Genomic DNA, 57,671 nt, shown 5'->3' with positions numbered 1-57,671 from the left:
TGATCGTTTTCGTAACCGATAGTCAAGGTCAAATTTATTACACCATTAAACAAGATGGCTATGAAGAAAGCTATGGTAATACTGATGTAACGGGTTGGGAAAATTGGGATCTTTTACCTTTCCCTAATGAAGATCCTGACCCCTCAGTGATAGAAAAAGAAGCAGCAGAATTGACCGATCAAAATAATCATTATTTATTGCGATCGCGTTATCAAACCCAATCTTTAACGGCCGTCACCCCCATCCAATGTGTTTCAGGATTGGGCCATCTCTACGTTTTCCGTCAGTCGGTGGATAATACCTTATTGGTGGACCGTTTTGTTCTCGATGGGTTAACCCATAAGTTAGTGCGTAAATTGGAGGTTCGTTTCAAACGCAGTAAACAGAAGCATCAACCCTTACAAAATACCAATAATTCCTCCACTAACTCCCTGGGATTAGTTGATTCGTTGGATTTTCGTGACACAGAAGGGAATCCTTTTTATGAACCCACCACCGAACTTCCTTTAATCAATCAGTTGTCTAAGGGGTGGTTTTCCGTTGTCTTGTTACCCACCAACGAACACGACAAATACCGTTGGCATTTTTATGCTTATAACCAGAAGACACAACAGATCGATATTTTATCCATTCGGGCCTCCTCAGAAGGGTTATTTAACATTCAAGACGAAACGGTGTTAGAACCCAAACCAGGAGAACCGGAAACCCTAATTCCTCGGTCTATTCCTGGGATTATTCAACGCTCAATTAACTTAGAAAACCTCACCATTACCCAAGGGTTAAGTGCCACCTCATATGATACCCAAGTCGAACGAACCATCGAAGGGGGAACCCAACTACTCAAAGAATCAACTAAAGTGTTATTAGCCGTTGTCACAGACCAAGGAACGGCAACCCTTAGCTTTGGAGTCGCAGGGGATGGAACCTTAGCAACCCTAGACGAAACCCCTGTTTTTAACCTGGTACGCAACGATGCACAAGACCTTTTACTCCCCTTAGACACTTTAGATGAAATTAAGTCCCTTGGGGAGAGTACCCCACCCCCCCAAGGAACCATCACAGGGATGGCCCGAACCTCAGAGGATTTAGTTCAAATTACCTCAAAACAAGCTAAAAAGTTGCAGTATGGGGACGTGATTAAAATTGAGGGAACTCAGCATTACAATGGTCATTATATCGCCCAAAAAGTCGATGATCAGACCTTTGAAATTCAGGCCCATTGGGTAGACACCGAAGTGGGACAATGGGAAGTGATTCCCGAAGAAGAGACCGGATTAATCTTCGATGGGATTATTACTGCTTACGAATTGACCGAAAACGGCAACATACGGGTCATTAGTCCTAATCATGGCTTAGAAAATGGGGATGAAGTTCAAATTATCAACACTCAACCCTATAATGACATCTATGCAATCACAGCCATTGACGGCGATCGCTTTACGGTCAATATTCCCTGGCAACCAGGGGAAGCGGTTAACCTGAAATTAGCTTCTCGTAAGCGTCGGGGAGTCTCTTTTGATGGGAAACAGGACTCAATTACCCTGCCTTCGGTTCCTCTTAAACCCCCTTCTGCTGATTATTCCTTTGCTCAAACTTACACCGTTTGGGTCTATCTTTCTGCTGAAAAAACAGACAAACAAGTTTTAATTGCCCAAAAAGAGGGTTTAACTGGCTTATTTCTCCAAAACAATCAACTGAGTTTTAACATAGCCCATGACAAAGCCTTAGAAACCCTAACTTCTCCTGAATCTCTTCCGATAGGTCAATGGGTGCATTGTGCAGGGAGTTTTGCTTATGATGCGGATAGCCAAACCACCACTTTAACCCTGTGTCAAAATGGCCAAGCAATGGCCACTAAAACCTTTAAAGGGGTTCCCTTAGTTGCCAACAACTGGAAACCAGAATTTTCTCTTGCTGGAGTCAAAAATAAAGACTTTTTTGCTGGAAAATTAGCCAATGTTCGCATTTGGAACACCGCTAAACCCCCCCAAGACATCAAAGATACCATGTATCTACAATTAACCGGACGAGAAGTCAATTTAAGCGGTTACTGGCGTTTAGGGGCGATTTCTGAGGGGAAAGAACGTACCGTTGTGGATTTTTCCGTTCATGGTAACCATGGCATTGTTCACGGGGATGCCTTTGTCAGTGCCATTACCCTCAACCGTACCCTAGGGGATGGGAAAACCCCAAGCGTTAAATATAGTAATCCCGAACTGGTAGCGGTAACCCAACGGGGAACCTATACGGAGTCCTTTGAGTTTAAATTGAATACAGAAGACGATCCCAATAACCTTGAAGGTAAACCCCTCTTTAAGTTCAGTTATTGGGGTAAAAGTAGTCGTAATGCTCAAAATACTCGGGAAATTATCGGAGAAACCGCCCAATTTCAACCCCTTGGGGAAGGATGGTATCAAGCAACGGGACGCTTTACCGTTCCCGATGGAGTGACCTTAGTGCGGAGTTTTGAAATTAGCGACATTGAAGGGAATTGGCAATTTTTAGACCTTCGCAAACATCGCATTCGTTTAGTCTCTGATACCATCACCCAAGCTATCTATCAAGATAAAATTACCTTAGAACCCCTTAATCAAGACTATGACGAACTCAAATCTAGTTTACAGAAGCTTGATCCCCTAGAGAAGCAAGAAGCTGCTTTATTAGAAGAAAAACGCCGTTTAGAAGCTGCGTTAGCTGCGGTTCGTGATCCCAATTTAGCCACGAGAATTCGTAACCAAGAAGGATTAATTCGGATCTTAAAAGGTCACATTACTCGCTATGAAGGAGACGTTACCCGTTATAGTCGTGATTATCAAACCCAAGTCAATGATCCCTGGAATTATTGGCATCGTTTAACCACTCGCAGTCGAGAAGGCAAGAACGAAGCCGCCCGTATCTATACCCAAGGAAAGAACTTCATTCAAGGGTTAGCCTGGGGCAATTATAGCAATCAAAAATTCAAATTTGAACGGGTTGACGGGACTTATTTCACCATTATCTGCCAATATGAAAACCGTATCTTAGATATGCAGACCTTTGGCAACCATGATATTTACGGTAACACCGATCATCATAAAGGAGCCAATCAACAATGGCGTTTAGAACGTCGGGGCAATTACTATCTGATTTATTCTCGCTATGAAAATCGGGTGATGGACTTACGCAACCGTTCCCACAGTATCTATGGTCATAACAATCCTCATGGTAAAGATAATCAACAGTTTCGTCTCACTCGCTTAAATGAACAGGCTAATAACAAGATTCGCGATGCCCAACGGCAGTTAACCACCGCTCAAGGAAACTTACAAAGCACTCGTCAAAGATTACAGCAAGCAGAGACCGAATTAGCCCGATTACAGGCAATTAGTGCCAATAAAGCCAACGAAGAAGCCAAATTAACCGCCCAGTTAAATCAGGTACTCGCCCAACTGCAAACGGTACAAACCGAATTAAATTCCTTGAATACCGCTTTTATTGCCGGGGTGCAAACCCTGGAGCAAACCCCCCAAACCATGGCTATTATCGGCAGAGATTCCCGTCAATTAGCAGTATCCGGGGCATTATTAACCTTTGTTCGTCCTGCCAGTCGTCTCACTTGCTTAGCCACCAGTGAGGGCAATGTTGAGTTAATTTACGTTGATACTGACGGGAAAATGCGTCAAACTCGTTTTGATGTGACGGCGGATAGTGCAAATATTGCCTTTGAACAGTGGATTCCCGAAGGGTTACGAACCTGTCTCAGCCTCAATCAAGCCGATAGCATGATTCTGCTCAAAGATAGTGAGGATTTGCGACGCAATGCACCCATTCCCCTTACCAAAGATTGGACCGTGGAAACCTGGTTTTTCTCTCCCCTTCCCCATCCCTTTAGTTACAATACCTTAGTTCGGGCTGAAACTGCCCCGGAACACCCTGTTTTAGTCAAAAATGAAGGCAGCCAACGATTGTTAGGCACTTACGTTAACGGTCAATTTTATCCCAGTGGGTTCGATATGGAACGATTGCCCTTCGGTTGGCATCATCTAGCGGTTGTGGGGCAAGGAGAAGGGGATAACGCCAGCACCACCTTTTATATTGATGGTCAAGTCGTGGGTCAAGTGGAAAAAGCAAAAACCAGCAGCGATATCTATGCGATCGGTAACTATCAAGGGGGGACCCAACCCTTTGGCAAATTGGCCGCCCTCGGCATTTGGCAAATTGCCCTGAAACCTGAAGAAATCGAAATCCACAGTAAAATGACCTTAAGGGGTAACGAACCTGGGTTAATGGCTTATTTTCCCTTAAATGAAGCCACCGGGGAAGAGGTGCGCGATCATTCCGGTAATGGCCGTCTGGGAAGGGTTGAACAAGGCAACTGGTGGGGGTGTAGCGCACCCATCGGTAACCCGGGTCATGCGGTGATGCAGTTTAATGGGGTGAATACCTACGTTGAAATTAGCCATGATCAGCGATTTAACCTCAGCAACAACTTTACCTTAGAAGCTTGGGTTAAACCTCGCAAAGTAACAGGAATTCAACGGATTTTCTCAAAAGCCGGTGCCTATGGCTTTGGGTTAAACGGCAATCAACTACGCTTTACTACCTATGGACGCAAGGATTACGATACCCAGAAAGGGAAGTTAACGGTGGATCAGTGGCATCATTTAGCGGTGGTTTTGGATCAGAACAATACTGCCCATTTCTACGTGAATGGAGCATTGATCGACTCCATTGCGGGAACCGTGCCGGCTAATACCAGCAGCCATCCTTGCGAAATTGGCCGCGATAACCGTTATACGAACGAATTTTGCGACGGTTACATTGCAGAAGTTCGTTTATGGAAGACAGCCCGATCTCAAGGGGAGATTCAAGAAACCAGGTTATCTCGTTTGAACGGCACAGAACCGGATTTAGTGGCCTATTGGCCCTTGGATCAATTGGATATGATGCAATCTCCCTCCACCGTTGCCGATTTAACGGAACATCCCCCCGGAATCGTCCGAGATGCGGTCATCGTCGAAGATAACGCCCTACCTCTCATTAATTCCGCCTTAGTGAGTGCTGAATATAGTACCATTAGTCTCGATCCCGATACGGATCAGAAGATGGCCCTGATGCGTCGTTTCTTCGCTTTGCCGAGTCACGATGGGATTCAATTATTCAGTGATAAACGGGTCGAAGCCTTAGACTTACGCTGGATTGGCAATGCTCAATTTGCTCCTACCTTATTGGGTTATATTGAAGGTGCGCCCCCTGTTCCCAGTGAAAATTTGACCCTTGAAGACGACTATAATGGGGCCACTGCCGTCGAATTAAGTCAGTCCCAAGATGTGGATTATAGTTGGACGCGATCGCAAGAATCGGGCCTGGGGGCAAGTTTTGACCTCTTTACCGGGGTAGATGAAGATATCCGAGGGGGCCCATTAGTGGTTTCTAAGCGCATCGCAGCCACACGGGCAGGATTTAAAGGCAATCTTGACTTTACTTACAATTTCCTCAATGAAAGCAATATTACTGCTAGTTCCAGCAGTCAATTTAGCGATCGCCTGGAATTACGGGGAACCCAAGAACCTAACCCCAAGTTTCCCCATCTGGGTAAACGATTTATTCCGAAAAATGTGGGCTATGCCCTGGTTGTGTCGGGTTTAGCGGACGTTTTCGTCACAAGACTACGGCGTTCGGGGCGTATGGTAGGTTATCAGGTGCTTCCCGTGGAAGATGTTCCCCCGGATGTCAATACCATCACCTTTTTAATCAATCCTGCCTACACCATGAATGGGAGTTTAGACGGGCAAACCGGCAGCGAAGCCACCAGTGAGCGTTTCTTTAAGCACGTGCCTGAAATGCGATCGCAATACGGTTCTCTTTATCCGGCGAGTTATTATCGCTTACAAGAGGCTTATGATCTCAAACAGCAGATCGAGAATGAAGATGCCCGTCGCGCTTCCTATTTTGCCCAATTTAATGCCCGTTTAGTGGATGAAACGTCTTTAAATCGAGAAATTGACCGTGGAGAAGCCCCCCAAACTGTGACGGTGAATCGTCAAGAAGAGGAAGGGTTAACCGAAGAAGAACAAGCCGCCCAACGGGATAATATTGAACGACAAGGTCAGGAAAATGTGGCCAATCGTTCCCAGGCAGTAGAGGCAAAACAGCGCGAAATTGAATCTAAAATTGCCGATCAAGAACAACGCACCCAAGCCGTAGAAAGCTTTGCCGGTTGGCAGAAAAAAATGGAAGATATCCAAATTCGGGCCGGCAAACGTAACATCGTCAATACCTATGTCTGGGATGGGGATGGGGGATTACGCACCGAAGCCCAAAGCTTTGCCAGTACCGTTGAACACAGTATCGGGGGATCATTTAACCTCAATGCCGGATTAGGGGCTGAAGGCAACTTTAATGCCCTTGGGGTGGCCGTGGAATTAACCGCACAAGCAACGGTTAATTTGACCCAAACCCTCAATAAAACCCAAGCCCGAAGTGAAGGATTTTCCTTAAATGTGGATTTAAGTGGGGTAGAAAGTCGCAATATTACTAATCATGACGATTATCCCCTCTTTCCTGGGCAAAAGGTGGATCGTTACCGCTTTATGAGTTTCTATCTCGAAGGCAATACCCAACATTTCCAAGACTTCTTTAACTATGTGGTTGATCCCGAATGGTTAGCCAGTAATGATGAAGAAGCCCGCGCCTTACGTCAAATTGATGTGAGTAAAGCCAACAAAACTTGGCGGGTGTTACATCGGGTGACTTATGTCGAACGTCCTGCTTTAATGGGGTTTGGTCAACTCTCATTCCCTTTACCCATGCAAGAGTCTCCTTCCACTCAAGACTTGTTAGGGAAACTCGAACAGCTAGAACAGGATAAACAATTGCTCAGCGATAAAGTTGATAAAATACTCTATCTGCTCCAATCGGCTAAGTTCTAAGGGTTGTGTTCGGTGGGTTAGACGGCTAAACTATGGGTGATGATTAGCACCTCATTAGGCCGTCTTTACCTCAAATTCTAAGCATGAAAGCCCCTGGCTTATAGACATGGGGATGAAATGCGATGGCAATTCATTGCCTACCTATCATATTTCATGTTAGACTAGATTGCGTAGTAGGTCGATGACGCAAGATGTTTATTCTAGAGTACAAGCTAAGGGGCAAAAAGCATCAATATCAAGCCATTGATGAGGCTATTCGCACAGTTCAATTTGTGCGAAACAAATGCCTTAGATACTGGGAAGATAACAAAGGTGTCGGTCAAAAAGATATCTATAAATACACAACTCAATTAAGAACTGAATATTCTTTTGTCAAAGCCCTTAACTCTACCGCTTGTCAACAAGCTTGCGAACGGACTTGGACTGCAATTCTTAGATTCTACAACAACTGCAAATCCCCCCAAGCCCCCCAAGCCCCCCTTAATAAGGGGGGAATCAAAAGGGGGATAGGATACCCAAAATATTCTAAACAGACTCGTTCTGTTGAATTTAAAAAGTCAGGGTGGAAACTTAATCGAGATACCAAGAGAATAACTTTCACTGATGGTAAAAACATTGGTGAATTAAAGTTAATTGGTAGTCGAGATTTATTCTATTTTCAAGAGTGGCAAATACAACGAGTAAGAATAGTTAGACGCGCTGATGGGTATTTTGTCCAGTTAATATTAAAGCTTGATGTTAGAGATATAGCACCTCAATTAGAACCTACTAAAAAATGTATAGGTTTAGATATGGGGTTAAGATATCTGTATGCTGATAGCAATAATAATGTTGTAGAACCTCCTAAGTATTATCGTAAAGCAGAAAAACGTCTTAATAAACTTAATAGAAGAAAGTCGAGAAAGTTTAGGAGGGGGAAAAAACAGTCTAATAACTACATCAAGGCTAGGAAAAAGTCTGCTAAGGGACATTTAAAAGTAAGTAGGCAACGAGAAGAGTTTAGCAAGAGATTAGCACTCCGTTTAATTCAGTCAAACGACTTGATAGCCTATGAAGATTTAAAAGTCAAGAACCTTGTGCGTAATAAGAAACTAGCTAAGAGTATCAATGACGCTGGTTGGTCACAATTAAGAAAATGGATTGAGTATTTTGGAGTTAAATATGGGAGATTAACTATTGCAGTTAATCCTGCATACACTTCTCAAGAATGCTTTAATTGTGGTCAATTAATCAAAAAGTCTTTATCAGTTAGAACTCATGTTTGTTCATGCGGATATGTCGAAGATAGGGACAAAATGGCTTCATTAAACATACTTAAAAAAGCTACGATAGGGCATATCGGAAGCTACTCGGAAGAGTTAAACGCTTGGGGAGATTCGACCTCTATTCTGGTTGGTAGTAATACCTGTCAGGGTAAGTTGAGTCAGTGAACCAAGAATCCCCCGAATTATATTCGTGGGGAGTGTCAACCACTACAATACAGAGGTTGCAGAAAGCATTATCAAGGTTTCCTGACATTTAAGCAAAAAGATAAAAAATCTTAATATTTTCTTTAGATATAGTCCTTTTTAGTCCACAAAACCCAGTGGGGTATACCTCGAAAAAAATGAGCAAAAATGTGTTATTATAAATTTGGAGAGTAGGATAGAGATAGAGTGCGTATATATAAGGTCACATAGACGTAACTCTATGAACACAATAAAAACAGCATTCCCAACACAACTGATAGACAGTACATATCAACTAAAACCGGAGGGTGGGTTAGACGGCTAAAATACAGGTTATGATTAGAATCTTATTATCCGTCGTAACCCACCAGAATAAGCACTGTAGATGAGTTAAGGAGAAAATCACGAATGCAATTAGAAGATTATTTTTTATTCATTTCTGAAGATGATATCAGAATTAAAGGTCATCGAATTGGAATAGATAACGTATTATTCTACTTTTTAGAAGGATATACACCAGAAGAAATTAAGGCAGTTTATCCTGATTTAAGTTTAGAGAAAATTTACGTCACGATTACCTATTATCTCCAAAATCAACAGGAAATTGATGCTTACTTATTACGCATACAACAGTGGAAAGAATCTCATTATCAAGAATCTCTTAAAAATCCATCTCCTCAAAGACAAAAAATGCAACGAATCAAACAACACAGACAAGCTTCATTAACCCTATGAAAATTAAATTCTTACTAGATGAAAACTTGTCACCACGTTTAAAAATTGCTGTCTTAAGATTAAATCCAGATATAGATATTTTACGCATTGGAGATACTAATACACCCCCATTAGGAACTCTTGACCCTGATGTTTTACAATATTTAGGATTATCTCAACGATTATTAGTTACCGATAATCGTACCAGTATGCCTGACCATTTAGAAGACTATTGGCAGAAAAATCAACAAATGTGGGGACTTTTTTGGGTACGTCCTATGACCACTATAGGGGAATTAGCTAAAGAATTAATTATGATTTGGGAGACAAGTGAAGCAGAAGAATGGATTAATGTTGTTGATTGGATTCCTTTTTGATTTATGATTACGTAAAACAATCGTAGGGTGGGTTAGACGGCTAAAATACAGGTTATGATTAGAATCTTATTATCCGTCGTAACCCACCATTTTAGGCGTTGAAACTGCTAGAATATTGTTGAAATCTACAACATAATTCAGAAACGCTACAATTGAGTTAAATATAAACTAAGAACATGGAAGATTATTCTCAGGAACTTGAGGAGTTAATTGCGCTTCACAAAGCCAATGAGTACGAAAAAGCTTTAGAAAAAGCACAAACTTTATTACAGAAATACCCGAACGTTCAAAGTATTCAATTTACTTGTTCTTCTATTTTTATATTTAATGGAGAAAAGTATAAAAGTATGGAACTTGTGGATAAGGGTATTCAATTGATGGAAACCTTGTATTCTTACTGTCATCAAATTGACCCACGAGATATTTTTAATAATCAATTAAGACTAGAAATCAATTTATCTTTAGGTTATGATGCTAAGGCCAAGTTACTTAATCGTGTAACGGAAACAAAACAAATTGAAGCTATCAAACAAAAACAAAAAAGATTTATACAGAATACTATTCTCGCTAAAAAAAGATTAAATCCCAATGATTTTTCTTCTCTAACAAATAATTATGCAGCTTTACTATCTTTTTTCGGTCGTTGCGTGGAATCAGTAGATTATTATTGTGATGCTTTAGAAGTTAATAAAGATAATTCTTTTGCAAAAGGAAACTTAGGAGTTGCTTTTTTGCCACTAATTCCTCTTTCCAAAAAATATGGGCTTAAAATTAGTTTTCAATCTTGGCAACTTTTAACAAAAGCTATAAAAAATAATGATAAACTCAAAACTTCTAATGGAAAACCAGTTCCTAATGGAGAAGAAAGCATTACTAATTTTACTAAAGCTTTGGGAGAAATTGAAACCATGATAAATTTATCTTTTGATGATGGATTATATAAACTTATAGAGGTAATGAAAAAAATAGAATCAGGACAAGATTTTCAGCCTTCTTCTTACTTAAAATTTATAGGTGATAAGCGACTTATATTAACGGTTAATCCTGAAATATGGAATTTTAAAAACGACTATAAAGATGATTTACCTTTGCCTAATGTAATCACCACCGACATTGAGAAAGAAAAAAATAAAACATTATGCTATATTTTTAACCAAATTAAAGAAGAATTTGCGACTGCTAGACATTTATATTATCAAAGTTTCTCTCAAGATCAAGAACTCATTGAACTTAGTAACATTACTGAATATATTGATACATTAGATTCTGCTGACTTTGGTTTTAAAAGTGGGTTTTTAAAAACAAGTTTACGTCTTGCTGTTGATTTATTAGATAAATGTGCAGGATTTTTGAATTTATATTTAGAACTTGGTAATGATCCAACTAAAGTTACGTGGAATAATGTCTGGTATAAAAAATTGAAGTATAAAAACAGTTTTGATAATAGCTTGAATCCTATTATTGGTCAAAAAGTAGAATATAATTCGTATTTAAAGGCATTAGTTAGTGTAAGAAAAGACCTTTATGATAAAGAGTATGAAGATTTTTATCCATTCAAAATTCTAAGAGATTATGTAACGCACCAAGGAATTACTTTACATCAAAATGAAGTCATGGATACATCCAAAGTAAACTACAGTTTAGAACAAATGCAAGAAGAAACTTATTTTTTATTGAGAATGGTCAAAGCAGCAATTATCTACTTAGTTGGTGTAGTAATGATTGAAGAAAAAGAAAAAGAAAAAAAGACTCACAATATAGTTAATACTACTTTCTATACTAAACCTGGACTATCAGATAGAACAATCAATTAAACTACACTAAAATATAAAGTATTCAAACTCAACAAAAACGAAACTAAAAGTTAATTAATGACAGAAGCAACTGCAAAAGTTCAAGTAATTGGTGGAGGGTTAGCCGGCACCGAAGCAGCCTGGCAAGTGGCACAAGCTGGCATACCCGTGATCTTGCACGAAATGCGTCCTATTCGCACCAGTCCCGCTCATCATAGCCAAGAATTAGCCGAATTAGTCTGTAGTAACTCTTTTGGGGCAATGTCGAGCGATCGCGCGGCGGGACTTCTCCATGAAGAATTACGTCGCCTCAACTCCATCATCATCCAAACCGCCGATAAACACGCCGTCCCAGCCGGTGGTGCGTTAGCCGTCGATAGAGGGGTCTTTAGCCACCAATTAACCCAAACCTTAGCCACACACCCTTTAATCGAATTAAGACGCTCAGAAGTCCAGGAAATACCCTCAGACGGCATTGTTATTTTAGCCACTGGCCCCCTTACCTCTCCTGTTTTGGCTGAAAAGTTACAACAGTTCACCGGCATGGCTTATATGAGCTTTTTTGACGCAGCCAGTCCTATCATTGTGGGGGACTCCATCAACCGAGACATCGCCTTTTTAGCCTCCCGATACGACAAAGGAGAAGCCGCCTATCTTAACTGTCCCCTCAACTCTGAACAATATTTACAGTTTCGTGACGAACTTTGCACCGCAGAACAAGCGGAATTAAAAGAATTTGAACGAGAAACCGCCAAATTTTTCGAGGGATGTTTGCCTATCGAAGAATTAGCCCAACGGGGAGAAGATACCATGCGTTACGGACCTTTGAAACCCGTGGGGTTATTTGATGCAAGGTTAGGGGACTTTCGTGATCCCGAAAACAAGGAAAAACGACCTTATGCTGTTGTACAACTACGGCAAGAAGATAAACAAGGTAAACTGTGGAATATGGTTGGTTTTCAAACTAATTTGAAATGGGGTGAACAAAAACGGGTATTTCGTCTTATTCCTGGTTTAGAGAATGCCGAATTTGTTCGCATGGGTGTGATGCACCGTAACACCTTCATCAACTCTCCCCAGTTACTTGAACCTACCCTACAGTTTAAAAGCCGTACCACCCTGTTGGCCGCAGGACAACTCATCGGGACCGAAGGTTATACCGCAGCATCGGCCGGGGGATGGTTAGCCGGGACAAACGCTGCACGCATAGCATTAGGGTTAGAACCCATTGTATTACCTTCTACGATGATGATGGGTGCATTATTTGAGTTTATCAGTAGTGCCTCCCCGAAACATTTCCAACCCATGCCGCCTAACTTTGGTATTTTACCCGATTTACCCGTCAGAATTCGCAATAAACGGGAAAGATACGGAAAATATCGAGATCGCGCTTTAGCTGATTTAAATGACTGTCAAACTCGGTTAAATAATCATCAAAAAAATGCGGTAATCTTAGTATAAATAATAGGGCGAATAACCTTCGCCCCTACTGATGCAAAAATACATTTTTTCGTGAGGATAGCTTAAGATGGTTGTTGCAAAAGAAAACTTTTATATGACTCCTGAAGAATACCTGGAATGGGAAGAAAAACAACCCCTTAAATATGAATATATGGAGGGGGAAGTTTACGCTATGACTGGGGGAACTATTCCTCATAATACTATTGCTTTAAACTTAGCTTGTACCCTTAAAAATCATCTCAAGGCAAAAGGGGGTAGAGTATTAGTATGTGGTGCTAAAGTACAGATATCAGAAACAGGGCCTTATCATTATCCTGATGTGGTTGTTAGTTGCGATGAAAGGGATAAAAAAGCCATCAAGTTTCTGCAACATCCTTGTTTAATTATTGAAGTGCTTTCTCCGAGTACCGAAGGATTTGATAGAGGTAAAAAATTTAGAAACTATCGCCAGATTGAAACCTTGAAAGAATATGTTTTAGTGAGTGCAGATCAAAAATTAATTGAGTGTTTTCGTATCAACGATAAGGGAGTTTGGGAATTGTATATTTTTGACGAAAAGGAGGAATTAAAATTAGACTCAATTGATTTTACTTGTCCTGTTGAATTAATATATGAGGATGTCATCTTAACTGACGAAAGCAAATCGTAACATAGTCTTTTAGACTGTACAAATTAAGGAGAAAAGTTATCGAGATAATAGGGTCTAAAACCTGCCTTTTTAAAGCGAAACGTTTTTGAGGCGAGGCTTAAATCCTTGTCTCAAAAACAACTTCTGACTTCTGACTTCTGACTTCGTTAAGCCTTCCCCTTTTCCTGGAATGAACCCTTATTTAGAACTCCCTCAATTTTGGTCACAAGTTCATACTCATTTAATTGTTGCAATCGCTGATTATATGAACCCTATTTTAAGGCCAAAATATCGTATGTCTATGGAACAAAGAGTTTATACAGACACTAACAATGATGATAATTTAGAATTAGTAGGTATTCCCGATAATGTTCTGTTTTCTCCTAGTTCAAAACAAACTGAAACCTCATCTAATATTGCGGTTGCTCCCCCAAAAGTTCAACCATTACCTATTACTATTCCCCAACCAGAAACCGTTAAAGAATGGTATTTACAAGTCAAAAATGTAGAAACTCAAGAAGTCGTTACAGTGATTGAAATTTTATCAACCAAAAACAAAAAAATGGGAGAAGGAAGGACAAAATATTTAAGAAAAAGAGAACAAGTATTAATGAGTTTAACTCACTGAATAGAAATCGATTTATTACGAAAAGGTGAGATAATGCCCATGAATGTAGATGAGAGAATAAAATCAGATTATCGTATTATAATTAGTCGAAGCGATCGCCGTCCCAAAGCAGAACTCTATGCCTTTAATTTAGCACAAGAAATTCCTTCTATTCCCTTACCTTTAAAAGCAGAAGATCAAGAACCTTTAATCCCTTTACAAGAGTTATTACACAGTCTTTATGAGAGAGGTAGTTATGATTTAGCCATTAATTATCAAAAACGAACATTAGAAGATTTATCCGAAACTGATCAAACTTGGATTAATCATTTATTACAAGAACAAGAGTTGATTTAAAATAAATTCTAATCTTTTTTCTAAAACAAAATATTGATCCATAACTTAACTCCTTTATTCTTCCCAAAATTTAGTTAATAAAATGTCTTCAATGGTTTGACTATAAGGCCAAACTTTAGGAAAGTTAACCTCAGTATATTCTAAAGAAACCAACTCATAAGCATCTTCATATATCTCGGAGAAAACAGAAATAAAATAATTCCGTAAACTAGGAGATTGTTTAAGTAAACGTTGTAACCGGTTGCGCTGTTCTTTAATCGTTAATTCCCATCCTCGATAATCATTAGGACTTGGCACAAATAACCGCTTAAGAAGGTGAGATAACAAAACCTCTAAACGACTTTCTAACTCTCGTCTATCTCTTCCGGCCAAACCTTCTAACTCCTCAATTAAATGTTCGATATCTAATCGGTTTAAATCACCTTGTTTCAATTGCTCAATAGTGGTAAGTAACCATAAATTTAAGTCTTGTTCATACAAAAGTTTAGATGTAATTATTGAAGTCATAATCTTTTACTTTTTAACAATTATCTCTATTATTGTAACCCTAACTATTTTAGTCTATAGAGTTAATGCTCTTTTCCCTATTGTCTTTACAAAGTTTTTACAGCCATGATTTTATTTATTTTGTATAAAATAGAAAGAAGTCAAAAAAATTAGTTAATCTATCTACATGAAACGAACCGTTGCTTGGGTCATCAGCAGTTTAACAACCGTTACAGGAATTATTACCCCTAGTTTGGCTTTGAATACCTCCACCGGAGAAGCTGGCATTTATGCCCATCGCTTACACCAACAACCCTTAAATTTAACCGGGAAAAAAATTGCCATTGGACAAGTAGAAATCGGACGGCCAGGAATATTCGGCTTCGATAAAATCGCGGCTTGGAGTCCCACCTTTCAACTAGCAGGAGTTTACTATCAAAATCGGGACGTTAAATCTAACGGCAACCTAGATAACCACGCGGCCATGGTAGCCAGTGTTATGGTAAGCAAAGATAAAAGACTGCCAGGAGTCGCCCCAGATGCTAGATTATACGCTTCGGCCATTGGTGCCATTAAAGGAGGTGGCCAACCTCAAGAATGTTTAGCCAGTCAACATATTGCCCAACGCAATAGTGGAGATGTCAGGGCCATTAACTTTAGTTTCGGAGAATCCTTAGAACAAGATAATCGCAAGGATGCAAAGCTAGACGGCAACGCCCACTTAACCCAATGTATCGACTGGTCATCACGGGTTCATGATACCCTCTACGTCATCGCCGGCAACCAAGGAACCGGAGGTATTCCCATCCCCACAGACCACTATAACGGCATCACCACCGCCTACACCACCAAACGGGACGGAATCTATACAAAAGTGGATTTTGCCAACCTCAGCGCCCTTCCTGTGGGCATTGGCCGCAGTTTAATTAAACGGGAGATTAATGTCGGGGAAAGACGGGCCATTAATTTAACGGCCCCAGGGAGTAAAGTGGCGGTGTATGACCTAGCCGGAACCATCCAAGAAGTGAGTGGAACCAGCTTTGCCGCCCCCCATATCACCGCTTCAGTGGCCCTATTACAAGAATTCGGCGATCGCCAACTTCGCAACCAAGCACCTAACTGGAGTCTGGACTCTCGCCGTCATCAGGTCAATAAAGCGGTGTTACTCAATTCGGCCGATAAGATACAGGATAAGGGAAATGGTTTGTTATTGGGGATGATGCGGACGATTTTTAGTAAAACCCATTATACTTGGTTCGAGTCTGATGCTTACCGTAACCCGGACATTCCCCTGGATATACAAATGGGAACGGGCCACCTCAATGCACTTCGGGCCTATGAACAGTTTAGTGCCGGTCAATGGAAACCGCAAAACCCTGTGCCGGCAATGGGTTGGGACTATGACACCGTGAGCAAAGATAACTATCAAGAGTATGTTCTTTCTCAACCCTTACCAGAAAATAGTTTTGTTTCCATTACTTTAGTGTGGGATAGGGTGGTTGAACTCAATGACACCAATAAGAATGAGCGATACGATCTCGGAGAGACCTTTGAAGATCGAGGAATTAATAATCTTGATCTCTATTTAATGCCTGCCAATGCCGAGAATACCGCCGCCAGTCTCTGTCGTTCCGTGAGTCGGGCCGATAACATCGAACATATTTTTTGTCCTGTTACCAGCGCCGGAAACTACAAAATCCGAGTCCAGTATCAACAACAAGTCAATCAAGGGACTCAACCCTATGGCTTAGCTTGGTGGACCGTTCCCCAACATTCTGTAACAGTAGGTGCTAAGCAATAGGATGGCGAGTTTAGGTTATTCTAGAGAAAGGATTTAGATCGCAGCAACCGTTGTTGAAGCGGTTTCCTTTTAGGGTGTCTTAACTCCGAACACCAAACCACCGAACTCATGATGACATCTTAACTCGATGCTTCACCTCATCCTCTCTAATGACCGACTCTCCTATTGTTGTTCTTTTAATCGACGATCAACCCACCATCGGCGAAGCCATTCGCCGTATGTTAGCCTCAGAAAGCGACATTATCTTTCATTATTGCCGTGACCCCACAGAAACCCTAAGAAAAGCGACAGAGGTTCAACCAACGGTGATTTTACAGGATTTAGTCATGCCTGACATCGAAGGATTGATGTTAGTGAGATTCTTACGGGCTAAGGATGCACCCACCCACGACATACCTTTAATCGTGCTTTCGAGTAAAGAAGAACCCCTAGTGAAGGCTGAAGCCTTTCAACTGGGAGCCAATGACTATTTAGTCAAATTACCCGACAAAGTGGAGTTAATCGCCCGTATTCGTTACCATTCGGCTGCCTATAATAACCTGTTGAAGCGGAAAGAAGCAGAAGAAAAACTCAAAGAAGAAAACCTGCGTCTGAGTGCCGAAATTGAAATTACCCGACGCTTACAACAGATGATTCTCCCCAAAACCGAGGAATTACAACAAATCGAAGGGTTAGATATTGCCGGGTTTATGGAACCGGCCACCGATGTCGGGGGAGACTATTATGATGTGTTAAATCAAAATGGCCGGGTTAAAATTGGCATTGGAGATGTCACCGGCCATGGCTTAGAAAGCGGTGTGGTCATGATTATGGTACAAACTGCCATTCGTACCCTCATGACTCAAAACGAAGGGGACCCCCTCAAGTTTTTGTCTGTGATTAATCGCACCATTTTCGATAACGTCGAACGGATTAACTCCGATAAAAATTTAACCCTGTCTTTATTAGATTATGAAGATCATTGTCTACGGTTAAGTGGTCAACATGAATGCTTAATTGTGGTTAGAAAAGGAGGGGAAATTGAAATTGTTGATACCATTGACTTAGGATTTCCCGTCGGCTTAGAAGAAGATATTAGCGATTTTCTCGGAGAAACAGAAATATTATTAAACCCCGGAGATGTAGTGGTTCTCTATACTGACGGCATCACAGAGGCAGAAAATCCTGCAGGAGAGATGTATGGTTTAGAACGCTTATGTGAAATTGTTAGTCAAAATTGGGAACAATCAGCACAGGAGATCAAAACGGCGGTGATTGATGATGTGAAGCAACACATCGATACCCAAACCGTCTATGACGATATCACTTTATTGGTAATTAAACAAAAATAACACAAATGACAGCACCCTAATGAGGATCGCAATTGTTAATGATACGGTGATGGTCGTAGAAATGCTACGGCGCGTTGTTACTTCAGTCCCTGGCTATGACATCGCTTGGGTGGCCTATGATGGCAAAAGTGCGATCGCTTATTGTGCCAGAGATACCCCGGATCTCATCCTCATGGATATGATTATGCCAGAGCTAGACGGGGCCCAAGCCACCAAAATCATTATGCAACAGTCCCCCTGCGCTATTTTAATCGTCACGGCCGATATTAAAAAAAATTCAGCTAAAGTCTTTGAAGCCATGGGTTATGGGGCTTTAGATGTGGTCAGTACCCCAGTGATGGGACCCTCAGAAGACACCGTGTTAAACGAAGCTTTGTTAAAAACCATCGTTTCTATCGGCATTGTCATCGGCAGACTGAACCCGAAACGGCCCTCTTCTAAGTCAGCCACCAGCAGTGAGAAATCCGGTAAACATCACTCTTCTTATCCCCCTCGTCATTTACCCCCCCTAATCATTATTGGGGCTTCCACCGGAGGACCTAAAGCCTTGGCTGCTATTTTAGGAGAGTTTCCCCCTAATTTTGAGGCCAGTATTGTTATTATTCAGCACGTTGATGTGCAGTTTTCTCAAGGGTTAGCCAAGTGGTTGGACGAACAAACCCCGTTATCGGTTGTTTTAGCCTCGGAAGGGGATATGTTATTAGCAAGTAAAGTTTTGTTAGCAGGCACCAATGATCACTTAGTGTTACGTCCCAATTTAACGTTAACATACACTAAGGAACCTCACGATTATCCCTATCGTCCCTCCATCGATGTTTTTTGTGAGAGTGTGGCTCAATCTTGGAGTCGAAAAGGAATTGCTGTATTACTGACGGGGATGGGACGAGACGGGGCGATGGGACTTAAAACGTTACGTCGCAGAGGATGGCATACTATTGCCCAAAATCAACAAAGTTGTGTTGTCTATGGAATGCCGAAAGCGGCCGTCGAAATGGAGGCCGCCTCAGAAGTGCTGCCCTTAGCAGATATTCCTGCAACCCTCATCAAACGAGTCACACATATTCCTTAGCAAACTGAAACTCAATCATGAAAACCTATGAGATATATGGAGATTTTCAAGAGAATCTACCAGAAAGCGATCAATTCTTGGTAATTAGTTTTTCTCCTTCTTCGATTCCTTTAAAACAACGTTGGCGCAACAATGGCTTATCGGCGGATTTTGTGGCGGATTATTTAACCACTTTTTTTCCCGCTACTGAAGATGAACCCAGTACCATTGAACGGCAAAAAGAACTCAAAGGGGCCGTGAGTTATATTGCTAATGAACTTCTAGAAAATGCCATGAAGTTTCACGATGAAACCATTCATAGTACCATTCAGTTTGGTATTCATTTATTAGATGAAACCGTTATTTTATTTTCTAAAAATTGTATTCCCTCTCACGATTGGCCCAAATTTAAAACCATTATTAATGACTTAGTGAGTTCTGACCCCGAAGATTTATATGTAGCGCAAATGGAAAAATTAGCAGAAGAGGAAAATAGCAGTGCTTCAGGGTTAGGACTAATTACAATCTGTTGTGATTATGGAGCTAAGCTAGGATGGAAAATCGATAATAATCCTCAAGAAATTGGTATATTAACGGTGAATACTATGGTAAAATTAAAAGTATGATTTTAAAATGATCAAGACATCAAGGTTACCTAAATTAAGGAGAAATTAATTAAATTATGGAAATTAAAACCGACGACTATTGTGTTACTTATGAGCCTGAAACTGTTACCGTTAGTTTTAAAGGTTCATTAAGATTAAGTGGTAGTGACGAATATAAACCCATCGTTGAATTACTCCATGAAGCAGCCAAAGATGATCCCGAAACTATTACCCTAGATTTAAAAGAATTAGAATTTCTTAATAGTTCTGGCATTAGTATGTTATCAAAATTTGTTATTAATATTCGTAAGAAAAAAAATAGTTCAATCACTGTCAAAGGGTCTAATGACATTCCTTGGCAAGGAAAATCATTAAAAAATCTACAGCGATTAATGCCAAGTTTGACCCTAGAATTAGAATAAGTATTATGATTGATAAGCAACTCTCACAAGAGGAATTAATCCAGCAAAACAAAGCCCTTCAAAAAGAAATTGAAGAGCTAAAAGACGAGCAAGAAGACCTCGAAATTATGCTCGATACCATTACGGAACATTCAACAGATTTAGAGAACGAAATCTATGAAAAAAATCAAATCATGTTGAAGTATATAGAACAGGTTAAACTATTAACAGAAGCGGCTGCCGCCGTAGAAAACGAATCTTTTACCATTAATAGTCTTGATGAAGTTGCCTCAAGAGAAGACGAATTAGGGCAACTGGCCAGGGTGTTTCAAAACATGGCCAGACAAGTGGAAATTAGGGAAACCAAACTACGTCAACAAGTTCAAGAATTAAAAATTGAAATTGATAGAAGTAAGCAGGCAAAACAAGTGGCCGAAATTGTACAAACTGATTCCTTTAAAAATCTCAAAGAAAAACTCAAGCACTTAAAAAAGGCACGGAAAAATAAGCAGGGTGATGCTTAATTTATTAATTCTTTATGAAGCAACGCCCTATTAATGAGATTGTGGGGGGTAACTCCTGGCCGAGGAATCAGACTAATGGTTCCTGTATAAATTTTGAAGGTGTTTAATTCATCAAACTGATGTAAGTTTTTTTTCCAGGGAATCAACCACCCCATCAACCTATCCACTACAGATATCAGCCCTTCAGAATCCGTATTTGGCAAAACCGCAACACATTGATTATCACCATATTGCCCCACAAAATCCCCTCCTCGCTTTAAACTACTAGCTAACCCATAACTTAGCTGTTCAAGCATTTGAAACATGAGAGTTTCTGGGGAGTTGCTACTTTCTAAATCAATTTGACACACCACTAAGGATAAATATTGTTCGGCCCGGAGCATTCTTTGCCATTCTTGCTCTAAATAATCATCAAAAAGAGAAGAACTATAAACTTGAATTGATAAATTTAGTTGACTTTCCTTGTTTTTAATCGACTCTAAAAGACTCCATTGATTGGGTAATCGAGTGGTTATGTCATGGGATTCTTGGGTTATAACAGAATTGGGTGGGTCATTCTCTAATGGTTTCTCCTGGTTGCTTTTAATGAGTTGTTTGGCAAAAGAAAAGCTAATGGTTTGACCTTGCTGCGCTTTGTCTAAAGCCTCATTACGAATCGCTTGGGGAGTGGAGGGGGCTGCTAAGACATATAGGGCCGAGGGGGAAATGTCGACATCTTCTAAATCCTCTAAGTGAAATTGTTTACTAACCTGCATAAATTTATTAGCGGCCGAAACACTCCAATCAAATTCTACCTCTAACCAAGCCCGAAATTGTCCATGTTTCAATTGTTGTTTAATTTGACATAGATTATGACCAATAATATAGACATCTTGAGCGCAGCGACGGAGTCGATTTTTAATATCAATGGTTAACTCTTGAATCTGATGTCGCACTTGTGGATTTAATTGTTGATAGTTAAAATCCCTGACCTCAAGATTATTGGAATTAGAAAGTGAAATACTTTTATTTTGATTCATATTAATTCATTTCCTTAGTTATACTGCTGTTTAATTCGGTTTTGTTTAATATCACATCTCAAACAATGATAGATAAGGGCAACTTGCCATCGGTGAGTAGAGAGACTATTTCAAGCCAGTAATCATCGTTATCAAATGCGTATTACATTAAACAGGTTAGGGAATTGACGATTAAAAAGATTGAATGATGCTTCACTTAAAATAATACCTTGATACTTTTCAAAATTAAATTAAGTATTATTGCATCTCTATCAGATTGGTCAAATCTGGACATCAAACAAACCTAAAGGTCAATTATTTGAAACTCCATCCTTAAATAGATAAATTTTATACATTTACTTTTCCTTCATTGGTGGATGATTTCATTTTTTTGTTTCCCGTGAAGGGATACGAAACGTCATTTTTCGCATTAATCTTAAGACTGATTTCGTACATTATATTAAAAAAATTCTTTTATAAACAATCAACAAGTAACATATTTTTAAATTTAAGAATAAATAGTTGACAATTATTTTTTGAATGAATTAGTATTTAATTGAAAGTCAAGTGAAGGTGGCTTTTATTCAGAGTTATTTTGCTAAAAAGTAAAGTTTTAAAGATTGAAGTTGTGAGGACTGATCTTTAATCAGAATCAAATCACAACCGAAAAATCAATCATCGAAAAAATTTAATCAAATAAGGAAATGTTAACTCGACAAGGATAATGAACTTTCCTTAAACCAAGTATTAATCAAACCCCTACGAGATTTACTATGTCAACCCAACTCAATTCCACAGAAACGCAATTTGTCCCGGGTTCCCATCAAGACAAAGGCCCGACATCAGGTCATCAGAACTCCCAGGACAACGACATGACCCCTGAAAACCATCAACACATTTATGGTGGAGTCAGTAGCAACGCCCTAGAACTGCCTCGAACCCCTTTTAAACCCATCTCTACCTATCAGCGGCCCCCGGTTGAAGAACCCATCAATCCCTGGTCTTCTTCGGTTCAAACCCTGTTAGATAAACCCCCTGCCACCTTGCCTCAAAAGTTCATCTTAGGGGGCATGGCCTTTTGTCTGGCCGTTGGGGCCTGGGCCTGGTTTGGAACCCTCGAAGAAGTGGGCAAAGCCCAAGGAAAATTGGTGCCAGAGGGAGAAACCTATAAAATTCAGCCCATAGAATTGGGAAAAGTCACCGATATTGCCGTTAAAGAAGGACAAGAAGTGCAAGCCGGTCAATTATTAGTGGAATTCGATACAGAATTAGCCCAAAAAGAAATTGAGCGACTTCAAGAGATGATTCGAGCTTATCAAACCGAATTAGGGCAAAAATACACCCTACAACAACGGATTCAATTAGAAGCCGAAACCGATGCAGCCATTGCCTCAGCCGAATTGCAAGCCCAACAAGCGGTTATCGCCCATACCCAACTTAAATGTCGGTAAGGGGTCTCCCCTTATACGAATGTTAGGGGGAGGGGAATTACCGACCAAAAAATAAACCGACCATAGGGAGTCCTTTTAAACAGGAGATTGTTGTTTTTCAACATATTGTTTAAGTTGTTCAATCGTTACACCACCGCAAGTAGCAATAAAATAAGAACCAGTCCAGAACACAGGTTTTTGTCCATAAAATTGAGTTAAATGATCTGAAAAATCTTTTCTGATTAAACGAGAAGAAACAGTTTTTAAATTAGCAATAAATTTACTAAGTTGAACTTTAGGATTAAACTCAACAAGTAGATGAACATGGTCTGTTTCACCATTAAATTCTACTAATCGACAATCCCATTTACTGCAAGTATCTGTGAAAATTCGTTGCAGACGAGATAGGATGTCAGGGGTAATGACTTTTCTCCGATATTTAGTCACTAAGACAATATGTACGGCAAGTAAGTAAACTGACCTATTTTCTTTACTATAACTATTGTTCATTAACAACGATAAGTGCTACAATAATAGTATTATGATACTGACATTTGAGTACCGAATCAAGCCTAATCAAAAGCAAGCAGAGTGTATAAACCAGTGGTTAGAACTTTTACGTCGTCACTGGAACTATGCGCTAGGTCAGCGTTTGGACTGGTTAAGACGGACTCGATGTGCTATTGATAGATGCAGTTTAATTAGTGAAACCATAGGAGAAATACCAGAAAAAGTTAATTATTACACTCAACAATCAGATTTAAAACAGACAAAAACTCTCTTTCCTGACTACAAAAATATCTACTGCGAAGTTCAACAGATGAATCTTCAAAGATTAGAAAAAGCCTGGAAAAGATGGTTAGTTCCAGATAAAAAAGGTAAAAGAGGAGGGCGACCTAGATTTAAAAAAGCTGGTCAATTAAGGTCTTTTAGTTTTTCGAGAGTTAATCATCCCAAAGCTGTTATCAAGTTTCAAAATAATTGTCTTTGGACAAAAAAATGGGGAGCTATACCAGTTGTAATCCATCGTCCGATTCCTGAAAGTTTTATTCTTAAAACAGCTACAATCGTTAAAAAAGCAGATGGATACTATGTCTGTATTACAGCAGAAGATGAGACGATTCCGAATGTTATTCCCATAGATAATATCAAATCAGCAGTTGGAATTGATGTAGGATTAAAAGAGTTTTTGACTACCAGTCAAGGAAAAACAGTTGCTGTTAAAAAGATTTATCGCAATCGACAAAAGCATTTAGCTCGTCAACAACGTAAATTAGCCAGAAAAAATAAAGGGTCAAAAAACTATGAGAAACAACAAAAAAGAATAGCTTTAACTCATCAAAAAATTGCTAGATATCGAAAAGACTGGCACTACAAAACAGCACATTGGTTGGTCAATAATTATGATTTTATTGCTTGTGAAGACTTAAACATCAAAGGGTTAGCTAAAACTAAATTGGCTAAGAGTATTTTAGATGTCGCTTGGGGAAATTTCTTAACAAAATTAGAAGCAGTGGCGGTAAAACGCGGCGTTTGGTTTGTCAAAGTTAGTCCTCATGGAACGACAGTAAATTGCTCAAGCTGTGGTCATAAAGTTCCGAAAACACTATCAGTTAGATTACATGAATGTCCGAAATGTAATTTGACAATGGATAGGGATGAAAACGCCGCAGTTAATATTATAAAAAAGGCATTGCAAATACATGGGGTGGGTCTCATCCCGTCTGCCTGTGGAGGCTTAGTCAGTGGACAGCCTGTGAAGCAGGAAACTTCTGGAACTGAGTATATGCAGTTATCTCTGTTTTAGAAGCCCCCGTTATACCGCCCAAGCGGTTAACGGAGGGAGAACGTCACGAAAAGATTGCCACCCTCCGTCAATTATTAGCGCAACAACGAACCGAAACGACAGCCTATCAATTGCGACAACAACAGTTACAACCCCTCAATTCCATCGCCCAACAACGGCTTGAGCAACTCGAGGTTGAGAGAATGGCCCATCAAGAACGAATTAACCGACTCAAACCCCTAGAAGAAGAAGGGGCTATTTCTCAAGAATATCTCTACGAAGCTGAACAAACCCTGAGACAGACAGAACAACAGATTACCAGTAGTCGACTGCAAGAAGTCACCCAGGCTAACGAACAAATCTTTCAAGGGAACCAAGCCATGCGGGATCTGCGATCGCAAATGACTGAAAATCAAGGAGAATTGTTCTCGGCACAACAAACGATTCAACAGTCTCAAGCGGAATTAACTCAGAAGAAAGCCCAGGCCCAACGGAAGCAATTAGAAGCCATGCAGAAAATTGAGCAACTTGACGTAGAAATGACGCAATTGCAAGGGAAAATCGCAGAACAGAAAAACTTGTTAACGGCAGCCCAGAGTAAACTGCAATACAAGTATCTTAAAGCCCCTATTAGTGGCACCATTTTATCCCTCGATCTCAAAAATACCGGTGAAGTGGTTGAAGCAGGAACAACCGTCGCCGAGATTGCACCCCACAATGTGCCATTAATAGTGTCTGCGGTGCTTCCGGACGAAGAAGCCGGTTTTGTCAAAACAGGAATGCCGGCACAAGTTAAACTGGATGCCTATCCTTATCAAGATTATGGGGTGATTACCGGTCAAGTCACCAACATTTCTGCCGATGCCGAATCACACGAAGAATTAGGGGAACTTTATCGCGTCGAGATCAAGTTAGAACGGGATCATATCCTCAAAGATCAAGAAATGATTCCCTTTAAACCCGGACAAACCGTTACCGCCGATATTGTTATTCGTCGCCGTCGCATTATTGATGTTGTGCTGGACCCCATCAAAAAAATGCAAAGCGATGGACTTGAGCTTTAAATTAAGTCCCTGCGCAAGGTCAATGTTTAATCCATATTAAAATCACTGTTTTTCTCTGCCTTTATTCGTTCCCAACTTTAACTTAATTATTTTTTTGTCCACTCATTCATGAAAGTTTAAGAGGATTTTTTATCATGTCTCCATCGCTTTATAACCAAAAACATCAGGTAACCAGAAGCATGACTGAAAAACAATTTGAAGAAATTGTCGATGCTATTCTTGCCGGTAAATATTCCTGGGCCTGTGTGTTGATTTTACAAACAGCCGGTTATAATCCCCTTCACTATATTCCTTATCGTACTTATAATCGTTTAATTAAAGATAACCGTCTGAAAAAACAAGAGAGTGAAGCAAAGAAAACCGTTCAATCATCTATCAAAAATTCTACAGCACAACATAAAACCTCAACAAAAATAAGAAATCTTAGTTATGTAGAGTCTTTAGATGAGGCAGAATCGAATATTTTAGGGGGTCTAGGATACAACCAAATCCTTGCTTAGTTAAATTGATCCGACTACTTAATGTGGAATTCATGGGTTTACTAAAAACATCAGTAAGCCCTAATTTTTCTGTTCACAAAGCAATTTCATCATCATGCCAAAATGGCAACAAAACTAATTTTTTTATTTTAAACTTTATCTAAAGTCGTTAGATAAAATAACGCACTGCTGGGGGTCTGGCAACAGTCTTATCGTCTCTAAACTCTAGAACTTTTGTGAAGTAAGTATTTAAGCGATCGCTAACTAATAGAAATCCAACATTTGAGTTTTTATTAAAAAAAGAGTTAGGGATCATTGATTTAAGATCAAGGGTTCAGAATCTAGATTTAGCCAAAGTTGTCTGACAGTTCCAGAAGAGCGTTTGTTATGCAAAAAGGAAGTTAAACTATGGAGATTCAAGTTAGAGAAAACCCAGTCCTGCAGGAAATTGAGCATCCGGATCTCTCATTACTCAAAAATTTGTTAGAGAGTTCCCTCAAGGAATTGATTCTTTGAGACGATTGATTCAAATGTTCCAAAATGCGCTGGAGGTAAAAGAGACAAATCCCCAAGTTTGGAACCAGATCGGCGAAGACCTTGCCAAACAAGGGTTATGGGACAAAGCAGAAATGTCATTCCGACAAGCGATCGCCCTCAAACCAGACGATAGCGAAGCTTGGAGCAATCTTGCCCAAACCCTCATTCATCTGAAGCGTTTTCAAGAAGCATTGGCATCCTGTCATCAGGCTCTAAAACTCAACCCTAACTTAGCCTCAGCTTACAATAACTTAGCTTTAGGGTTACTACACCAGCAAAAGCTCTCCGAAGCCGAAGAAGCCTGCAACAACGCCTTAAAGCTGGTTTCTGGCTATCCAGAAGCCCTTATTACCTTAGGAATGATCCGCACTCTGCAAAAACGCTTAGATGAGGCCGAGGCCTTATTTGGGCAGGTCTTATATATTAAACCCGATTTAGTCGAAGCCTATGGTAATCGAGCGCAGGTTCATTTCGAGAAAAATTGCCTCGACGAAGCCTTAGCTGATATTACTCAACTTGAAGGTTTTAAGCCTTGGTTAAGTGGACTTTATGTGATCAAAGCTTGTATTCTCAAAGCCAAAGGGGATCTCAAGGGAGCTAAACAAGCCTTTGAATGTGTCAAAGTTCTAGAGAAAGCACCTTGGTCAGCCCAAACCCATAAAGAGTTGGGTAATACCTTAGTTAATCACCGAAAATTAGACCAAGCGATGGCTATTTATCATCGAGCATTGGCCATCAATCCTAACTTTGCCGAGGTTTATAATAATTTAGGTACTTTGCTGGTATGCCAAAATAAGCCAAACGAGGCCATTGCTTATTATCATCACAGTCTATTACTCAAAGAAGATTTATTTCAGGCCCACTATAACCTGGGGAACCTATTCAAAGATAGCGGGCAATGGCAAGAGGCAGCCACTGCTTTTCAAAAAGTTTTAGCCATTAAACCTGATCATATCGAGGCTCATCAAGAATTAGCATTTGTCTTGCTCAGACAAAATAGAGTAGACGAAGCGGTGACTCTCTCCAAAAAAGCTTTGGCACTAGACCCTGAGTGTGAAGAAGCAAAGCTTAAATTAGCTGCTGCTTACCAAGCTCAAGGACAATATAGCCAAACACAAACCATTCTCTACGACATTTTTTTTCAACACCATGGCCTTTCTCCAGAGAAAATGGCACGGTTTGAACCAATGGACATCACTGATGACCAATCAATCCCCAAAACAGCAGTAACCCCTTTTAAACTGGTCGATTGCATCAACCAGCTTAATTACTTAATTGACAAGGAAAAGATTGATCCTTCATTTAAAGAGTTAGTGGCTCGTTATCAAGCTTTATTACCCGAAATTGAAGCCAAATCTTTTGACGATGCTTATGTGGGTACTTTACTGTCTCCAGAGCAAGTTAAGTCTTTGGGCGGTTATTACGATAAGATTATTTACTACCCAGGAACTCCACCTCTGAGGGGACCTGCCCTTAATGACTCCTTAGATTACAAAGTGATAGAAGATAGCTATCTGGGTTCTTCGATGGTTTATTTTGACAACTTTTTGACCCCAGAAGCCTTGCAAAATTTACGCCAGTTTTGTTTGGAGTCCACAATTTTCTTTAAACATCGAGCCTCTGGTTACGTCGGAGCATACATGACCACTGGTATTGCCAATCCTTTGATGTTCCAAATTGCCGAGGAACTGAGGGAGCGATTACCGCGAGTGTTAGGAGAATTATCGGTGGGGAATATGTGGGTTTATCGTTACCAAAGTCAAGGCCAGGGTGTGAAACCCCATACAGGAGATGGTTCTGTCACCCTTAATTTCTGGTTTACCCCCGATGAGTCGAACCTCGGACCTAAAGAGGGTGGCGGTTTAGTCATCTGGGATAAGAAACAGGTTCCCCAGTCTACGTCAAGTTGGAGCAAATTCAACACTGGCAAGGACGATCCACAAATTCAAGAAAAGATTAGTCAGTTTCTTTCTTCTGCGAAATCCACAACCATTCCTTATCGCTGTAACCGTGCGGTGATTTTTCATTCTACCCTTTGGCATCGTTCTGATCCTTTCCACTTTCGGGATCAGTTTGAACACCGACGGATGAATGGAACCATGTTGTTTGGAAACCGTAGTATTTCCAATTTTTACGAATAAACATGGTTGTTAAATTACGATAAAAAGTCGATCAATTGAGTGTTTGTCGAGATCAGGTAGAATCTTGTCTCGACAAAACTTGTTGTCTATTAAAATCGTAAAATCTTGAAGATCAATAATGTATAGATATCAACTAAATTAATAATTTATCTCTCTAGAGTTGTTATATACATTTTACGAATTTGTTATTATAATCATCTGCAAAAAAATAGATCAACTGCCAATTTGGCAACACAACTCTAAGAGTAATTTGTATAGTGTATATGTAAGGTAAAAAACTTACATACTCAATAAAAAAAGGAGAAAATCCAATGCTTATTTCTGATATTCAACACCTAGAAACCGTTGTAGAAACTGACAATATTGAAGGCGGTGGAGCAGCTGAGTTAATTGCAGATATATTGGCTGATGTTGACGCTCAAAGTGATGCATTCGCTTTTGTCTTCCAAGAAGCTGAGGCTTATGCCTTCACTGGACTTAAAGAAGTCTCATATGCAAGTACCATTCTCTTAGAAGGTTTAACATAATCAGCATTATCCTTGAGGGAATTTATCAGAGGAAAACTAAATGTTTAAAGACCTTAATCTTTAACTTTCCGATAGATTTTCCCTCAATTATTAAGAACTACTGGGAGCTTAGTTTATAATAGCCTTCCCGGTAGTTATTTTGCTAATGTCGATTGAGTATAAGAGGTGGTCAACAATGTTGATTAGTAATTTGAATTTTTTAGAAAAGATCGAGCAAAAATGTCCAGTTTTGTCAATGCAAGTACAAGGTGGGATTGTTAGGGCAATGTCAATGAAGCCCTACACTGACAGATCGATGTCATCATCACGGGCTGCTAATGGTCAAATAGTCGCTATTTCTGACATGGCAACGACTCTATTTGCTCAGGGGACAGGAGGCCAGCAAATTGATGTGATGGAATTCAGTAGTGAGACTGGTACTAATGGTGAGGTTTCTGCCGGAGGTAGTTCCAGTTTTCAAATATCTGCCACAACCCCAGGTTAGTTGACTTCTATTCAGGCATTGAAAATTCAAAGCTCTGTCAAGACTATTGAACTGGGATTTGAATTTTTGATAGTTTTCCTGAGCATCCTATCTTCTTAATTTAGATAAGTTGTTAAGCTTAAAAATCAGTGCTTACCAGCTTATCTTTCCATTAAAAACAGGAATAAAATTTAAGTGACAGTGATGTTGTGTCACTGTTTATTTAAATTTATTATCAAATCCTTTAATAAATAGCTAAAAAGTTTGATCATCTTTGCCATTTTGGCAAGTCTAAACCAGATACAATTGATATTATTTTCATAAGTTAGTCAACAAAAAACGAGGATGTAATTATGATTATTGCTGACTTAGACAACCTAGAAGTAATAGCTCAAACTCAAGAAATTGAAGGAGGAATGATATTTTCTCTAGAGAGCTTAGCATTCCAATCTATATCTTCCTTCAACTTTGACTCATTAGTGAGTGGTGCAACTGGTGCATTTGGAGGCGGTGAAGCGAATGTTTTAACAACGGCTTTTCCCAATAATTTTAATGTTGGTTTTAGTTTTACTTATGCCTCACAAGCATTAGGATTACCCCTGTAAAAAACTATCATGCAAAAAAGGAGGTAACTATGATTATTTCGGATTTAGAAACCCTAGAAACAGTCCATCCTAATCGATGCTTTGACAGCTACGGGGGATTGACAATTATGCAACCTACCATTGACTTAAACTCATTAGTTGCAGCTTTTAATCAACCCCTAAGTTTAGTTATGGCTTTTTCAGGGGAAGTTGATGCTGGTGATCATGCTTTTCTCAAAGTCGATCAAAGAGCAGTTGTGAAAAATCTTGGATTTGGCCCGCAATGGTCGATTTAAACCATACTTAATTAATTGAGGACAATATGAATGAGTAAACTAATCATTAAAGACCTTGAATTTCAGCAAACAGAATTACCACATTCGAGGCAGATTGAAGGTCAAGGAAACTTAAATGGCATTAAGTGGGACAGTTTATTTGACTTCGATTGGGCGCATAATAGAAGGGATGGTTGGGCTGTCGGTGACGTAACAGCATGGGGTCTAGCTATCGGTGAGATCATCATACCCACCTTTAACTTTAACTCCTCGATTTAGGTGAGTCCTATCTCATCAAGTTCCAGTCGAAAACTCAATAGTAATCACCATGAAGAAGAATTATAGTTTCCGAAGTTAATTCATTATTCTTTAAAGTGATACTTCAAAATCTCAGCGTTATTACAAATGGGCTGAGGAATGCTCTTACTTTTTCCTATATCCAGTGCAAATACCCTCTTTACTCCAAAGTATGGACAGATAAGAAGATACTAGACTCCCCTCATCTTCTTGTCTTCCATATTCTCTTCTAATTTTTGCTAAATACTTTGGGATTAACTTTTAAGACTCACTCACAATTTGTCGATATTCATCCCGTTGTCTGTTCCCCTGTTGACAGAACTTTCTGGGTTATTACAGTACACTTAAAAATCAAACTGTACATTTAACTTCAACTTTTTTGTACTTCATAGAGACGTAAACTGCTATAACAGTGTTATTTATTTTGTGTACTCACTTATACAAATTCGAGTCAGTCTTTGGCGAAATTCCTAGGTTGTATAATTTTCATACAATTAACTCAGGGAAATACTATCGAATGATGACATGACTAGCAATTTGACTACCTTAATTGAAGTTGAAGAGGTTATTGATTATCTAAAAAAGAATCTAAAATTTAAAGAGACTTGTCAACAAATCCTTCAACAAAGAATCATTAACCAAGCTTCTCAGCAAAGAAATCTAACGATTACAGACGAAGAAATTCAAACTGAAGCTGATAAAATCCGTCGTGAAAAACGGCTAGAAAAAGCAGCCGATACCTTAGCTTGGTTACAAGCTCAAATGATTACCCCCGACGATTGGGAATCAGGTATTCGAGATAAGTTATTGCGTCAAAAGTTAACTAAGATTCTTTTTGACCAAGAAGTTGCAAAATTATTTAAACAAAATTGCTTTAACTTCGATCAGGTTTTACTTTACCAAATCATTGTACCGTATGAAAAATTGGCTTCAGAAATTTTTTATCAAATCGAAGAAGAAGAGATGAGCTTCTATCAAGCAGCCCATCTCTATGATATTGATGAAAAACGCCGATTACAGTGTGGTTATGAAGGTAAAATTTATCGTTGCAATATTAAGCCAGAGCTTTCATCAGTGATTTTTGCTGCGAATCCAGGAGAAGTTATTCCCCCCTTTCCAACAGAACAAGGCTATCACATTATCATGGTTGAAGCATTTGTTAAAGCTCAATTAACCGATGAGGTTTATGAAGAAATGATCAATAAAATGTTTAAAGAATGGCTATTGAGTGAATTAAACTATTTGCTTCATAGTTCGTCAGAACAAATCCCGACTACTCCCAGAGATTGAAACGATAAAGTATCCTATAGGCGGGGGAAACAAGCAACGGACTTGCAAGATTGCCTGTTGCCCATTGCCTGTTTCCTCTCCCGAAGGGAGTTAACGGAATTTGTGGAAATATATGAGATAATTCAACCCGAATAACCCAAAAATTAGTATAGCTAGGTTATTACCAGGTTCAGGCACTTTAACACAAACATCATTCTCATTAGAAGCATAATTACAAGACTGGTTTACTATAACTAAAGCTAACTCAGTATCCTCTTGAAATTCTCTCTCAAAAGACCCTACAAAAAATGTTTGTAACGATTCTGTTGTCTCTTGAAAAGACGACCTATTTAAGTAACTATCAAGACGGACATCTTGACCAAGATTAAACGAAAAAAAATCTTGCTTTAAGGTTTGAATCGAATTTGTATTTAAACCGCCAAAAACTTCAAGCACATTAATCCGTGTTCGGTTAGTTAAATCTTGAAGAACAATGGATGTTTTTTCTGATATGCTAACACCCCCTAATAAAGGATCATCGATGGAGTTTAGAAGGGATAATGAGCCATTTAGGTTAAATTTTAGAGATTCACCTGCCGTCACAGAAAATCGACCCACAAGTGTTGAAAAAAACTGAATATCGCTCAAGAAATCCTGGCTAATTCCCAAGATATGGATATCAGAATTGGCATGAGCTAAAGCCAAGGAACTATCGACTACGAAATTAGCATTATTGACAATCATTGACTGAACAATTCCTTGATCAGCAATTGTAATTGCTTTTCCGTCAGCAATTACAGCGACACCTTGGGGAAGGGGGGAAAAGTCTCTTAGCTCAATCAAACGGCGGGAACGGCTCGTAAAAGTGGCGGCATCGCTTGGTAAATTAAACAATAACAATGAAATAGCGACACCATTACAAATCCATTGCCATTGACAAAGCTTCAGTAAAATCAGTGGCAATTTCTGAGTGATGAGGAGTAGGGGTATCATGATGAACGTTAGAGTTAGAGGTCAAGTTGTTGTTGAGCCAGGTGAAAGTAAATCCCTTGTTTGGCCATAAGTTCTTGATGGGTTCCCATTTCCGCTAGGAGTCCCCTTTCTAAGACTAGGATGCAATCAGCGTTGCGAACTGTCGAGAGACGATGAGCAATAATAAAAGTGGTGCGATCGCGAGACAAACGACTAAGATTTTCTTGAAATCTGCGTTCCGACTCCGTATCAAGGGAACTGGTGGCCTCATCTAAAATCAGAATCGGTGGCTTGCCTAATAAGGCGCGAGCAATGGCAATGCGCTGTCGTTGTCCCCCCGATAGATTCGTTCCTCGTTCCCCTACCTTGGTGTTGTAGCCTAAGGGCATACTCTGAATGAAAGCGTGGGCTTCTGCCAGTTGGGCGGCTTTGACCACTTGTTCTAGGGTAAATTCAGGGCGGTATAGGGTAATATTCTCGAAAATTGTCCCCGAAAATAAGAAACATTCTTGAGGCACTACCCCCAGTTGACTGCGTAAGGATTGGGGAGAAATATGGTTAAGATCGTGTTCGTCAATATAAATGGTTCCGGTTTCTGGGGGATACAGTCCCTGAAGCAACTTCACTAAGGTGGTTTTTCCTGAACCACTGCGCCCCACAATGGCAATGGTGTCTCCTGGTTGTACCTCAAAGGAAATATTCTCTAAGGTGTTGCGTTCCTCGTCAGCGTCATACCGAAAGGTGACACGATCAAATTTAATCTGCCCTTTAATGGGAGGTAACTGCAACCTGGGTTGACCGGGTATTTCTTCCGGTTGGCTGTCAAAAATATCATTGAGTCGTTCAACAGAAATTAACACCTCTTGCAGTTCATCCCAAAGATTGGCCAAAGAAAGAACGGGGTTCAGCACTTTGCCGATCATCATGTTAAAGGCGACAAATTGACCAATGGTCAGTTGATCTTGAATCACCAAGGTGGCCCCATACCATAGCAATGCGGTACTACCAACGGAGTTAATTAAGCCACTGGCGGCTTGTAAGTTAATCCCCAGTTTTTGGCTACGAAATCGAGCATTGAGATAACTGGTTAAGCGATCTTCCCAACGCCACCGTAATTCTTTTTCTGTTGCAGTCGCTTTAACCGTTGCTACTCCTGTAATGGTTTCGACTAAGGCTGAATTTTGTTCGGCCGAACGATTAAAGACATCCCTGGACACTTTCCGCAATAAGGGGGTAGCGGCTAGGGTTAACGCCATAATCGGGGGGATTAAAGCGACAATTAATAGGGTGAGTCGCCAGTTGTAATAGAGCATCAACCCTAAATAGACAAACCCCATTAAAAAATCTAACCAAGCTAACACCACTTGATTAAGCAAAAATCGCTGAATTTTCTGATTTTCATTAACCCTGGTGATAATATCCCCCACATGACGCGATTCAAAAAATTTCAGGGGAAGGAGTAAGGCATGATTGATGAAACCACCAATCATGGTCAGGTCCAGACGGTTAGACAGATAACTGAGTAGGTACTGTCGAACCCCCGATAATAAAACACTCCAAATGCCAAATAAGAGAACCCCTAGGGCAAACACATTTAAGGTGGTGAGACTTTTGTTAACGACCACCTTATCTAAGATAATTTGAGTAAAGAGGGGAGTGACGAGGCCAAAAATTTGAATGAGCAAAGAGGCCAGAATCACTTGTAGACCTAAGCTTCGATAGGGTAGAAGTAACTTTAAAAATCTCCCTAAAGACCGTTTTTCCGTGGGAACTTGATTTAACCCTTCGGTGGGGTCCAGTAATAAAGCGTAGCCGGTCCATCCTGTGATAAATTCTTGGCGAGGCATTAAACGTTTACCCTGGGCCGGATCGGCAATCAGTAAGCGATCGCCTTTAACCCGATACACCACCACATAGTGATCTCCCTGCCAATGAGCGATCCAAGGGTTTTTTTCTTCAATTAAACGGTTTAAACTCGCTCGTACCGGTCGCGCTTGATACCCTAATTTTTCAGCGGCCTTGGCCAAGTTTTTTAACGAGGCCCCGGAACGGCCCACCCCAGTTAAGTCTCGTAAAAAGTTAAGATTGAGCCGTTTTCCCCAATACTGACTAATCATGGCTAAACAGGTGGCACCACAGTCGGCTGCACTCTGTTGTTCAATAAAGGGGTAGTTTTGCCATAATCCTTTGCGCTTTTTTAGGGGTTTGGGAAATGCAACCGTTGATGATTCTGGGTTGGCAGGGATCGGCAGTAACTCAGGGTTAATGGAAGGACGAGAAGGAGAAAGGGGTTGAGTGGGTTTTTTGGGGGTTGGGGTATTTGAGGAAGTTGTCGATGACGAGGGTAAGGTAGGAGCGATCGCTTGAACGGTCTCCCAGTCCGGTTGCAGAATTTGATAGACTTCGAGATCGGTTTGAGCTACCCAGTCGGAAGGGATGTCTTCTGGATAGCCAAAAGAATGACCGATTTTTAGGTCGGCATTTTTAATGATTCCTTGACATAACCAGAAACGACTGGGTTGTTGTTGCACCCAGTCGGCCAGATTGTCGCCGGCTTGAATTTGTTTAAATTGGAGATAGGGTAATAATTGCTGTAGTCTGAGACTGGGAAGATTTCCTAGGTTGGTAAAGCGTTTGAAAAAGATTAAGGTTTGTCGTTGTTGGGCAAGGGTAACGAGATGGTTTTTCAGTTTTGGGAGCTTTTCTAAATAGGGTTGTAATTGAGTCAGTGACAGTTTAGCCACTTGCACCGGCACGGAACCCACTGCGATCGCACCATAGGCCCAACTCTTTTGATTACCTAACCCATCTCCCCCAAACATATCTCCTGCTTGGAGTAATTGAAGGGAGACATTTCTTTGTTTATTGGTCTGGAAACTGACTAATCTAACTTGACCTTGACAGATAACATAAATGTCTTGATTGTGTCCATTATTGTCAGCAATCTTAGGAAAGATAGCAATTTCATCGCCAAAATTATAGTCTAAGAGTTCAAAGGACTTAGCTAACTCGAAGCCTAATTCTTGGGTTGGGGAAAGGGTTTCAAGGGTTTCTAATAGTTTCTGCCAAGGCTCTTGTTGATTTTGAGACTTATGGGCAGCTTTTAACGATTTCGAGTTATCGAAAGATAAAGCGGTTTTTTGAGTCATGGTAATGTTACCAAACTGTTAAATGAGGGATGCACTCAATTTCATAGAGAAATTGAGCCTTAGTTAATTAATAAACAACAGATTAGGGAACCACTAAGGTGACGGCATTTCTGTTTTTTAATTTTTCTTTACAAATTAGGGAATAGGATAATGTTTATGCCGTGGCGTAAATTATCTCAAAAATTTTTGAGCTTTTGTGTTTAGTATAAGGACAAATCTAGCGGTAGCGACAAGTTTGTTTAAAAAATTAAATATATTCTTTGACTTCCCCAAAAAATTGAACTATCAATTGTCTAATTTTGTCTAAGTTTTTCTAAAAATTACATCTATTAAGTTTTTTTAGACTGCTGTCAGATATCAGTTTTAGATAATAAGGTGGGCATTGCCCACCCTACAATATCTTGTAATTCCATCAACGTCTTAATCATAATGTGTAATGCTATTATCTCAAAAATAGCAACTTACAAAAACAGATTTTGCTTAACTCAACTATGTTTTATTTGTGGGTGATAATATCTTTTTTATCTCCTCAAAGAGTCCAAATTTTAAGTTATTTTTTTACTCTTCTTGCTCGGCTGGGTTTTCCCTTTGATTGGGTGTTATGTTTGTCTCTGTTTTAGAGAGAGGTTTCTTAATATTTGAAAGACGTTTGGGTAATCTAGCCGGGGTTTTTTCCTCAGGAGAAAATGACTTTAATTTATTGTTAGGTAATAAACTATATTCAACGCGATCGCTTACTGATTCAATCACTTGTCCCACATAAACTTGTTGTTCTAATTGTTCAGTATATGCCACTAAATTACTCAATCCATCGATCAACTTACGGATATTATTTCTAAAGGTCGGATCGCCGGTTAATTCTTCAACATCAGAGGTAATTTTTTGGGTATTTTCAAAGGTAACGCGGGCAGAATCTAAGGTTTTTTGAATGGTTAGCAACACCTCAGGATCATTGAGAGATTGAGATAAATTTTGTAAATTTTCTGAGGTTTGGGCTGCATTGGTCATCAAGGTTTCGAGATCGTTGGCTAATTTGGCCATATCAATTTCATCGATCCCTTCATTAAGTCGATCCACTGTGGTGTTAAAATTCAAGGCCAAGAAACGCACTTGATCACTGGTTCTTTGAATGCTGTCTAAAGTATTAACAATATTGCCTCTATTTTCTGAGACTAACCCATCTAAATTACTAATTAAATTAGCAGCACTGCTGACGGTCCGATTAAGATCGGTGCGATTTTCTGCCACCACTGTATTGACATTACGCATTAATTGAGACGCATCTTGAGCCGCTTGATCGGCACTACGAAGCACATCACTAACCCCTCCAATTTCGCCCCGTGCCGCCTTTGATAACTTAGTGACTTCTTCAGACAAAGTGGCCACTTTACCCCCTGCTGTAGCCACATTTTGCAGGGCTGCGTTCATATTCCCGACAAACTCAGGATCACTATAAGCATTACTTAAACGGGTTAAGGCTTCAACCAATTGTGATCCGGTTTTTCCTGTCACTTGATCGTTATTACAGAGAATTTTCCCGGCCTGCTCACAGTCTTCGCTGGTGGGATCAATGCTTAACGCATCCTCAGACAACTCCCGTGAGGGGGTAATATCTACCGACGCTTCTCCGATGAGACCATAACGATTAATCTGGACTGTAGAACCCTTGGGAATGCGTAATTGAGCCGAAGAAATTTCAACGGCAACGGTTACTCCATTACTACTGGGTTGTAGTCCTAAAATTTTACCCACGGCAACCCCTCGATAACGAACGGGGGCCCCTATTTGTAAACCACTGACATCTTTAAACTCAGCGAAAAATTGATAGGTTTTTTGGCCGATAATACCCCCTCTTAGCCACACCACTAAACCGCCAAATATGATTAAACCAAATAGGGCAAATAGTCCCACTGAGCCTTCTTGAAGGGTTCGCATTCGTAACATAGTCTTGCCTCACACTGTCTCTCTTTGGGATTAAGTACATTAACTCCCCTCTTACCATAACTTAATCAATTGGTGTTGGGAGTTGAGTGTCATGATTTATAGTTAATCAATGACTCGAATGGGGCCTTTGACACTGGCATTAAAGAACTGTCTGACAATGGGGTTGGTGGTTCGATCAATTTCATGAACGTTTCCTTCCCATTGAATTTTGCCCCCATAGAGGAAAATAACGCGATCGGCGGTGCGCCGAATGGTACTATCTTGGTGAGATACCATGACGTAGGTATCACAGCCTCCTGGGGCTCTTTGTAAGTCCCTCACTAGGTCTTCTATAACCGTTGAGGAAATGGGGTCAAGGCCGGCGGTGGGTTCGTCGTAGAGGACAATTTCCGGGTCGTCTAGGGGATCGTCTGGGTTGGAAATGAGGGCGCGGGCAAAACTGACTCGTTTTCTCATTCCTCCTGAGAGTTGGGAGGGGTAGCGATCGCTCATTCCCTGCAACCCTACCATAGCCAGTTTGGCTTCGACTAATTCTCGAATCCTCGGACGGGGTAGTTTAGAATGTTCGTAGAGGAAAAAGCCGACATTACCGTCAACGGTGAGAGAGTCGAATAGGGCTGCTTGTTGGAAGACAAAAGCGATCCGCATGGGTTGATGGCCGTCTTCGATGATGCCTTTCCGTCGTTTGCCTTTGATATAAATTTCTCCGGCATCGAGGGGTAATAATCCAGCGATTAGTCGCAAAATAGTGGATTTTCCTGTACCAGATGGTCCAATGATAACTAAGGCTTCTCCTTTATAAACGGTCAGGTCAATTTCGTCTAAAATAATCTGATTTCCAAAGGATTTAGAAACCCCTCTAAGTTCAATTAATGGTTCTTTTCCCATAAGGTAACAATGCTGAAGATGGTTTACGATCTCATTTATCTTAGAATATTTGTCAAATATAATTTTTATTTATCGCATACATCTAGTCTGATTGAATTTTTCAAACAAAATAAATATTTTACATAAGTTAACAATTAAAAATTTTTCGCTCTTTTTGTCTGATTTTGCTTGATATTTACAGTTTGGTTATTTTCGTGTTATGGTTAGTATTAGGTAGGGTCGTGAGATTAGTGTAACAAAAAAATATTATAGTCCTCATCAGTCTCTAAGTTTCGTTGATCCTGTTTTAACTGTCTTATTTTTTATCTCTTCAACATTCAGTTTTTTGTAACGATTTAATAAGCTATTTTTACAGGTTGTAAACTGCTCTTGACAAAATAAGGTTTTTGTCTAGGAAGGATTATAAGCGATCGCTACTTTAATGAGTTATGAAGGGGAAGAAAGTGACTCCAATTAATTCTTAAAACATCAACTTCTGTATCATATTTAGTTTTCATTGTTTAATCTCGTATCTTTGTTTTAAATGATTGATTTTTTAAAATTTGTGAATTACAATAGATAATCCTCAACCTCAAGATTCTAAGTTATTAAAAGGGTTTTCTGATCTTTATCGAGTTACTCAGGGAGAGTTTCGTATTATTTATAAAATTCAAAAGGATTTTCTCTTTTTTTCAAGGTTTCTATCCATTGTTTTCTTTTATTTTTGATCTCATCAGAAACATCAGGAGAATCTACAAATACCTGAAAATCTTTAATCGCACCATCAAAATCTCCTCTTAATGCTCTGGCTAACCCTCGACTATCAATAGATAATGCTTTTTCATCATCAGAAGCATTGTTAACAGCACTTTCACAAGCAAATAAGACATCTTTTGCTTGCTTATTTAAACTACCAAACCGACATAAACTATTCCATGATAGGGTAAACTGCCGGGATAATCTTCTACATCATTAATTAACTGTTGTTTTAAACTGCTTTCGATTAAGACTCCTGACATTTCTGCCGGTTTTGCGATCGCTTCTTCTATTTCTTCATAGAGTACAGATAGAAAAAGATTATGAAAAACTGATAAAAAAACCCACTTCTAAAATAGTAGAAGCAGGTTATCATGATGGAAACAAATCTAGGTTTTAGTATTGAGGAACATTCGGGTCAACTTCTTGACTCCAAGCGGTGATCCCTCCTTTTACATTGGTTCCTTGTATTCCAGCATCTTGAAGAATTTTTAACGCTTTGGCCGATCGCCCTCCCATTTTACAATGGGCAATAACACGGTGATCTCTGGCCAACTCTTTAACCTTCTCAACCCCTGAACCTTGTTCGATATCAGGTAAGGGAACCAAGACAGAACCAGGAATACGGGCAATTTCATATTCATTAACGTTACGCACATCAATTAAGACAAACGCATCGGCCCCGTGATCCATTAATTCCTTGAGATCGGTGACGCTAATTTCAGGAATAGCGGCTTTTTCTTCGGTTTCGGCTGCTTGTGCTTGGGGAATGCCACAAAACTGCTCATAATCAACCAATTCCTCGATGACTGGCCGTTCTGGGTTCGGTCGTAGCTTCAGTTCCCGAAAGCTCATATCCCAGGCATTGTACAACAATAAACGACCACTGAGGGTATTTTTCGCCCCTAAAATAATTTTAATGGTTTCAGTGGCTTGGATGGTGCCAATAATGCCGGGTAATACCCCTAAAACGCCCCCTTCTGCACAGGAGGGAACCATTCCCGGTGGGGGAGGTTCGGGATATAGGTCGCGGTAGTTGGGACCCCCTTCGTAGTTAAATACCGTTGCTTGGCCTTCAAAGCGGAAAATTGACCCATAAACGTTGGGTTTATTTAACAATACACAAGCATCATTAGTTAGGTAACGAGTGGGGAAGTTATCGGTTCCATCTACGATAACGTCGTAGGGTTCCATGATTTTCAGGGCATTCTCAGAAGAAAGACGGGTTTCGTACAAATCGACTTGACAAGCCGGGTTTATCTCTAAAATACGGTCTTTTGCTGATTGAATCTTCGGTTTACCTACCCAAGAGGTGCCATGAATAATTTGACGTTGTAAGTTAGAACTGTCAACAATATCAAAATCAACAATTCCAATGCGTCCAATACCAGCAGCCGCGAGGTAAAGTAAAAGGGGAGATCCTAAACCGCCGGTTCCGATACAGAGAACACTGGCTGATTTTAGGCGTTTTTGACCGTCTAGCCCCACTTCTGGCAAGATAATGTGGCGAGAGTATCTTTCAATCTCTTCTTTGTTGAGTTCTATTGCTTCTAAATTAGGGTTTAGCATAGGCGTTGTCATTAATTGACCTAATTAAACGCACGATTTTTTGAGGGGCGTGGATCATTATCTTAGCAGATTTCACTGAACAGTGAACAGTGATCGGTGAACAGTGACCAGTGATAGATAAGTTATAGTGAAGACATAACAAATTTTTGTGGGGTGTAGGACGTGCGAGCATTACTTATTTATCCAGTATTTCCGCCGACTTTTTGGTCCTATGATAAAAGCCTGGAGTTAGTCAACCGTAAGGTTTTATTACCCCCTCTGGGCTTAATTACCGTTGCGGGTATTTTACCCCAAACTTGGGAATTTAAACTGTGCGATCGCAATATTCGTGAGGTAACGGAAGCAGAATGGGATTGGGCCCAAATCGTCATTTTCTCGGCCATGATTGTCCAAAAAGTAGATTTACTGGCACAAATCAAAGAAGCGAAACTACGGGGTAAATGTGTGGCAGTGGGGGGTCCCTATGCCACTTCTGTCCCCTCAGAAGTCAAAGCAGCAGGGGCAGACTTTTTGGTGTTAGATGAAGGAGAAATCACCCTACCTCTGTTTGTGGAGGCTTTACAACGGGGGGAAACCCAAGGAACCCTACGGACAGAGGACAAACCTGATGTTACCTCGACTCCCATTCCTCGCTACGATTTACTAGAGTTAGATGCGTATGACTCGATGTCGGTGCAGTTTTCCAGGGGATGTCCGTTTCAATGTGAATTTTGTGACATTATCATTCTCTATGGACGCAAACCTCGCACCAAAACCCCGGCCCAACTGTTGAAAGAGTTGGACTATCTGTATGAGTTGGGATGGCGACGGGGAGTATTTATGGTGGATGATAATTTTATTGGTAATAAACGCAATGTTAAATTATTGCTTAAAGAATTAAAAATTTGGCAAAAAGACCATCAATATCCTTTTCGGTTTAATACAGAAGCATCGGTAGACCTTGCCCAAGATACTGAATTAATGGAGTTGATGGTAGAATCTAATTTTGATGCTGTCTTTTTAGGTATTGAAACCCCTGACGAAGAGAGTTTAAAGTTAACGAAAAAGTTTCAGAATACCCGTGACTCGTTAACGGATACCATTGATACGTTAATTCGTGCCGGGTTGCGTCCCATGGCCGGGTTTATTATTGGCTTTGATGGGGAAAAAACCGGGGCAGCGTCTCGAATTATTCAATTTGTGGAAAATGCAGCCATTCCTACAGCTATGTTCGGAATGTTACAGGCCCTTCCCCATACAGCTTTATGGCATCGTTTAGAAAAAGAAGGAAGACTGCGAGTTGATAGTAAACAAGATATTAATCAAAGTACCTTAATGAACTTTGTTCCCACTCGTCCCATTGAAGATATCGCCCAAGAATACATAGAAGCCTTTTGGACATTATACGATGCAGAAAATTTTTTAGATCGCACCTATCGTTGTTTTTTGAAGTTAGGAACCCCTAAATGTCATCCTCCTTTTAAGTTGCCGAGTTGGGTAGATTTAAAGGCGTTAACTATTGTCATTTGGCGACAAGGGTTGAAACGGAACACCCGTTGGAAATTTTGGCATCATTTCTTTGGTATTCTTAGACATAATACCCCTGTTTGGGAACATTATCTAACGGTTTGCGCCCACAATGAGCATTTTCTAGAATATCGTGAAATTGTTCGCCAGGAAATTGAACAACAATTACAAGAATTTAAAGCCAGAGAAAAGCAAGCAACCCTTAAACAAGTTGAGTTTAACTAATAAGTTAATTAGAGATCCTTTTTCTAATCTATTAGCCTATTGCCACCCCCTCTAACTCCCCCTTTTGTTAGGGTGAGAACCTTTGCCACCCCCTCTAACTCCCCCTTTTGTTAGGGTGAGAACCTTTGCCACCCCCTCTAACTCCCCCTTTTGTTAGGGTGAGAACCTTTGCCTCTTGCCTCTTGCCCATTCTCTATCTATAACTGATGAGTGATAACTGATAACTGAATAATTGCTTATGATAGATAAAGTAATAAAACTTTACTTATCTTCATGAGTGCCACCCTTTCCCCCTTCACACGAGTCAAAAAGACGTTTAAAGAAACGATATTATTCGGGAATGAACCCACTCCCGAACTTTTTGCCATTCTTAGCGTCTATTTTGTCCAAGGAATCTTAGGTTTAGCCCGTTTAGCGGTGAGTTTCTTCCTCAAAGATGATTTGGGGTTAACTCCTGCCCAAATGGGGGCGTTAACGGGTATTGCTGCCATTCCTTGGGTGATAAAACCCCTGTTTGGCTTTATTTCCGACGGTTTACCGATTTTAAACTATCGTCGTCGCCCTTATTTGGTGATTTCGGGCCTATTAGGCAGTTTATCCTGGATATTATTGGCCACAGTGGTGACAAATGCCTGGTTAGCTAGTTTGACTTTACTGTTAACCTCTCTTTCTGTGGCTATTAGTGATGTCATCGTTGATTCGTTGGTGGTAGAAAGGGCCAGAAAAGAGTCATTAGGTCAAGCGGGATCGTTACAATCCTTGACCTGGGGAATGTCTGCCTTTGGAGGGTTAATTACAGCTTATTTAAGTGGTTGGTTATTAGAACAATTTAGTAACCAAACAGTATTTGAAATTACCGCAATTTTTCCCTTTATTGTCTGTGTAGCTGCTTGGTTTATTGCCGAGGAACCTATTAGTCAAGATGAGTTAGTTTCAACTCAAGAACAGTCGTTAGTTAAACAGCAAATTAAACAGTTATGGCAAGCGATTAAACAGAAATCTATTTTGTTACCAACTATTTTTGTTTTTCTGTGGCAAGCGACCCCTCATGCTGACTCTGCTTTCTTCTATTTTACCACCAATGAATTGGGGTTTGAACCCGAATTTTTAGGGCGAGTTCGCCTAGTGACTAGCATTGCTTCATTGTTAGGGGTATTTCTTTATCAAAAGTTCTTAAAAAATGTTTCCTTTAGAAACATATTAGGGTGGAGTGTGGTCATTTCGGCTGCTTTAGGGATGACTATGTTATTGTTAGTTACCCATACGAATCGAGTATTAGGAATTGACGATCATTGGTTTAGTTTAGGGGACAGTTTAATTTTAACCGTTGCCGGTCAAATTGCTTTTTTACCTATCTTAGTTTTATCCGCTAGATTATGTCCTAAAGGCATCGAAGCCACCCTCTTTGCTTTATTGATGTCCATTGTTAATCTGGCTGGTTTATTAGCCCATGAACTAGGGGCATTAATCACCCATTGGTTAGGAGTAACGGAAACTAATTTTGATAACCTGTGGTTACTGGTTATTATCACGAATCTTTCCACTTTATTACCGTTACCTTTGGTAAAATGGTTGCCAAATAGCGATCCTCAAGTTCAAGAGAGAGAGGAAAAAGAAAATGCAAACTATATGGGCGAAGCTTACGAACACCATGCTTTAGGGACAGTCCCAGATGATGGTATGATGCCTGAAGTTTTACCCGAATTTGTTGCCAATAAGAACAAGTAAACCCTTTTAAAATAATCGATAGCCATGACCAATTTAATGAGCCAAGAAAAAGAAACCTTATGCTATGATCGTCAGCAATGGCGACAAGGTTATCAATCTCAGCCTAATGAATATGACTATTTTATTGAGGATATAGAGGGAAAAGTACCTGAAGAGTTACAAGGGACTTTGTTTAGAAATGGTCCTGGTTTATTAGAGGTACAAGGGACTCCCTTAAAACATCCTTTCGACGGAGATGGGATGATTTGTGCTATTTCGTTTTTACCTAATGGAAAAGTTCATTTTCGTAACCGTTTTGTTCGCACCGAAGGCTATGTTAAAGAACAAAACACAGGAAAAATGATCTATCGCGGGGTGTTTGGTACACAGAAACCCGGCGGATGGCTCAATAATATTTTTGATGTTAATATTAAAAATATTGCTAATACTAATGTCGTTTATTGGGGCAATAAATTACTCGCACTTTGGGAAGCTGCTGAACCTTATCAACTTGATCCTAAAACCTTAGAAACCATAGGAATCGATTATTTAGATGGTGTATTAAACCCTGGTGAGTCTATTTCTGCACATCCTCGTTTTGACCCTACTTCTGAGTTAGATAAGGGACAACCTTGTTTAGTTAATTTCTCTATTAAACCAGGACTTTCGAGTAAAATTACTATCTATGAATTTGCAGAAAATGGTAGCTTATTACGTCGTCATTCCCATACCGTTCCTGGGTTTTCTTTTATCCATGATTTTGCCATTACGCCTCATTATTGTCTCTTATTACAAAACCCTGTAACCTTCAATCCTCTCCCCTATTTTTTAGGGTTAAAAGGTGCTGGAGAATGTGTTAATTTTCATCCTAAAAAACCCAGTCAATTAATTATTATTCCCCGAAAACCTCCTTATGAGAAGATGAAAGTTTTAGAAACAAATGCAGGGTTTGTCTTTCATCATATTAATGCTTTTGAGAAAGATAATAACATTTATCTAGATTCAATTTGTTATGATTCTCTTCCTCAAGTTAAACCGAATACTGACTATAAAGAAACCGATTTTGAAAATTTAGATCCTGGACAAATCTATCGCTTTAAAATTGATCTAAATAAAGAAACAATTGACCCAGAAATGCTCGAAAGTCGCTGTTGTGAATTTTCCGATATTCACCCCAATAATGTTGGGAGAAACTATCGTTATTTATTTATAGGAACGGCCCATAAAAATCAAGGTAATGCACCCTTACAAGCTATCCTAAAACTAGACTTATTAACAGGTAAAAAACAAGTCCATTCTTTTGCCCCACAAGGTTATGTCGGTGAACCCATTTTTGTCCCTAAACCTAAGGCAACCCGTGAGGACGAAGGATGGGTATTAGTGATGGTTTATGATGGAGATAAACACCGTTCTGATATCGTTATTTTAGATGGAGAAAACTTAGAAAAAGAAGCGATCGCCACCTTACATCTTAAACATCATATTCCCTACGGATTACACGGAAACTGGACTTCTGAGGTATTTATTTAATAAAAATAAGGGACAATTCATGAATTGTCCCTAACCCTCTAGATCAATTTTTTTTACTAAAAATCTTATTGAATTATAGCACTACAAAAAATAGTTAGGACACTCGTTAACCTTGAAACTATTATCTAATCAACCATTGCCACCCCCTCTAACTCCCCCTTTTGTTAGGGTTAGGGGGAGAACCCTTGCCTATTCCCCAGTGCGTAGCACTAAAAGCCTTATGCTTCTAATAAGACTTTGTTTTTGGCCTCTAACTTAAGTTGATATAAGTTTTCTAGAAGATGACTAATTTTCTTATAATTGTAAGGAAAAGGCGGTTTCATGGGTCGATAATCTAAAGGATGAGATTCCCCATGACGTAAGACAGCATTAACCATTACACAATCTTCTGAACTCAAATTAATTGCCCCATGAGGAACCCCTGGAGGAATCGTAATCACTTGTGGATTATATTCACTTAAGGGGATATAATGGTATTGTTTATTGTGGAGTGCAACCAGAATAAAACTACCCCGAACCACTAATAATTGATCCGTTTGATAATGGTGTACAAATAGTTCGTCAATGGTGCCACTGGGAACTTCTACTAACATGGTCTCGTCACTGGATTGTGGGGTGTAAAATTGGGCCATTCCCCCTTGTATAGATTTGAGTTGGTGTAGCGATATTCCTTCTTTTAAACTCATATTAATTCTCCATTCTTTTCACTTTTTTTTGATCTTAACAATTCTTACTATAAAAATATGTAAAACAAATCACATAACGTTACCATTATGTGATATGAGTTCAAAAGTAAAGTAAATGGGTTCTATGGTTAGGAAGAAGCTTGACCCCCATACATCTCTATCAAAACCAAAGCCGGATCGAGATATTCTCCCCGATACTTTAATCCCCAATGCAGATGGGGTCCTGTAGTACGTCCTGTCATGCCGACACGACCAATTCTCGCCCCGGCAGGAACATCTTGACCCAACCAGAGAACCAGTCCCCCTTCCCTATCGACAAAATAGCGGCCTTGGGAACTCTCTTCAACGCTTCCCATCAAATGACAATAGATATGAGTCCATTGTCCCGATTGAATGGTAATCATGGTTCCGCAGGCGGTATGATCGGAAAGGGCAACCACCCGTCCCCCCACCAGTTACGAACATAACTCCCCAAAGGTGCAGCCATATCTAACCCCCGATGAAATTGAGATTGTCCCGTAATGGGAGAGGTTCGATAACCGTAACCAGAGGTATAGGTTTGGAAATTTTCCACAGGAAAGGAGGCATATTGCCAGGTATTAGTCGAATTGGTTGCAGGGACATATTGAGCCTGAGAAGGAAACTGTCGCCAACCATTGACACTCACAGGAACCATTAACGCAACTATCCCTAGAGATACCAACCAACGGCATGAGGAACGAACCCCCTGAAGCTTACGTCTAATACTTTTGAATTGTTGCATAATAACATCACTCACACCAAATGATACTAAGTCTGATTATCATAGGTTACTAACGAAAATAGGCAAAAGGCAAGAGGCAACAGGCAACAGTTTTACTCTCCCTATGCTCCTCTGCTTCGGCGCTCCCCTGCTTACTATTGGCACAAAGATTTCTGATTTTTTGTAGATTTTTGAGCAATTTTGTTAAAATCTAAAAACCATTAATCCTTCTTTAATAAACAGTTGACATGAGTCATGGTTATTGATTTTATCCCTTTTCGCTTTTCTATTAATACCGTTGTCATTGCCGGTACTTGTTTATGGTCATTATCTCTTTATTTAGGGCTTTCTTCTATGAGAGAAGGTATTATAGAAGGGTTAAATCGTTGGTTTAATTTTGCAGAGCGATCGCTTTATATTTCTCAAGACGAATTTGATAAAACCCGTGACGCAAGGGAGTCTCAAAACGCTTTTTATGCCTCTCTGTTTAGTATTATTCCCTTTTTTATTTTGGGAGGATTATGTAATTGGGGTATCGAGTTGGGACTCGGCCAAAGTTGGTCTATCAGTATGGGAATGTTAGCTTGTATGGCTTGCGCTGTGTATGAATTAGGCCGGAGAAGTACCTAAACCAATTAATTATAATTAATCAAGATAGTTATGGAGCAAGCAACATTTGGAGCCGGTTGTTTTTGGGGAGTAGAGGCTGCTTTTCGTCGGTTAAAAGGGGTCGTTTCTACTTCTGTGGGTTATATGGGAGGACATTGGCCTAACCCATCTTATTTGGATGTATGTGCCAGGATAACCGGTCATGCAGAGGTGGCACAAGTAGACTATGATCCGACCATCATTAGTTATCAACAACTATTAGAAACCTTTTGGGAAATCCACGATCCCACCAGTTTAAACCGCCAAGGACCCGATCGCGGAGAACAGTATCGTTCCGTTATTTTTTACCATAATTCCCAACAAGAAAAAATAGCAAGAGAGTCTAAATTAAAACAGCAAAATTCGGGTCAATATGATCAAGATATTGTGACAGAAATTAAACCAGCATCAGATTATTATTTAGCAGAAGACTATCATCAACAATATTTTGAAAAACAACCCACTCAATAAAGAGGTTTGGAAGAATTAATCATCTTCTTCCAAACCATTAAACTTCGGCTTCCCTCAGTTTCCAGAGGAGGTTAAGGATAGGGTTTTGAGAATGGCGATCGCTTCTCGATAACGATCTAAATTGACATGGTGAACTTCTAAGCCGGTGCCAATTTCTTGAAGTAGCATCAAGGTCAGTTCACCCCCTAAGTGTTCTTGAAATTCTTTTAACCCGGCAAATAAAGAGTCAGGATGATCATCGCGATCGAGGTGTGTCGAAAGTTCTGGAACATAAAGGGCAAACCCCAGAGTTTTGAGGGTGTGGCAAATACGCTCCCAGTCAGTTTTTGACAGGAGTTGAGAGAGATAAGAATAGGTACAGTCGAGGGCAATGCCGATGGCTACGGCTTCCCCGTGACGGAGATGATAATCGGTCAAAGACTCTAAACGATGGGCAGCCCAATGGCCAAAATCCAGGGGACGAGATGATCCCATTTCAAACGGGTCCCCTTGTCGGGCGATGTGGGCCATATGGAGTTGGGCGCAGCGATAAATTACCTGTTGCATCGGAGCCATGTTGCGATTGGCGATCGCTTCGGCCTGTTCCTCGATAGCTTCAAAAAAATTGGCATCCTTAATCAAAGCCACCTTAACCGCTTCAGCTACCCCACCTCGCCAGTCCCGATCATCGAGGGTGGTTAAAAAACTAAAATCGTTCAATACCGCATAGGGTGGGGCGAAGGTTCCTAAAAAGTTCTTTTTACCGAAGGTATTGACCCCATTTTTGACCCCCACCCCAGAGTCATTCTGAGCCAACACCGTAGTGGGAACCCGAATCAGACGAATACCTCGATGGGTGGTGGCCGCGACATAACCCACGAGATCCAACACCGCCCCCCCTCCGATGGCCACGACATAAGAATGACGACATAACCCGGTGCGATTCATTTGGTTTTGTAAATATTTAATCAGGGCCGGTTCATTCTTGGCAGTTTCTCCCCCAGGAATGACAATGGGAGCAGCCTTTAACTTAAGTAAGTTAGGGTATTTCTGGCTATACTGCTCGATTTGTCGGAGGAGATGGGGATGATGAGGGAGTAAACCATCATCAACAATGACGACAAGCTGTCTAGCCCCTTGTTGACCATCAGCAGCAATCATGTCAGCCAACAGAGAATTATTAGGGTGAAATAATTGCTCTGTGAAATAAACATCGTATTGAAAGGTTACCGTAAATTGTTGTCGAATGGGGGAAGGAATATCAGATTTAAAGGCCCGATTAATAGACGATGTAAAGGGTTGAGAAAAACTGGTGATCACAAGAAACCTCTAAGAAACTAATTAAAGACAGGAGTCAGAAGATAAAGAGAAAACAAAAGAATTTTTACTGATAATTCCGATTGATGTAGGGGCTTAATGATATTAAGCCCTCATAGACCGGTTGCCCTGAATGGATAATAAACTAGGTGATAGCAAATAGATTCCCTAAGAAACGGGATAGGACCAAGAGAGAGAGAACTGCTAAACCATAAAGCCAACCGGCAAAACCAGCCGCCACCGCAGCATCTAAGACAATTAAAGAAAGTACCCCCGATTTCACGGCTTTCTGCACCGTCATCGCACTGGGATCTTGGGCTGCTTGGATAAAAGGGGGTAATACCAACCCGGCAAATAACAGGGTAAAAGGAAAACAATAACGCCAGTGGTAAACGTCTAGGGTTCCTAACCCTAACACACCCGCCATCACCAACAAAGCGAGGATAATGGCCAACCATCCTGTGGACTGTTGACCCCCTTTGACTTCCCCCTGACTAACAGCCGTCACTGCAGCGATATAAACAATGGGAATGAAGACCAAAAACCACCGTTGAGAGAGCATCATCGGCATCACGCTGATGCCAAGTAACAGATTTCCCCCTCGGCATAACCCCATATTCAACGGTCCAAACCATGGGTGATGCTTACCAAAAGCGTCATAAATTAAGGCCGCCATAGCCACAGCGATCGCCATCACCGCACTCACCCCCCCAACCTGGGCGGCCGCTAAAATGCCTATGCCCAATAACCCACTTCCTAACAGAATAGCTGCCCTTGGAGAAACATCACCCCGAGGCAGTGGCCGTTCAGGCCGTTCAACACGGTCTAATTCCAGGTCAAAGACATCGTTAAAGACCACACCACCCCCATAAAGCCCACTGGTAGCAAGTAGTAACCAGATCAGGGGGGTTAATTCATTGGTTGTCAAATTCCCTGCCCAGACATCGGCCATCAGACTCACGCCACCCGCCGCCGCATAACCCACTAAAATATCTGCCCAAGCCGTCACAATATTAGCCGGACGCATCAACTGTAAATAACCCCAGATCGAGGGTGAGTTAATTGCTTGTGTTTGCATCATTAAATACCTTGTTTGTTAACGGATAATGATTGATTCTTGAAAGGGCTTTTCTACCATAGGAGTTTGTCCTCGTAGCACTGAGTTACCCTCATAGAGTTGTCGCTGATCGATGGCCGTAGGTTCGAGCCAGTGTTCTTCTTTCATTTCTCCACTTTGACCATAGGCTTTAAGGGCGTTGCCATAACAAACGGCTTTAACTTGAGCTTCGGGAATATTACTTTCTAACATCAGTTGAGCCGTTTTCGGAACGGCAAGAGGATCACTCATTCCCCAGTCCGCTGCACTATCGATAATAATGCGATCGCTTCCGTACTTCTTCACCAGTTCTACCATGCGCTCATTGCCCATTTTGGTATTGGGATAAATAGAAAAGGCACACCAAAAACCGCGATCGAGCACTTCGTCTACTATCTCTTCATTGGCGTGATCAATAATCACCTGCAAGGGATCTAATCCTTCCTCTAGACAAATGTCCATGCTGCGACTGGTTCCTTCTTTTTTATTACGGTGGGGGGTATGGACTAAAACCAGTTTGTCGAGTTCCTTGGCCAGTTTTAACTGGAGACGAAAATATTTTTCTTCGGCCTCGGTCATATCATCAAAACCCACTTCTCCTAAGGCCACCACCCCTTCTTTGCAAGCATACAAGGGTAACAACTCCATCACCTGTTCGGCCAAGGGTTCGTTATTAGCTTCTTTGGGGTTAATGGAAATGGTGCAGTAATGGCGAATGCCAAATTGTTCGGCTCGAAACCGTTCCCAACCGATCAAGCTATTAAAATAATCTTGAAAGGTTCCCACATGGGTGCGCGGTTGGCCTAGCCAAAATGAGGGTTCAATGATCGCAACCACGCCGTACTCTTTCATGACGAGATAGTCGTAAGTGGTGCGTGAGGTCATGTGAATGTGAGGATCAATGACCATCATATTGTCGATTAGCATTGTATTTTCTCCTGTTTTATTATGAATCAGTTTTATAAGTAGTCGGGACTTAATTAAAGATGGGTTTGACTGAAACTCTCCCAGGTGAGTTGCCCTTGTTCAATGGCTTGTTTGAGCGTCGGAACCCTATCTAATAGAGCTTGGGCCTCAGCCGAACCCCTATAACAGGCCAGAGCAGCCGCTTGCTGCTCAAAGGGTTCCCCTTCCCTTAGCACCTTGTCTAAGTCTGCGAGGATTTCACCCTCGGTAAATGAACCCATACCTCGCCACAGTTGAGGGTTAACGCTACGACCAGCAGACCATCGTTCATGGGCATAGTCAGAAAGCATTTTGGCTAATTTAGCATTGACACGGGAGTCGAGTCCTTGAATTTGACTGAGATGACTCTCCACAAACAACGCCTTAAGCACCATTTGGTTCCAAGCCGCTTCATCAAAATAGTCCGCCGGATAGGGATTATGCAGTGCGATCGCATTAAAAACCGTCACCATATTGGTGCGGAGTCCTTCAATGGCCCTGGCTTTCAACTGTTCGGGATAGGGCAACACCGGCAGACTTTGATACAAGGCGATTTGTTCAGCCACATCGGCGGCTGAAAAGAGCTTTTCAATGGAGGCTAGATAGTCATCAGCATCCTCTGCACGAAAATTGAGCAGTAAAAGGGTTCGCACGGTTTGATCCACGGTCCAATACTCTGGCATCCACCCTGGGCGCAGTTGACGGGCTGTGCTTAACGCTTCTTGACTCAAACTTAAGTTGGCTTTACCCACTTGACGGGCCGCTTGACTAAACCCGATGAATAAGGTTTGTTGTGATGGGTTTTCTGACAACTTTTCCATTGTCCAATTGAGCCAAGTTAAGGCGGACTGATGTAACTGCTTTTCTAAGCAGTTCTGAAGATAGTTAAGAATGCCACTGGTTTTTGATGTTTCCGTGGGGTGTTGAATAGATGCAATCATAATGGTTGAAATTTGCCTAAAAAGTTCTTAAGAAACAGAATGATTGTGGGATGGGATTCAATTGAGCATTTTTCGAGTTTGACCCCGTTGCCACCACAAGAAACCCACTGCCACTAATGCGATCAAAGCCCCGAAAAATTCTCTCGTTAGTTCCACTTGGGGATTGACGGGGGACATACTGTTATTGGTCATGCTAAAACTGCCACTGGCTAGATTAGCCATAAAGCCTGGAATGGTCACACTCACTTGATAGGCACAAAAAAAAGCAAACAAGAGATAGAGCAGTTTCGGAAAAACCCCCTTCATGGCTAACCCAAATAGTAAGGCCACCAGTCCATAGAACATCATCCACATCCAGACATCTATCACGCTAGGTTTAAAATAGATTTCGGCGTTATTGTCCTCATGCTGTAGCCAAGCAAAAACAATAAAGGATATGGCTCCAAAACCGTTTAATACATTAAAAATTGTTCGATTCATCGGATTTGACTCTCTCACCACTGAATAATTGCCGATCTGCTAGAATTAAATTAATCGTTGAGATGCGCTCTGAGTGGAGTTCGGTTTAAGAAAGGGAGGAAACAGGAGAAAATTGTTTACTGCGATCCCCCCCACACCTGTGTTGTATGTTTTTGTCTTATGGCGAACTCAAATGACTTAAGAGCGTTTGCCTTTTTTTCTAAGCAGTGTCATTAAACCGAATGCGACGGTTGTACCCAGGACACCAGTGGGTTCAGGTACTGAAGTTGGATCTTGCTCTTCAGGTACGTCTATGGCGATAAAATCCATATCTACAGAAATCTCAGTTGGGTTACCTTGTCTTAACCACATGGAATAGGTTCCGGCTCCCAAAGGTGTATCAAATCCTAATGCTCCTGCTTGCCAAGTGTTCGGTAAATTAACAAGGTTAGCCTCAAGGGTCTCGATGTCTGATTCTGTCAATCCTGGGATACCATCATAGGGATCTTCGTCCACTTCTAACTGAAAATAATCCGCATCTAACCCACCCACTTCGTCTGGTGATAGATTAGAGTCTGCCATCTCTTCAAAAATTTTATTGGTACCAACTTGGGTACTTCTTAGATGAGACCACCCTAACAGTCCTGTCGCTCCGAATCCTGCTGGGTTACTATTAGGAAAGGTGAAGTCAAAAACATCTCCCTCTTGCATAGCAATGAAAGCAATATCTTCAAACTCAGGAGAGGCACTCCAGCTATTAAGAACGATCGCTTCTAATGCCTGTCCTTCATCGATGGTAAAGGTGAAATAATCTAAACCTGAGCCATCAAGTTGTTTAGAAAATGTTGCTTTGAGGTTATTGAACCCAGACATTAATGAACCTAAGTCAGTTGCTGTTAACCCAGCATCAGACAAGTCTCCATCCGTGGCTTCATCATAAGAACCACCAAACATTGAAAAGGCATTAGCTGCACTAGGAAAACTGAGAGCAATCATTCCTGTAACAATTGCTACAGGAAGTTTTTTTAGTAAGTGTTTCACGATACAAAATCTCCAAAAACTGAATAATTGGTGAATGAATCGTTCGTATTCTAGAAAATCTTTTGTGAATTATCCACGTCAATGACATTAAAAAAATATAAACAAGTTATGTCAAATTTAGACATAAAAAAAGAAATTTTAATGATTACTGAGGAACAAAAAAGCTGTAAAACCTCATCAGCTATAGATATTAAGGGTTCATTAAATCAGATAGTTATGTATAATTATTTATCATCATCTATCGATAAAATAGAGAATCAAAGAAACTATTGTCATATTTTTATGACAATAGTTTGACGACTTTCTCTCTTGGAAAAAATCAGTTAATATAGTATTAAAATTTAGTTTCCTAACCAATGAAGTTTGTAGGGGTTAACAACCGTTAACCCTTGCAATATCTAATGAACTGATGATTACTCATCCTCAGACGGTAGGATGGGCAAGTCAAAGACTTATGGAAACTAACTTTATTCTTGGAAACCTTGCCCACCCTACAAAATTCGTTGTTATTCTCCAGGAAAAGTCTCTAATATCTAATTAGCTTATTATGAGTTATTCTCAGGCAAAGAAGGACGAAAACATAAATAGATTAAACTTCCCAATAAAGGAATTAAACTAACGGTCCAAAATAAAGCATCATTTTCCATATTTCTCCGTAACATATCATCCTTAATAATAAAGGGAAAAATGAAACAAAGACAGAGTAAATCTAAACTCATCACATTAATAAATCGTCTGGTTTGCCATTCTTGAATAAAGTCTGAACCATTTCCAGATATGATACCCCAACTGATAAAAACAATTAAAGTTATACTTAGAAAAATATGAAGTAAACGGGAATCAGCAAGTTTAATCAGTAGATTTTTTTTTCCAGTAAATTTAGGGTTAGGTTCCCGTAAAATTAAATAAGGAATTACCGCAAAAGTTCCCACTGCTAAAGAAGCGATCGCAAAAGGCCAAGCGACTATTTTTTGCTCTCTTCCATCGATAAATAAAAGGTTAGCATAAATGACAGTAACTAAACCAATACTATTAAATACAGCAATAATTAAAGGGTTAATATTATCCCAGTTTCCAGTTGATAGATTTTGGATCAATTCTAGGGTATCAGGTTGACCCGGAGGGGCTAATAAAAAACCATAAATAACAAATCCTACCCATAGTAAACTAAGAAAAATTTTGGCAATCATTTTTATTTTCCATCTTTAACTATTAAAATATAACATAACTTGAGTTTAGAATATCTTTTTTGATTAGGATTTCTATTCTTAATGAGTAACTATGTAGATGCTTATAAATAAACGTAAGGTGGGCAATGCTAAGAAAAAACTTACAAACCCGAACCAGAAACCATTGAAGACATTGCCCACCCTACAAGTTTTATTCATTTAATTATGCCTACCTACTTAATAATTATTCATTATTAATTATTAATTGCTGAGTGAGCCATTGATCAATATCTTTTAAAACTTTTTCAGGGATTTCCCAAGGAAAGAGATGAGCATGATTTGGGTAACAAATATAATGAGAATTTCTTAAATTGTTTGCCGTTTCTTCGCTTGATTGTGCCGTAATATGTCGATCTTCTGAACCAGCTAAGACTAAACAAGGAATATCTATTTTATCTAATTCTTGAAGACGATTATATCTGGCTTTTAAGGCATTAGATAAAGCTTGATTAGCAGGTTGAGATGTTTGTAAATAGGCTTTAACTCCATACTTGGCTAAATATTCATAAGCTAAAGGAGTTTGTTGACCAATTAAATAACGAAATAAAGACTTTTTTGCAAAGGTATTAATATTCCATTGCCATCCTGGTTTTAAATAGTTTAAAATTCCGGCTATTCCTGCATAAACTAACTCTTGATTACTCACTTTAGGATGATTTCCATAAGGTCTGGCAGCAGAAGCAATTAAAATCAAACCAGTGAACTTTTCAGGATATTGTAAAATTAATTCTAAGGCTAAAATCCCCCCTAACGACCATCCTAATAAAAGACATTGCTCCATGTTATAGTCATCTAATAATTCTTTTAAATCAATGAGATGATCCCTCATGTCAAACTGTTTTTTATAACGACTATTTCCATATCCTCGTAAGTCAGGAGATATAGTTAAAAACCGTTGAGAAAGATGGTCAGTAAACACCGATAAACTATGACCCGAACCCGGATGACCATGTAAACATAAAATGGGATAGCCTTGACCTTTAATCGTGACGTGAAGTTTCATGAAAATAGTTTAATCCAACCTCGATGAAAAGCAAACTCTAAACAAACACGAGCAACCATAAAACAAATAATACTTTCTATGCCTAAGATAGCTAATTGTCCCCAATGATGGAAAACATCAGAAGATAGTTCGACCGGAACCAACCCCCTAACTAACCCAAAGGCCAACACTGCGCCATCTTTTAAATGACCATTCTTATCGGTGCGAATAATGTAACGATAAGTAACAGCAAAAAGAAAACCGCTAATAAAGGCGATGGCGACTTTAACCCCTAAACTAACGACATCTGCAACAGAGACATCCCAAGTGGTGTAATTAATGGCTAAGATCAAGACATAGGCCACTGTAAAGGCCATTCCCCCTAAATATCCTGCTTTGACCGACTCAATCCGTTCTAAGTTTGACATTGTAATTGATTCTACTATCCACAACCTCACCAAATAGAAGTATCATAGTTTGTGTCGTTTTGATACTCACGTCATTTTATAGACATAAATCGCTATGGATATTTTAGCTCTCGTTGGGTTAGCGTGTTAGCTTTATTCAC

General features: G+C 40.1%; 48 protein-coding genes and 2 pseudogenes (1 of these 50 running past the window's edge). 30 read left to right on the top strand and 20 right to left on the bottom strand.

The window, feature by feature from the left end:
* The 8 genes and pseudogenes from C4E06_RS17190 to C4E06_RS17155 form a co-directional block, all read left to right on the top strand.
* On the top strand, positions 1-6,911 hold the 3' portion of the coding sequence (locus tag C4E06_RS17190) for a LamG-like jellyroll fold domain-containing protein (RefSeq protein WP_107669160.1). It extends 58 nt beyond the left edge of the window; the window shows 6,911 of its 6,969 coding nt (coding positions 59-6,969); its start codon lies off the left edge, out of view; its stop codon occupies positions 6,909-6,911.
* A 191-nt stretch (positions 6,912-7,102) separates the two neighbouring features.
* On the top strand, positions 7,103-8,341 hold the full coding sequence (locus tag C4E06_RS17185) for an RNA-guided endonuclease TnpB family protein (RefSeq protein ID WP_107669159.1): 1,239 nt from the start codon (positions 7,103-7,105) through the stop codon (positions 8,339-8,341).
* A 426-nt stretch (positions 8,342-8,767) separates the two neighbouring features.
* The gene (locus tag C4E06_RS17180; protein ID WP_107669158.1) at positions 8,768-9,094 is read left to right on the top strand and encodes a DUF433 domain-containing protein; all 327 of its coding nucleotides are present in this window, start codon (positions 8,768-8,770) and stop codon (positions 9,092-9,094) included.
* Positions 9,091-9,450 carry a DUF5615 family PIN-like protein gene (locus C4E06_RS17175; RefSeq protein WP_107669157.1) on the top strand — a complete coding sequence of 120 codons (360 nt, stop codon included), beginning with the start codon at positions 9,091-9,093 and terminating at the stop codon, positions 9,448-9,450. Before C4E06_RS17180 ends, C4E06_RS17175 begins: the two co-directional genes overlap by 4 nt.
* Positions 9,451-9,626: 176 nt before the next feature.
* Positions 9,627-11,264 (top strand): LA2681 family HEPN domain-containing protein, encoded by a 1,638-nt coding sequence (locus tag C4E06_RS17170; protein ID WP_107669156.1) that lies wholly within the window; start codon positions 9,627-9,629, stop codon positions 11,262-11,264.
* A 57-nt stretch (positions 11,265-11,321) separates the two neighbouring features.
* Positions 11,322-12,704, top strand: coding sequence for an FADH(2)-oxidizing methylenetetrahydrofolate--tRNA-(uracil(54)-C(5))-methyltransferase TrmFO (gene trmFO / locus C4E06_RS17165; RefSeq protein WP_107669155.1), 1,383 nt, complete (start codon positions 11,322-11,324; stop codon positions 12,702-12,704).
* 67 nt (positions 12,705-12,771) lie between these two features.
* The gene (locus C4E06_RS17160) at positions 12,772-13,353 is read left to right on the top strand and encodes a Uma2 family endonuclease (protein WP_107669154.1); all 582 of its coding nucleotides are present in this window, start codon (positions 12,772-12,774) and stop codon (positions 13,351-13,353) included.
* Between the two features lie 169 nt (positions 13,354-13,522).
* Positions 13,523-14,296 (top strand): annotated as a pseudogene (locus C4E06_RS17155) (DUF4058 family protein).
* 54 nt (positions 14,297-14,350) lie between these two features.
* Here C4E06_RS17155 and C4E06_RS17150 read toward each other — a convergent pair.
* Positions 14,351-14,803 (bottom strand): DUF29 domain-containing protein, encoded by a 453-nt coding sequence (locus C4E06_RS17150; protein ID WP_107669153.1) that lies wholly within the window; start codon positions 14,801-14,803, stop codon positions 14,351-14,353.
* Between the two features lie 166 nt (positions 14,804-14,969).
* Here C4E06_RS17150 and C4E06_RS17145 point away from each other — a divergent pair, with 166 nt between their 5' ends.
* The 6 genes from C4E06_RS17145 to C4E06_RS17120 all read left to right on the top strand — a co-directional run bounded on the left by C4E06_RS17145 (position 14,970) and on the right by C4E06_RS17120 (position 20,492).
* Positions 14,970-16,583 carry a S8 family serine peptidase gene (locus C4E06_RS17145; protein ID WP_107669152.1) on the top strand — a complete coding sequence of 538 codons (1,614 nt, stop codon included), beginning with the start codon at positions 14,970-14,972 and terminating at the stop codon, positions 16,581-16,583.
* A gap of 149 nt (positions 16,584-16,732) precedes the next feature.
* Positions 16,733-17,914, top strand: a complete 1,182-nt coding sequence (locus C4E06_RS17140; protein WP_107669151.1) for a PP2C family protein-serine/threonine phosphatase — start codon at positions 16,733-16,735, stop codon at positions 17,912-17,914.
* A 19-nt stretch (positions 17,915-17,933) separates the two neighbouring features.
* The gene (locus C4E06_RS17135; RefSeq protein WP_107669150.1) at positions 17,934-18,983 is read left to right on the top strand and encodes a chemotaxis response regulator protein-glutamate methylesterase; all 1,050 of its coding nucleotides are present in this window, start codon (positions 17,934-17,936) and stop codon (positions 18,981-18,983) included.
* Between the two features lie 17 nt (positions 18,984-19,000).
* Positions 19,001-19,588 carry a DUF6272 family protein gene (locus C4E06_RS17130; protein WP_107669149.1) on the top strand — a complete coding sequence of 196 codons (588 nt, stop codon included), beginning with the start codon at positions 19,001-19,003 and terminating at the stop codon, positions 19,586-19,588.
* A 56-nt stretch (positions 19,589-19,644) separates the two neighbouring features.
* Positions 19,645-19,989: a hypothetical protein gene (locus C4E06_RS17125; RefSeq protein ID WP_107669148.1), complete on the top strand. Its 345-nt coding sequence runs from the start codon at positions 19,645-19,647 to the stop codon at positions 19,987-19,989.
* A 5-nt stretch (positions 19,990-19,994) separates the two neighbouring features.
* A complete protein-coding gene (locus tag C4E06_RS17120) occupies positions 19,995-20,492 on the top strand; it encodes a HAMP domain-containing protein (protein WP_107669147.1) in 498 nt (165 codons plus the stop codon).
* Here the strand turns inward: C4E06_RS17120 and C4E06_RS17115 are convergent.
* A complete protein-coding gene (locus C4E06_RS17115; protein WP_107669146.1) occupies positions 20,489-21,511 on the bottom strand; it encodes a diguanylate cyclase domain-containing protein in 1,023 nt (340 codons plus the stop codon). The genes C4E06_RS17120 and C4E06_RS17115 overlap by 4 nt on opposite strands.
* Positions 21,512-22,263: 752 nt before the next feature.
* Here C4E06_RS17115 and C4E06_RS17110 point away from each other — a divergent pair.
* The gene (locus tag C4E06_RS17110; RefSeq protein ID WP_198648773.1) at positions 22,264-22,941 is read left to right on the top strand and encodes a biotin/lipoyl-binding protein; all 678 of its coding nucleotides are present in this window, start codon (positions 22,264-22,266) and stop codon (positions 22,939-22,941) included.
* Positions 22,942-23,016: 75 nt separating this feature from the next.
* Here C4E06_RS17110 and tnpA read toward each other — a convergent pair whose 3' ends face one another.
* Positions 23,017-23,430, bottom strand: coding sequence for an IS200/IS605 family transposase (tnpA, locus tag C4E06_RS17105; RefSeq protein WP_107666573.1), 414 nt, complete (start codon positions 23,428-23,430; stop codon positions 23,017-23,019).
* Positions 23,431-23,461: 31 nt separating this feature from the next.
* Here tnpA and C4E06_RS17100 point away from each other — a divergent pair, with 31 nt between their 5' ends.
* The 10 genes from C4E06_RS17100 (at position 23,462) to C4E06_RS17055 (ending at position 32,363) form a co-directional block, all read left to right on the top strand.
* Positions 23,462-24,727 carry an RNA-guided endonuclease TnpB family protein gene (locus tag C4E06_RS17100; RefSeq protein ID WP_107666572.1) on the top strand — a complete coding sequence of 422 codons (1,266 nt, stop codon included), beginning with the start codon at positions 23,462-23,464 and terminating at the stop codon, positions 24,725-24,727.
* Positions 24,728-24,837: 110 nt separating this feature from the next.
* The gene (locus tag C4E06_RS17095) at positions 24,838-25,770 is read left to right on the top strand and encodes an HlyD family efflux transporter periplasmic adaptor subunit (RefSeq protein ID WP_198648772.1); all 933 of its coding nucleotides are present in this window, start codon (positions 24,838-24,840) and stop codon (positions 25,768-25,770) included.
* Positions 25,771-25,904: 134 nt separating this feature from the next.
* Positions 25,905-26,270 (top strand): HetP family heterocyst commitment protein, encoded by a 366-nt coding sequence (locus C4E06_RS17090; RefSeq protein ID WP_107669145.1) that lies wholly within the window; start codon positions 25,905-25,907, stop codon positions 26,268-26,270.
* Between the two features lie 491 nt (positions 26,271-26,761).
* On the top strand, positions 26,762-28,927 hold the full coding sequence (locus C4E06_RS17085) for a tetratricopeptide repeat protein (protein ID WP_198648771.1): 2,166 nt from the start codon (positions 26,762-26,764) through the stop codon (positions 28,925-28,927).
* A 311-nt stretch (positions 28,928-29,238) separates the two neighbouring features.
* Positions 29,239-29,454: a hypothetical protein gene (locus C4E06_RS17080; RefSeq protein WP_107669143.1), complete on the top strand. Its 216-nt coding sequence runs from the start codon at positions 29,239-29,241 to the stop codon at positions 29,452-29,454.
* A 295-nt stretch (positions 29,455-29,749) separates the two neighbouring features.
* On the top strand, positions 29,750-29,938 hold the full coding sequence (locus tag C4E06_RS27370) for a hypothetical protein (protein WP_157951178.1): 189 nt from the start codon (positions 29,750-29,752) through the stop codon (positions 29,936-29,938).
* Between the two features lie 332 nt (positions 29,939-30,270).
* Positions 30,271-30,522: a hypothetical protein gene (locus C4E06_RS17070; protein WP_107669141.1), complete on the top strand. Its 252-nt coding sequence runs from the start codon at positions 30,271-30,273 to the stop codon at positions 30,520-30,522.
* Between the two features lie 29 nt (positions 30,523-30,551).
* Positions 30,552-30,797, top strand: a complete 246-nt coding sequence (locus tag C4E06_RS17065) for a hypothetical protein (protein ID WP_107669140.1) — start codon at positions 30,552-30,554, stop codon at positions 30,795-30,797.
* A gap of 30 nt (positions 30,798-30,827) precedes the next feature.
* The gene (locus C4E06_RS17060) at positions 30,828-31,055 is read left to right on the top strand and encodes a hypothetical protein (RefSeq protein WP_107669139.1); all 228 of its coding nucleotides are present in this window, start codon (positions 30,828-30,830) and stop codon (positions 31,053-31,055) included.
* 543 nt (positions 31,056-31,598) lie between these two features.
* On the top strand, positions 31,599-32,363 hold the full coding sequence (locus C4E06_RS17055; protein WP_107669138.1) for a peptidylprolyl isomerase: 765 nt from the start codon (positions 31,599-31,601) through the stop codon (positions 32,361-32,363).
* A 90-nt stretch (positions 32,364-32,453) separates the two neighbouring features.
* On the opposite strand, the gene C4E06_RS17050 is transcribed toward C4E06_RS17055, so the two are convergent.
* The 6 genes from C4E06_RS17050 to moeB form a co-directional block, all read right to left on the bottom strand.
* Positions 32,454-33,305: a hypothetical protein gene (locus C4E06_RS17050; RefSeq protein ID WP_157951177.1), complete on the bottom strand. Its 852-nt coding sequence runs from the start codon at positions 33,303-33,305 to the stop codon at positions 32,454-32,456.
* Between the two features lie 44 nt (positions 33,306-33,349).
* Positions 33,350-36,463, bottom strand: coding sequence for an ABC transporter transmembrane domain-containing protein (locus tag C4E06_RS17045; RefSeq protein ID WP_107669136.1), 3,114 nt, complete (start codon positions 36,461-36,463; stop codon positions 33,350-33,352).
* 558 nt (positions 36,464-37,021) lie between these two features.
* Complete coding sequence (locus C4E06_RS17040; RefSeq protein ID WP_107669135.1) at positions 37,022-38,407, bottom strand: MlaD family protein; 1,386 nt, start codon at positions 38,405-38,407, stop codon at positions 37,022-37,024.
* A 102-nt stretch (positions 38,408-38,509) separates the two neighbouring features.
* A complete protein-coding gene (locus tag C4E06_RS17035; protein WP_107669134.1) occupies positions 38,510-39,295 on the bottom strand; it encodes an ABC transporter ATP-binding protein in 786 nt (261 codons plus the stop codon).
* A gap of 884 nt (positions 39,296-40,179) precedes the next feature.
* A complete protein-coding gene (locus tag C4E06_RS29610) occupies positions 40,180-40,323 on the bottom strand; it encodes a hypothetical protein (RefSeq protein ID WP_339377212.1) in 144 nt (47 codons plus the stop codon).
* 103 nt (positions 40,324-40,426) lie between these two features.
* Positions 40,427-41,599 carry a molybdopterin-synthase adenylyltransferase MoeB gene (moeB, locus tag C4E06_RS17030; RefSeq protein ID WP_107669133.1) on the bottom strand — a complete coding sequence of 391 codons (1,173 nt, stop codon included), beginning with the start codon at positions 41,597-41,599 and terminating at the stop codon, positions 40,427-40,429.
* Between the two features lie 162 nt (positions 41,600-41,761).
* On the opposite strand from moeB, the gene C4E06_RS17025 reads away from it, so the two are divergent.
* The 3 genes from C4E06_RS17025 to C4E06_RS17015 all read left to right on the top strand — a co-directional run bounded on the left by C4E06_RS17025 (position 41,762) and on the right by C4E06_RS17015 (position 46,567).
* The gene (locus C4E06_RS17025; protein WP_107669132.1) at positions 41,762-43,330 is read left to right on the top strand and encodes a B12-binding domain-containing radical SAM protein; all 1,569 of its coding nucleotides are present in this window, start codon (positions 41,762-41,764) and stop codon (positions 43,328-43,330) included.
* A 273-nt stretch (positions 43,331-43,603) separates the two neighbouring features.
* Positions 43,604-45,058 carry a folate/biopterin family MFS transporter gene (locus C4E06_RS17020; protein ID WP_107669131.1) on the top strand — a complete coding sequence of 485 codons (1,455 nt, stop codon included), beginning with the start codon at positions 43,604-43,606 and terminating at the stop codon, positions 45,056-45,058.
* A 24-nt stretch (positions 45,059-45,082) separates the two neighbouring features.
* Positions 45,083-46,567 carry a carotenoid oxygenase family protein gene (locus C4E06_RS17015; RefSeq protein ID WP_107669130.1) on the top strand — a complete coding sequence of 495 codons (1,485 nt, stop codon included), beginning with the start codon at positions 45,083-45,085 and terminating at the stop codon, positions 46,565-46,567.
* Between the two features lie 218 nt (positions 46,568-46,785).
* Here the strand turns inward: C4E06_RS17015 and C4E06_RS17010 are convergent, their stop codons facing one another.
* Entirely contained in the window at positions 46,786-47,253 is a 468-nt protein-coding gene (locus tag C4E06_RS17010; protein ID WP_107669129.1) for a dTDP-4-dehydrorhamnose 3,5-epimerase, read from the bottom strand.
* A 128-nt stretch (positions 47,254-47,381) separates the two neighbouring features.
* Positions 47,382-48,016: pseudogene (locus C4E06_RS17005) on the bottom strand (M23 family metallopeptidase).
* Positions 48,017-48,250: 234 nt separating this feature from the next.
* On the opposite strand from C4E06_RS17005, the gene C4E06_RS17000 reads away from it, so the two are divergent.
* Positions 48,251-48,625 carry a hypothetical protein gene (locus tag C4E06_RS17000; protein ID WP_107669128.1) on the top strand — a complete coding sequence of 125 codons (375 nt, stop codon included), beginning with the start codon at positions 48,251-48,253 and terminating at the stop codon, positions 48,623-48,625.
* 30 nt (positions 48,626-48,655) lie between these two features.
* Positions 48,656-49,114: a peptide-methionine (S)-S-oxide reductase MsrA gene (msrA, locus tag C4E06_RS16995; protein WP_107669127.1), complete on the top strand. Its 459-nt coding sequence runs from the start codon at positions 48,656-48,658 to the stop codon at positions 49,112-49,114.
* Positions 49,115-49,168: 54 nt separating this feature from the next.
* On the opposite strand, the gene C4E06_RS16990 is transcribed toward msrA, so the two are convergent.
* The 9 genes from C4E06_RS16990 to C4E06_RS16945 form a co-directional block, all read right to left on the bottom strand.
* The gene (locus C4E06_RS16990) at positions 49,169-50,413 is read right to left on the bottom strand and encodes a 3-dehydroquinate synthase (protein ID WP_107669126.1); all 1,245 of its coding nucleotides are present in this window, start codon (positions 50,411-50,413) and stop codon (positions 49,169-49,171) included.
* 142 nt (positions 50,414-50,555) lie between these two features.
* Positions 50,556-51,488, bottom strand: a complete 933-nt coding sequence (gene eboC / locus C4E06_RS16985; RefSeq protein WP_107669125.1) for a UbiA-like protein EboC — start codon at positions 51,486-51,488, stop codon at positions 50,556-50,558.
* 18 nt (positions 51,489-51,506) lie between these two features.
* Positions 51,507-52,433 (bottom strand): TatD family hydrolase, encoded by a 927-nt coding sequence (locus tag C4E06_RS16980; RefSeq protein WP_107669124.1) that lies wholly within the window; start codon positions 52,431-52,433, stop codon positions 51,507-51,509.
* A gap of 53 nt (positions 52,434-52,486) precedes the next feature.
* Entirely contained in the window at positions 52,487-53,392 is a 906-nt protein-coding gene (locus tag C4E06_RS16975) for an EboA family metabolite traffic protein (RefSeq protein WP_107669123.1), read from the bottom strand.
* A gap of 57 nt (positions 53,393-53,449) precedes the next feature.
* The gene (locus C4E06_RS16970; RefSeq protein ID WP_107669122.1) at positions 53,450-53,872 is read right to left on the bottom strand and encodes a transmembrane 220 family protein; all 423 of its coding nucleotides are present in this window, start codon (positions 53,870-53,872) and stop codon (positions 53,450-53,452) included.
* 177 nt (positions 53,873-54,049) lie between these two features.
* Positions 54,050-54,892, bottom strand: coding sequence for a PEP-CTERM sorting domain-containing protein (locus C4E06_RS16965; RefSeq protein ID WP_107669121.1), 843 nt, complete (start codon positions 54,890-54,892; stop codon positions 54,050-54,052).
* 545 nt (positions 54,893-55,437) lie between these two features.
* Positions 55,438-56,082, bottom strand: a complete 645-nt coding sequence (locus C4E06_RS16955) for a DUF2834 domain-containing protein (protein ID WP_107669119.1) — start codon at positions 56,080-56,082, stop codon at positions 55,438-55,440.
* 223 nt (positions 56,083-56,305) lie between these two features.
* On the bottom strand, positions 56,306-57,124 hold the full coding sequence (locus tag C4E06_RS16950; RefSeq protein ID WP_107669118.1) for an alpha/beta fold hydrolase: 819 nt from the start codon (positions 57,122-57,124) through the stop codon (positions 56,306-56,308).
* Entirely contained in the window at positions 57,121-57,531 is a 411-nt protein-coding gene (locus C4E06_RS16945) for a hypothetical protein (protein WP_107669117.1), read from the bottom strand. The genes C4E06_RS16950 and C4E06_RS16945 overlap by 4 nt, the downstream gene beginning before the upstream one ends.
* Between the last annotated feature and the right edge of the window lie 140 nt (positions 57,532-57,671).

This window comes from Cyanothece sp. BG0011, from assembly GCF_003013815.1.
GTDB lineage: Bacteria > Cyanobacteriota > Cyanobacteriia > Cyanobacteriales > Microcystaceae > Crocosphaera.
This window is presented reverse-complemented; position numbering and strand designations above follow the sequence as displayed.

Coding starts and splice junctions, on each gene's coding strand:
- C4E06_RS27370 (WP_157951178.1), top strand. CDS start 29,750: ATGTCATCATCACGGGCTGCTAATGGTCAAATAGTCGCTATTTCTGAC.
- C4E06_RS17150 (WP_107669153.1), bottom strand. CDS start 14,803: ATGACTTCAATAATTACATCTAAACTTTTGTATGAACAAGACTTAAAT.
- C4E06_RS17100 (WP_107666572.1), top strand. CDS start 23,462: ATGATACTGACATTTGAGTACCGAATCAAGCCTAATCAAAAGCAAGCA.
- C4E06_RS17140 (WP_107669151.1), top strand. CDS start 16,733: ATGACCGACTCTCCTATTGTTGTTCTTTTAATCGACGATCAACCCACC.
- C4E06_RS17065 (WP_107669140.1), top strand. CDS start 30,552: ATGATTATTTCGGATTTAGAAACCCTAGAAACAGTCCATCCTAATCGA.
- C4E06_RS17035 (WP_107669134.1), bottom strand. CDS start 39,295: ATGGGAAAAGAACCATTAATTGAACTTAGAGGGGTTTCTAAATCCTTT.
- moeB (WP_107669133.1), bottom strand. CDS start 41,599: ATGCTAAACCCTAATTTAGAAGCAATAGAACTCAACAAAGAAGAGATT.
- C4E06_RS17110 (WP_198648773.1), top strand. CDS start 22,264: ATGTCAACCCAACTCAATTCCACAGAAACGCAATTTGTCCCGGGTTCC.
- C4E06_RS17070 (WP_107669141.1), top strand. CDS start 30,271: ATGATTATTGCTGACTTAGACAACCTAGAAGTAATAGCTCAAACTCAA.
- C4E06_RS17185 (WP_107669159.1), top strand. CDS start 7,103: ATGTTTATTCTAGAGTACAAGCTAAGGGGCAAAAAGCATCAATATCAA.
- C4E06_RS16975 (WP_107669123.1), bottom strand. CDS start 53,392: ATGATTGCATCTATTCAACACCCCACGGAAACATCAAAAACCAGTGGC.
- C4E06_RS17060 (WP_107669139.1), top strand. CDS start 30,828: ATGAGTAAACTAATCATTAAAGACCTTGAATTTCAGCAAACAGAATTA.
- msrA (WP_107669127.1), top strand. CDS start 48,656: ATGGAGCAAGCAACATTTGGAGCCGGTTGTTTTTGGGGAGTAGAGGCT.
- C4E06_RS16950 (WP_107669118.1), bottom strand. CDS start 57,124: ATGAAACTTCACGTCACGATTAAAGGTCAAGGCTATCCCATTTTATGT.
- C4E06_RS17175 (WP_107669157.1), top strand. CDS start 9,091: ATGAAAATTAAATTCTTACTAGATGAAAACTTGTCACCACGTTTAAAA.
- tnpA (WP_107666573.1), bottom strand. CDS start 23,430: ATGAACAATAGTTATAGTAAAGAAAATAGGTCAGTTTACTTACTTGCC.
- C4E06_RS16945 (WP_107669117.1), bottom strand. CDS start 57,531: ATGTCAAACTTAGAACGGATTGAGTCGGTCAAAGCAGGATATTTAGGG.
- C4E06_RS17055 (WP_107669138.1), top strand. CDS start 31,599: ATGACTAGCAATTTGACTACCTTAATTGAAGTTGAAGAGGTTATTGAT.
- C4E06_RS17010 (WP_107669129.1), bottom strand. CDS start 47,253: ATGAGTTTAAAAGAAGGAATATCGCTACACCAACTCAAATCTATACAA.
- C4E06_RS17000 (WP_107669128.1), top strand. CDS start 48,251: ATGGTTATTGATTTTATCCCTTTTCGCTTTTCTATTAATACCGTTGTC.
- C4E06_RS17145 (WP_107669152.1), top strand. CDS start 14,970: ATGAAACGAACCGTTGCTTGGGTCATCAGCAGTTTAACAACCGTTACA.
- C4E06_RS17130 (WP_107669149.1), top strand. CDS start 19,001: ATGAAAACCTATGAGATATATGGAGATTTTCAAGAGAATCTACCAGAA.
- C4E06_RS17020 (WP_107669131.1), top strand. CDS start 43,604: ATGAGTGCCACCCTTTCCCCCTTCACACGAGTCAAAAAGACGTTTAAA.
- C4E06_RS17015 (WP_107669130.1), top strand. CDS start 45,083: ATGACCAATTTAATGAGCCAAGAAAAAGAAACCTTATGCTATGATCGT.
- C4E06_RS17080 (WP_107669143.1), top strand. CDS start 29,239: ATGCTTATTTCTGATATTCAACACCTAGAAACCGTTGTAGAAACTGAC.
- C4E06_RS17045 (WP_107669136.1), bottom strand. CDS start 36,463: ATGACTCAAAAAACCGCTTTATCTTTCGATAACTCGAAATCGTTAAAA.
- eboC (WP_107669125.1), bottom strand. CDS start 51,488: ATGCAAACACAAGCAATTAACTCACCCTCGATCTGGGGTTATTTACAG.
- C4E06_RS17170 (WP_107669156.1), top strand. CDS start 9,627: ATGGAAGATTATTCTCAGGAACTTGAGGAGTTAATTGCGCTTCACAAA.
- C4E06_RS17120 (WP_107669147.1), top strand. CDS start 19,995: ATGATTGATAAGCAACTCTCACAAGAGGAATTAATCCAGCAAAACAAA.
- C4E06_RS17125 (WP_107669148.1), top strand. CDS start 19,645: ATGGAAATTAAAACCGACGACTATTGTGTTACTTATGAGCCTGAAACT.
- trmFO (WP_107669155.1), top strand. CDS start 11,322: ATGACAGAAGCAACTGCAAAAGTTCAAGTAATTGGTGGAGGGTTAGCC.
- C4E06_RS17090 (WP_107669145.1), top strand. CDS start 25,905: ATGTCTCCATCGCTTTATAACCAAAAACATCAGGTAACCAGAAGCATG.
- C4E06_RS16970 (WP_107669122.1), bottom strand. CDS start 53,872: ATGAATCGAACAATTTTTAATGTATTAAACGGTTTTGGAGCCATATCC.
- C4E06_RS17160 (WP_107669154.1), top strand. CDS start 12,772: ATGGTTGTTGCAAAAGAAAACTTTTATATGACTCCTGAAGAATACCTG.
- C4E06_RS17135 (WP_107669150.1), top strand. CDS start 17,934: ATGAGGATCGCAATTGTTAATGATACGGTGATGGTCGTAGAAATGCTA.
- C4E06_RS16980 (WP_107669124.1), bottom strand. CDS start 52,433: ATGCTAATCGACAATATGATGGTCATTGATCCTCACATTCACATGACC.
- C4E06_RS17115 (WP_107669146.1), bottom strand. CDS start 21,511: ATGAATCAAAATAAAAGTATTTCACTTTCTAATTCCAATAATCTTGAG.
- C4E06_RS16955 (WP_107669119.1), bottom strand. CDS start 56,082: ATGATTGCCAAAATTTTTCTTAGTTTACTATGGGTAGGATTTGTTATT.
- C4E06_RS17040 (WP_107669135.1), bottom strand. CDS start 38,407: ATGTTACGAATGCGAACCCTTCAAGAAGGCTCAGTGGGACTATTTGCC.
- C4E06_RS17180 (WP_107669158.1), top strand. CDS start 8,768: ATGCAATTAGAAGATTATTTTTTATTCATTTCTGAAGATGATATCAGA.